Genomic DNA, 57671 nt, shown 5'->3' with positions numbered 1-57671 from the left:
ACAATCCTGACTTGGGATTGCGTATGATTGATAATTTCCCTTGTAATATCACCAGCAAGGCAACACCGCACTTTAATGATTGGCTAAATTTTGCCACCAGCGGCAGCCAAGAAAAGAAAACGGCAATTCTGGCAGGGCTATACATGATTCTAACCAATCAACACCATTGGGGTCTATTTCTTGAGGTCACCGGCGTTGGTGGTGCCGGCAAGTCATTACTAGGGGAAATCGCCGCCACACTTAGCGGCCGAGGCAACAGCGTGATCATGGCAATTAAAGATTTTGATAAGCCAGAAACCCGATCGTTATTTATTGGAAAGTCTTTTGCGTACTCACCCGATCAAAAAGATTACAGCGGCAGCGCAGATGGCTTAAAGGCATTCACTGGGGGCGATGTGATGACGGTTAAATTGTTGTATAAAGATCCGTTTGACTACAAGCCAACGGCTAACTATATGATGATCACCAATAACCCGATTTTATTTACTGACAGAAACGGCGGTATCGCACGCCGCCGAGTGATTATTTTCTTTGATAAGCCAATTCCCGAAAGCAAAAAAGATGTGAACTTTATTGATAAAATCAAAGGTGAAATTTACGGCATTGTTCACTTGCTGCTAAACCGATTTCAGGATAATCCGGAAGAAGCCCGCAAGATATTAGAAGCGTTTCGAAGCCATTCTGACGGACTTAATATCAAGCAGAAAGCTAATCATCTGATCGATTTTGCCTCAGCTTTTAAGGTGGTGCCGATAAATGAAAACGATTCTCCAAGAGATAAAAATGCCAAAATCAGCGGGCTTTATTGGGGCAGCGGAACCAGCAAGCGCAACGCTGACACCGCACTTTATCAAGCCTATCTCAAATATTGTGATTGCCAAAATTACAGCCAGCGCTTAAGCCTATTATCATTCAAGCAAGCACTGCCGGACGCATTGAAAGAAGCCGGGCAAAAAGCCACGCTAGAAGAGCGTAAAAAAGACAATGCGCAGCTCACTAATATTTACTGGAAAGACCGCCACGCCACGTTTGAAGAGTGGGAGGGATAACAGAACCAACAACACAGAAAGGGCTTAACCGCCCTTTTTTGTTGCCGTCAAAAAGTAGTAGCTGTTTTCAAAACAAAAACGAGGTACTTTTCATCTAATCAACCAACTACTAGTAATAAATAACTTTAATATCAATATGTTAAATGAGATTAAGACTAAAATAGTAGATAAGGAGCTAACCCCCCCATAAAAATTTTATTTTTTTATTTCGATTTTTTTATTTTTCTGTGATTTTTATTTTTAGTAATACAGTTAGTAATACGATCAAAAATTGAATTGAATAAATGCCAGTATTTAAGCGGTTTACAGCGATTAATTCAGATGTCGCCAGCACCAAAAAACATATCGTTACTGTTCGTAACTTATCGGAAAGCCTAGAGAATACAAGCCGCTAGGCTTTTTTCTTGTTCGTAGCTTACCGTTTCTTTTCGTCTTAAATCGGACTTTTTTGTACTCTCTTTTGTACTCTCTGCTAAAATGCCTGAAAATCGAGAGTACAAAAAACGCTGGAGAGCCTAATATGCCTAAGATAACGAAGCCTTTAACTAATACTGAAATCGAGAAATTAAAAGCTAAAAATACAGCCTATGATTCACGAACTGATGGTGGCGGCTTGTATTTGTTGGTGAAACCCAACGGGGTGAAAACATGGCAATTTAATTATTACAAACCGATAACCAAAAAGCGCACCTATATCAGCCTCAATAATTATCCTGATCTTTCTCTTGTTCAAGAGATCCAAACGAGAGGAATTTAAAGCGTTTCTATGTAAGTCAGAATCCCTACACCGAATATATCACTAAGTGCATGTGCTAGAAAAAAAGGGAAAAGATTTTTTGGGCGTATGACGCTATAAAGCAAATAATAACTGCCACCTAAAACTAAGGTGATACCAATAGCTGCCATTTGCCCTTGCCTCGGTAAAATTAATAGCAGGGTTCTATAAGTAAGTCTTTAGCATATTATAAAAATGAGGCTATTACAGGAATTAGATAAGATAAAAAAGATGGTGCGGAAGGGGGGACTTGAACCCCCACACCCGTTAAGGCTCTAAGACCTGAACCTAGCGCGTCTACCAATTTCGCCACTTCCGCAATTTGGGTTGAATCTTATGTTTAATGGCTGGGGTACTAGGATTCGAACCTAGGAATGCTGAGATCAAAACCCAGTGCCTTACCGCTTGGCGATACCCCAATAAAACAAAAATTCAGTTATTTGATATAGATTAGTCGATGGCTGGGGTACTAGGATTCGAACCTAGGAATGCTGAGATCAAAACCCAGTGCCTTACCGCTTGGCGATACCCCAATCTATGACATTGCAAAGCTGATGAATGGTGCGGGAAGAGGGACTTGAACCCACACACCTCGCGGCGCCAGAACCTAAATCTGGTGCGTCTACCAATTTCGCCATTCCCGCGCAAATAAAATATGGTGGCTATGACGGGATTCGAACCTGTGACCCCAACATTATGAGTGTTGTGCTCTAACCAACTGAGCTACATAGCCATTCAATTATTTCTGCGTTCACCTCATCGGTTTTGCGGGGCTAATTATGCTAATATCGCCCTTGCTCGTCAACCGTTTTTTATTAAAAAAGCGCTTTTTTAATTTATTCGGACACAGATTGAGCAGTTTACTTGCTATTCGTGCAATTTACCAGCAAAAATTATTCAGCGCTTAATTTAGTCTTCTAATAATTGCACCAATAACTCACCGTTCCAAAGCGCGCGTTTAATCAGGGCAAAGGCGCCGATAATGTCGTCGTGAGCCAATTCTGAGGCTTCAAGTGCGGTATTTTGCACAAAATCCGACAATGCCATTGCTTGCAGCGCTTTTTCAATCGCCGGAAAAAGTACCTGTTTAGCTTGCGTTATTTGCCCGGAAAGAATTATTTTCTCCGGATTTAACACATTGATACACACTGCTAATACTTGTCCGATATATTTTCCTAGCCGTTGAAACAATTCCACCAGCAGCGGATCGCCTTGATTCACCGCTGCACAAATGGTATCCAGATTACAATTCTGCAAGGTTACGCCATCACAATGATGCCCTTGTTGCAGCAACTCGCGCACGCTGTCTTCAATCGCTTGATTACTGACCAGCGTTTCCAAACAACCGAAATTACCGCACTTGCAACGTTTACCGAGCGGATCTACTTGAGTATGCCCGATTTCACCCAAATTATTTTTACTACCGCTAAACAACTCACGATTTAAGATGATGCCGGCGGCAACACCACGATGGATACGCAGCAACAGCGAATCGCTGGTTTCACGGGTTTTGCCAAAATAGGATTCTGCCAATGCCAACGCACGCACATCATGCCCGATAAACACCGGAAGCTGGATCAGCTGTTGAATAGATTCTGCCAGTTTCCACGGTTTTTGCAGATTCAGCTGCGGCATAAAGCGAATCGTGTTGCTCTTTTGATCCACAAAACCGGGAACCGTAATGCCGCAGGCAATGATCTGGTAATCGTTCTGCTGCAATTCTGACAGTGACCGTCGAATGTGTTCCAACAAATATTGCTCCAGTTGCTCAACCGTCTGCTCAGTTTGCAGCTGATATTTGCGTTTAAACAGTACTTCAGTTGCCAGATTCATTGCCGCAATCGTGACACTGGTGCGCCCCAAACGGATCAAAAGGCAGACGAAGTTCTGTCGTTCTGCCACAATTGAAGTTGCCCGTCGCCCACCGGTCGATTGTTGCTGCGCCACTTCTTTAATTAAACCTAACCGCAGTAGATTGCGAGTGATTTTGGTGACACTAGCGGCAGCTAAACCACTCATTTCCGACACTTGAATCCGGGAAATCGGTCCAAGCTGATCAATTAAACGGTACACCAGCGCACCGTTCGCTTGTTTCACGAAATCAACATTGACTATTTGTATTTGCTGGTTCATCACTGCCCTTGCTTTAATTACATGCGCACTATTGTATATCCTATCGCTAAACAATTGATACTGTTTTAATCTTTATAATGTTAAAAAGTGCGGTAGCCAAACAGCATACCGCACTTTTGCACCGCTAAATCCGTTGTTTTAATAGTGGTGCAATACGCCATTGACTGCAGTCGCAGACACCTGGAAACGGTGATCGAACACGGTAAGATTTGCCACTTTGCCGACTTCAATTGATCCCAAAGTGCGGTCAGCGCCAATCGCCCGCGCCGGATACAGCGAACACATTCGCAGCGCTTCAAGCAAGTCGATGCCAACCTGTTCCACTAAATTTTGCAGCGATTCAATCATGGTAATCGCCGAGCCGCCAAGGCTGCCGGTTTTTTCGTCGTAGCATTTGCCATCTTTGACAATCACTTTGGTACCAACAAAATCAAACCATTCGATATCCGCACCGGCAGCAGCAGTTGCGTCGGTTACCACCACCAATTTTTCGCCTTTAATTTGCTTGGCAAAGCGAATATTCGACCAAGTGACATGCAACCCGTCGACGATAATACCGGTGTAAATATCCGAATCCAGCACCGCGCCCACCACGCCCATATCACGCCCGGAACTGATTGGCGACATTGCATTGTGCAGATGGGTGGCAAAACCAATGCCTTCATCAATCCGCTGTTTCGCCAGCTCGTAATTAGCATTGGAATGCCCGATCGATACCAAAATTCCGCTGTCGGTAAAGCGTTGCACATACTGAGCCGCTTCATTTTCTGCCGCAATCGTCAGTTTGGTGATCACATCGCCGTTAGCACATAAAAATTCCAGCATTTCTGGGGAAATTTGGCGGATATATTGCGGACGGTGCACCCCTTTTTTCTCAAGACTCAGGTAAGGGCCTTCCAAATGCAATCCCAACGCCTGATTGGCATTGTTTCGGTCTTGCAAATACTCGCGCATCACCGCAACCGCACTTTTCATGCCTTCATCCGGCGCAGTGATAAAGGTCGGCAGATAGCTGGTGCAACCATAACGCATATTGGTTTGCTGCATGGTGTGCAAGGTTTCAACAGTGGTATCCAAATTGAACATCACTCCACCGGCACCGTTTAATTGCAGATCGATAAAACCGGCGCTCAGGTTTTTTCCTGCCAAATCAACGCGCTCAATCTCAGCAGGAAGATCGTATTCCGGCACTATCGCTTCAATCAATTCATTATTAACAATCACCGCATGTTGATACAGTGCTTTGTCTGTCGTGTAAATCACGCCGTTGGTTAAGGCATAACGCATCATTTCCCCCTATGCCACACTGGCAATTTCAGCCGCTTCCAAATTGGTAAAATATTTCACGGTTTTGACTTTCAGCTCTTGCGTTGCCGGTTCGTCACACACCAAAATTGCTTTAGTGTGCATTTGCAGCGCACTAATCGTCCATAAGTGATTGACACACCCTTCCACACCCGCCTGTAACGCCAACGCTTTATTATGTCCTGTTGCCAAAATCAGCACCTCTTCTGCGTCTAACAAGGTCGCAACGCCAATCGTCAAGGCATATTTCGGCACTTTGGTTAAATCGTTATCGAAGAAGCGCGAATTGGCAATCAAGGTGTCTTCTGTTAATGTTTTAATCCGTGTTCTGGAACTCAGTGATGATCCCGGTTCGTTAAATGCAATATGCCCATCACTGCCGACACCGCCCATAAACAGGTGAATTTTGCCGTAGGAACGGATTTTTTCTTCATATAAACGACATTCTACATCATGATCCGGTGTGTTACCGTTCAAAATATTGACATTTTCCGCCTGCACATCCACATGATTGAAAAAATTCTGCCACATAAATGTGTGATAGCTTTGTTCGTGATCCTGTGGCAGCCCGACATATTCGTCCATATTGAACGTGACCACGTTTTTAAAACTCACTTTTCCCTGCTGATACAGTTTGATCAATTCTTTATAGGTTTGCAGTGGTGTACTGCCGGTCGGCAGTCCCAACACAAATGGTTTTTCTGCTGTTGGTTGAAATTCATTGATCTTTTTTACAATATAACTAGCTGCCCAACGGCTGACCTGTACAGCATTTTTCAATGGAATTAATCTCATTTTGTTCTCCCTTACATCATCTATTAATTATCGCGATTAAATTAAACAGTCTATAAAACTGAATCAATTTAATCATTTTTTTTAATGAAAAGCAAGATTGTTTTCAAGCCAATAAACAAGCAGAAAAAACTTGCAATTAAAATAGGATTAAGCCAATATAACCACTACTTATGTAAAGATATTTTTCGTAGTGAAATATATTATCATTTATTTCGTTTTTATTATCCTTGAGAGAGGGAAATTATGTCTATTCTTAACTACTTACAACGTATCGGCAGAGCCTTAATGGTGCCGGTGGCTGCGCTGCCAGCAGCAGCGATTTTGATGGGGGTCGGCTACTGGCTGGATCCAAACGGTTGGGGTGCCGACAGCCAACTGGCTGCACTGTTAATTAAATCCGGTGCGGCAATTATCGATAATATGTCTTTGTTGTTCGCCGTTGGGGTAGCGTTCGGTATGTCCGAAGACAAACATGGTTCTGCTGCGCTGTCAGGGTTGGTCGGATTTTTGGTAGTGACCACCTTGTTGTCACCAGGTGCAGTTGCGCAATTGGAAGGTATCGCTCTTGACCAAGTGCCTGCCGCATTTGGCAAAATCAATAACCAATTTGTCGGTATCTTAGTCGGTGCAATTTCTGCCGCCCTATATAACCGTTATTATAAAGTACAGCTGCCTCCGGCACTGGCATTTTTCAGTGGTAAACGTTTGGTACCAATTGTAGTTTCTGTGGCTGCTATCATATTATCTTTCATTTTATTGTATGTCTGGCCAATCATTTTTGGTGGTTTGGTCAGCTTCGGCGATTCTATCAAAGATATGGGCGCAGTCGGTGCCGGTATTTATGGTTTCTTCAACCGTCTATTGATACCAATTGGCTTGCACCACGCCCTGAACTCTGTATTCTGGTTTGATGTTGCCGGGATTAACGATATTCCAAACTTTATTGGTGGCGCACAATCGCTGGCTGAAGGCAAAGCGGTTTTAGGCGTGACCGGAATGTATCAAGCCGGATTTTTCCCGATTATGATGTTCGGTTTACCGGGAGCTGCCTTGGCAATTTACCACATGGCAAAACCAGAAAATAAAGCCAAAGTGGCTTCTTTGATGATTGCGGCTGCATTGGCTTCTTTCTTCACCGGGATCACCGAACCGTTGGAATTCTCCTTCATGTTCGTCGCCCCAGTGCTATATGTGATCCATGCTCTGTTGACTGGGATTTCAGTGTTCTTTGCTGCCTCAATGCAATGGATCGCCGGTTTCGGTTTCAGCGCAGGCTTGGTGGATATGGTGTTGTCTTCACAAAATCCATTAGCACAAAACTGGTATATGCTGATTCTGCAAGGTTTAGTATTCTCGGTGATTTACTATGTACTGTTCACCGCCGCCATCAAAATATTCCGTTTGGAAACGCCGGGGCGTGAAGCGATGCAAGAAGATGAACCGAGTGCCGCACCTGTCACTCAAAACATTGGTCGTCGTGAGAAAGCCCAGCAGTTTGTTGCGGCGCTGGGCGGTAAAGACAATATCAGCAGCATTGATGCCTGTATCACTCGCCTGCGTTTGGTGTTGCGTGATCTCAGTAAAATCAATGAAACTCAACTGAAAGCACTAGGTTCAAAAGGCAATGTCAAATTGGGGGACAACGCACTGCAAGTGATTCTTGGCCCAGAAGCCGAAATCATTGCTGATGAAATGAAAACGTTGTAAATCGCTATTGTTAACGGGTGCAACCGCACTTTTATAATCAATTGATTTAAAAGTGCGGTTGACAAGCTACAGTATAAATAGCCTCTGTGTGAAGTCCTAACCTGACTAGGATAAACTCACTTATCGGTGGTCGTGGATGGGTAGTCGTGGAAACCTAACTGTTCGGAAATGTTTTTCCCTGCCTGTTGCAACAGACCAACCAAGTGCTGTAGTTTATCCTCTTCAAAACGAATCGTTGGCAGAGAAATTGATAACCCGGCGATGATCCGTCCAAAACGGTTATAGATTGGTGCGGCAATACAACGCAAGCCCGGTTCTTGCTCTTCGTTATCTTCTGCATAATGTTGTGACCGCACTTGCAGCAAAGCCTGTTGCAACTGTTCGACATTCTCCAGGGTTTTGGCGGTATGTTTCACAAATTCGACCGGTTGCAACACTTTTTGCACTTCTGCGTCGCTGTAATCCGACAGCAGCACTTTGCCGATTGCGGTGCTGTAAAGTGGGTTACGTCTTCCGATACGTGATTGCATGCGTAAGTTGTAACCGGAATCAATTTTATGCAGATACACAATTTCTGTGCCGTCCAATGCGCCTAAATGCAGGGCTTCGTTGGTTTGTTCCGAAATAACCCGCATCTCTTTATCCGCCAAGCTGATCAGATCTACATACTCCAACGATTTGGCGCCCAACTCAAACAGTTTCAGCGTCAATCCATATTTGTCACTCTCCCCTTGCTGCGAAACAAATCCCAATGTTTTCATGGTTTGCAAAAAGCGATAGGTAGTACTTTTAGACATCATCAAGCGCTGTGCCAGATCGGTAATCCCGATCTCTTTCTGCTCCGCCAATGCTTCCAAAATGCCAAAAACTTTTAAAACCGAAGAAACAGAGTCCGGCTGAGTATCTTTTTCCATAAATTTCTCTCGCGTTATGTAGGGTTTATTGATGTTTGCTACTGGATTATAGAAAGAAAATTCAGAAAAAACCATTTTTTTTAAAATTGCTTTTTATAAAAAGCAAATTCCAGCGTTTTCCTACTGAAACTTTCGCGTCAACTGACTTCCAAAACAATCATTATAAAAATATAAAACATCTTTTCAAAAAAATTGCATGTTGTATTTGTTTTTTGTATAGTAGTCGCAACAGAGAGATTTCAATGCAAATGCAACTCTCAGACATTCAGCAAAATATAATACGAAAGGAGATAACCACATGTTTATGAATTCATTCAGCCTAGAAGGAAAAGTCGCCTTGATTACCGGTTGCAATACCGGGTTGGGGCAAGGCATGGCACTGGGTTTGGCTCAAGCCGGCTGTGATATCGTCGGGGTTAATTTGAGCGAGCCGAACGAAACTCGGCAAAAAATCGAAGCCACCGGACGCCAATTCATCAATATTCAAGCCAACTTGATGCAACAGGACAGCATTCCGTCAATTGTCGAAAAAGCCACTGCCGCGTTTGGCAAAATCGACATTTTAGTCAACAATGCCGGAATTATCCGCCGTGAAGATGCCATTGATTTCAGCGAGCAAAATTGGGATGAGGTGATCAATATCAATTTGAAAACCGTGTTTTTCCTGTCACAAGCGGTTGCCAAGCAGTTTATCGCACAAGGACACGGCGGCAAGATTATTAATATTGCATCGATGCTCTCTTTCCAAGGCGGAATTCGCGTGCCGTCTTATACCGCCTCAAAAAGTGCGGTCATGGGGATCACCCGAGCCATGGCGAATGAATGGGCAAAACACAATATTAATGTCAACGCGATTGCACCGGGCTACATGGCAACCGACAATACCGCCGCCTTAAGAAGCGATGGCGAGCGCAGTAAAGAAATTTTAGATCGCATTCCCGCCGGGCGCTGGGGAACGCCGAGTGATGTTGCCGGCCCTTGCGTATTTTTAGCCTCATGCGCAGCCGATTATATCAACGGCTACACCATTGCCGTCGATGGTGGTTGGTTGGCGAGATAGGAGCCGATATGTCGAAAGATTGCAATTTTATTCATGCCGATACGCTTAAACTTGAAGATTTAGGTAATGGCGTGAAACGTAAAATTTTAGCCTACAGCGAAAATATAATGGCGGTAGAAGTGCATTTCGAACAAGGTGCCGTTGGTGCTATGCACAGCCACCCGCACGAACAACTGACCTATGTTCTGTGCGGCGAATTTGAATTTACCATCGGCGAGCAAACTCAAATTGTCACAGCCGGAGATGTTTTATATAAACAACCCAACATCATGCACGGCTGCCGCTGCTTGCAAGCCGGCGTGCTGCTGGATAATTTTACCCCGATGAGAAAAGACTTTATTTAAATAATATAGGAAATACTGATATGAAAATTGCATTAATGATGGAAAACAGCCAAGCCGCCAAAAATCCGATTATTTTAAAAGAGTTGAAAGCGGTTGCCGACGCAAAAGGCTATCCGGTGTTCAACGTCGGCATGAGTGATGAAAACGATCATCATCTAACCTACATTCACCTCGGCATTATGGCTAGTATTTTACTGAATTCAAAAGCCGTCGATTTCGTGGTGACAGGCTGTGGCACCGGACAAGGTGCCATGATGTCACTCAATTTGCATCCCGGCGTGGTCTGCGGTTACTGCCTCGATCCGACCGATGCTTTCTTGTTTGCCCAAATCAATAACGGCAACGCCTTAGCACTGGCTTTTGCCAAAGGCTTCGGTTGGGGGGCGGAACTGAACGTACGTTATATGTTTGAAAAAGCCTTTACCGGTGTAAAAGGCGAAGGCTATCCACTCGACCGTAAAGAGCCACAAGTCAGAAACGCCGGTCTCTTAAATCAAGTCAAAGCCGCAGTGCTGAAAGAACATTATTTAGACGGCTTGCGCGCAATCGATCCAGAGCTGATCAAAACCGCGGTCAGCGGCGAACGTTTTCAACAGTGCTTGTTTGAACATGGGCAAGACAAAGAAATCGAAGCCTTTGTGCGTGATATTTTGAACCGATAATCCCTCTCAAAAAGCCGACTATCCCAATACGTTGGCTTTTTATTATTTTTGCAATATGGAAACAAACCAATGAAAAATAATCTTGCCGTGATTGGCGAATGCATGGTTGAACTGCAAAAGTGCGGTCAACACTATCGACAAGGATTCGGCGGCGACACGCTGAATACCGCACTTTACTTCTCAAGACTGACCCAACGCACTGGAAATCAAACTGCTTATGTTACTGGTGTCGGACGCGACGGCTTCAGCCAAAATATGTTGGCGGCGTGGGCAGCTGAAGCAATCAATACTGAGTTGGTGTTTGAACTGCCGCAGAAACTGCCCGGTTTATATGCCATCGAAACCCGTGACGACGGAGAGCGCAGCTTCCACTACTGGCGCAATGATTCTGCCGCACGCTACTGGCTGCGCCATATCAGCGCTGATGAACTCACGCAAAAATTAAGCACTTACCAATGGATTTACCTAAGCGGCATCAGTTTGGCAATCCTGCCGGACGATTGTCTGGAAAAACTGTTCACGGTTCTGAGTGCTTGCAAAAAGTGCGGTTGCCACATCGCCTTCGACAACAACTACCGCCCGGCGTTATGGGAAAATAGCACCAAGGCACAACAAGCCTACCGTGCGATTTTATCCTTGACCGATATGGCTTTTCTCACTTTCGATGACGAAGTGCAGCTGTATCGCGATCAACACGAAGCACAAGCAATCGACCGCACTTTGGCACTCGGAGTGCAAGAAGTTGTGATCAAACGCGGCGCCGACAGTTGCATTGTGGTTACGCCACAATCACGCCACGAACTGGCACCGCAGAAAATCGATAATATCATCGACACCACCGCCGCCGGCGACTCTTTCAGCGCCGCTTACCTCGCCGCCCGACTTAACAACGCCAGTATTCCTGAAGCCATCCTTGCCGGACACCAACTCGCCGGCACAGTGATTCAACATCGAGGTGCGATTATTGATAAGGAGTTTATGCCGCTGCTCTCATCATAATATCGCTAACTTCGGCTATAGTCGTCACGATATAAAGGAACATAAAAGGAAAAAGCCATGAAGAAAATAGTTTATCTTATTCTGCCTGCTACCATTTTAGTGTTTCCATTCAGTACATGGAGCAAAACATCGGCGCCAGCGCCGATTATTTGGCAAAGTATCACCTTTGGACAATCCACCGATTTAAATTTCGGCTCGACAATTCTGCCGGAGAAAGTTGGTACCAATGAAACGTTGGTCAACGCAACTCTGGTTACTCCCGGTCCGTTAGCACCCAGTTTTACCCTTGAAAGTCGTGGCGGAAAGCTCGCCAATTCTCACGAGGGAGTCACATTTTATTATACTGAACTACCGATAAACACCAATTTCATTCTGTCAGCCAACATCACTCTTGAACAACTTGGACCAGAAACCGGAGCCAATCCCAATCGACAAGAAGGCGCGGGAATCATGGTGCGTGATATTTTAGGCAAAGCACGCGAAGTGCCGCAACCGATTGGCTATGAAGAGTTTCCCGCAGCCTCTAATATGGTAATGAATTTTATCCGTTCACACAGCCGCGACGCCGATGGAAAAATCAATATTAATGCGACTTATCGTCAAGGCATACAAGATCCGTGGGGCACCGCAGGCAATCGAATATATCGCCAAGATTATGTTGAAGGAATTGATTTTTCAAGCAAATCTCCATTCCATTTAACCTTGGAAAAGACTGATCAGCAATTCATTTTTGGTTACCAACAGGGCGAAATCAAACAACAGATCACGTTAGAAAAATTAACGCCGGGGATTCTGGCACAGCAAAATCCGGAAAAACAGTATCTGGGTTTCTTTGCCTCTCGCAATGCCAAAATCTCGGTTCAAGATGCCACTCTACAAATCACTCAAGGAACGGATTTAAGCCCAACTTCCTTTTCTACACCATCAATTCCGGTTTTGCTGACACAAGCCTCTGCGAGCATTACAACCGGCGATAGCTATACCTTCCAAGCTCGGGCAAATTATGACGGGTATTTCAGTCTGTGGCAGGATAATCAAATTGCAGTGCAAAATGTAACCGTCAAAGCCGGTGATTTTTTTAGCCATGCATTAAGTATTACTACGCCATCTGCAGAAGTGAAAGTGCGGTTTGTACCTGATCTTCCTCAAGGAGAAAAAGAAGCACAAGAGAATACGATTACCGTCCGCAAATCTTCGGTTCTTTTAGAAGATCCAATGAACCTACATGTTGCAGTAGACGGCACTTCACAAGGCAACGGTACATTGGAGAAACCTTTGGATCTCACTTCCGCCATTCAGTGGCTGCCTCCGGGTGGTACTCTCTTTTTACAAGCCGGAGATTACCCCGCTTTGACTTTACCAAGCCAAAGCAGTGGAACAGCACAAGCTTACAAAACCCTCAAAGGGAAAAATGCAAAAGTGCGGTTTATCGGTGAGGTACTTCACCAAGCCAGTTTCTGGCATGTTGAAAATATTGAAGTTGCAGGTGCCAGTCTGATTGTACAGGGCAGCCATAACGAATTTCGCAACATCACCACCCATAGTGCACCGGACACCGGATTTCAAATTACTTCACCAGAAGGCGTCGGACGTGCCTTGTGGGCTAGTCATAATATTGTAAAAGACAGTATTAGTTTTAATAACATGGACAAATCACAAATCAACGCTGACGGCTTTGCTGCCAAGATGCGGGTCGGAGACGGCAATACCTTTATTCGTTGTATTTCCCACCACAATATTGATGACGGCTGGGATCTGTTCAATAAAGTCGAAGACGGGCCGAATGGTGTCGTTACTATTCTAGACTCCATCGCTTTCATGAACGGACAAACCTTACAAGTGCAAAGCAAGAGTGCTTCCATCGGCAATGGATTCAAATTGGGTGGCGAAGGCATTCCGGTTGCCCATATTGTTAAAAATAGCTTAGCTTTCCATAATAATATGGACGGGTTTACCGATAATTTTAACCCCGGCGCTCTATTGCTAGAAAACAATCTGGCGATTGACAACCGACGTTTTAATTATCTGTTCCGTAAAAGCCCCTATGAGAAAGCATCATTGCAAGGCACATTTATCAATAACCAATCATTCCGTTTTTACCAACCAAGCCCGTATCCTGACGTGGTTAATGGTAATCAAATGATTAATAATGACTTTTTACTATCCACAACGGCAAAAAATGCAAAAGTGCGGTATCTAAACGAACTACAAAAATTATCCAAAGTCGATTATTCACAAACGATTCCCGGTTTGAAAGAAGCTAAAGCGGTTCAAGCCTTGCTAACTGATTGATTACTTAGTTATTAGAGCTGATTAATACTATTTTTCAGCTCTTTTTTTCATCAAAAAAACATTGTGGAAATTTATTTTTATAAAAATAAAACATAATTTTGATTATTATCACATTATTTTTCATTTTTATATTGTATGATTCTAAAAAATCAAAACAACGTTCCGAGGTAAATATGAATATTGATAACATCGTCATAGCCGGTTATTTCATTTTAATTGCCGCCATCAGCCTGATTTTCAAAAAAATGGCGAGCAGTAGCACCAGCGACTACTTCCGTGGCGGTGGTAAAATGCTGTGGTGGATGGTTGGCGGCACTGCATTTATGACTCAATTCTCCGCTTGGACTTTCACCGGCGCCGCCGGAAAGGCATTCACTGATGGTATGTCGGTTATCGCAGTGTTCGTCGGCAATATGGTCGCTTATGTTTTTGCTTATTTTTGGTTTGCCCGCCGCTTCAGACAAATGCGGGTCGATACACCAACAGAAGCCGTCGGACGCCGTTTTGGTTCGGTTAATGAACAATTTTTCACTTGGGTTATCATTCCACTCAGCGTAATTAACGCCGGGGTTTGGTTAAACGGCTTAGGTGTGTTCGCTTCTGCGGTGTTTAATTCCGATATCATCACCACCATTTATGTTACCGGTGCTGTAGTATTATTAGTTTCGTTACTCAGCGGTGCTTGGGGGGTTGTGGCATCGGACTTTATCCAAATGTTGGTGGTAGCCGTGATTTCGATCGCCTGTGCTGTGGTTGCCTTGGTGATGATCGGCGGTCCCGGAGAAATCGTACGCGAGTTTCCGGGCAGCTTTGTAATGGGCCCGGATATGAATTATCCACTGCTGATTGTCTGTACTTTCCTGTTTTTTGTAGTCAAACAGTTGCAAAGTATCAACAATATGCAGGAATCTTACCGCTTCTTAAACGCCAAAGATTCTAAAAATGCCAGTAAAGCTGCAATTCTCGCTTTAGTGTTGATGCTGTTTGGAACCGCTATTTGGTTTATTCCGCCATGGGTTTCCGCCATTATCTATCCGAATGCCGCCGCAGAATATCCACAATTAGGCAACAAAGCCGCTGATGCTGTTTATTTAGTGTTTGCCCGTAATGCGATGCCGTTGGGTACCGTCGGATTACTGATGGCTGGGCTATTTGCCGCCACCATGTCCTCAATGGACTCTGCCTTGAATCGCAACTCCGGTATTTTTGTCCGCAGTTTCTATGCCCCGATTATCCGTAAAGGACAAGCTGACGATAAAGAACTGCTGCGCGCCGGTCAATTGGTTTGCATTGTCAATGGTATCTTGGTTATCTTAATGGCACAGTTCTTCAACTCATTAAAACACCTCAGTTTATTTGATTTGATGATGCAGGTTGCCACCTTATTACAATCGCCAATTTTAGTGCCGTTATTCTTAGGCATCATCATTCGCAAAACACCAAAATGGGCGCCTTGGGCAACAGTTGTGGTGGGAATGTTGGTTTCTTGGTCGGTGGTAAAAGTCTTCACTCCTCAATGGGTTGCCGGCTGGTTTGGCGTTGACAACTTAACCGGTCGTGAAATTTCCGAACTTAAAATCATCATTACCATTGCTGCCCACCTATTCTTTACCGCCGGTTTCTTCTGCTTGACCACTCTGTTCTATAAAGCAGAAAATGATCCACATAAAGCGACAACTGCCGCCTTTTTTAACGATGTGGATACCGAATGCGTTGCTGAAGACGGACAAGATATCGTTGACCGGATGCAACGCAAAAAATTAGGTACACTGGTTACCTATATGGCAGCGGGTCTGAGCTTGATGATTTTAATTCCAAATCCGTTGTGGGGAAGGCTGCTCTATCTTTGCTGTGCCCTGACCATCTTTACTATCGGCTACCTGCTAAAACGTAGTGCAGAAATGAAGTAGCGTTGCAGTAACCAATATTGACTTGCGGTATGCTTGAACGCCACACGCATACCGCACTTTAGGAGTAAAAACTATGGCTAAAGGACAGCAAATCCAATTTGAATTTGAATCATTTCTTGATTCGGATACCGAGATTGAAGTGACACGGCTGACGCCAAAAGAGATTATCTGTCATCGCAATTATTTTTATCAGAAATGCTTTACCCGAGACGGCAGTAAGTTGCTGTTTGCTGGGGATTTTGATGGCAACCGAAACTATTATTTACTGGATCTGCACAGCCAAATCGCTACGCAACTCACCGAGGGTAAAGGCGACAATACCTTTGGTGGTTTTATTGCAGATGACGATAAATCATTTTTTTATGTTAAAAATGACACTAATTTATGTAGAGTGGATCTGCAAACCTTGCAAGAAACGGTAATTTATACCGTCGATGATAATTGGAAAGGTTATGGCACTTGGGTGGCAAGCTCAGACTGCACCAAGCTGGTCGGAATTGAAATCCTAAAATCCTGCTGGCAGCCATTAACCGATTGGGAGAAATTTAAAGCGTTTTACCACACCAAGCCAACCTGTCGTTTAATCCGCGTGGATATTTTAAGCGGCAAGGTCTCCGTTATTCATCAAGAAAACGCTTGGCTAGGACACCCGACTTACCGCCCTTTTGATGACAACACAATCGGTTTTTGCCATGAAGGTCCACACGATTTAGTCGATGCTCGAATGTGGTTGATTAATGAGGACGGCAGTCAGCTGAGAAAAGTGAAACAGCACCTGCCGGGCGAATCCTGCACCCATGAATTTTGGCTGCCGAACGGCGCTAAAATGGCGTATGTCTCTTACTTCAAAGGGCAAACCGAACGGGTTATCTACACTGCTGATCCGATAACATTGGAAAATACCCGTTTGATGGTGATGCCGCCATGCTCACATCTGATGAGCAATTTTGACGGCAGTCTAATGATCGGTGACGGCTGTGATTCTCCGGTCGATGTCGACGATAGCGCTAGCTACAATATTGAAAATGATCCGTATTTATATATTTTCAATATCGGACAAAAGCAAGCCTACAAGCTCGTCAAACACAGTACCTCTTGGAAAGTACTGGACGGCGATCGCCAAATTACCCACCCTCACCCCTCTTTTTCACCCGATGACAGCCAAGTGCTGTTTGGTAGTGATTTCGAAGGCGTACCGGCAATCTATTTGGCAAATGTACCTGCCAGCTATCGTTAATCTCGTCTATTCCACTAAAAAAGCGCCATCCCTGGCGCTTTTCTCTGATGCTCTTGCTATAAACCGTTTACTAAACCACCGTTAAGCCACTTTAGTCACGTCCCAAAAATCAATTGCGGCATTGACCACCGGTTTGCTGATGCCGCTGCGGATTGCGAAATCGCCAAAACTTTCATTGCTTTGTCGGTTTTGTGCCCAGTCTCCAATCCAACCGTCCAGTATCGCCAGAATTTCCGCTTCGGTGATATTTTCTTTAAACAGGCGTGGGATGCGGGTGCCGGCTAGGTTGCCGCCAACGTGCAGGTTATAACGCCCGATGGCTTTGCCAACCAAACCGATTTCCGCCAACATCGCTCGTCCGCAGCCGTTCGGGCAGCCGGTGACGCGCAACACGATATGCTCCTCCGCCATGCCGTGTTTGGTTAAAATCGAATCCACCTGATCGATAAAGTGCGGTAGGAAACGCTCCGCTTCCGCCATTGCCAACGGGCAAGTCGGCAAGGAGACGCACGCCATACTGTTTTCTCGCTGTGGCGTTACGCTGTCGTCAATCAGTTTATATTGCCGGGCAATTTTTTCGATTTTAGTTTTATCTCGAGTGGCAACGCCGGCAACAATCAGATTTTGATTGGCTGTCAGGCGGAAATCCCCTTTGTGAATCTTAGCAATTTCACGCATACCGCTCTTTAACGGTCGGTGTGGGAAGTCCAGCAAACGCCCATTTTCAATAAACAGCGTTAAATGCCATTTTTTATCTTCGCCCTGCACCCAACCGATCCGATCGCCCCGTTCAGTAAATCGATAAGGACGGATCGCTTGCAATTTAGCGCCGATACGGGTTTCGATCTCTTGGATGAAGGTCTCCATGCCGACCCGCTCGATGGTGTAACGCAGTTTAGCATTTTTACGGTCGCTTCGGTTGCCCCAATCCCGTTGCGTCGTGACCACCGCTTCAGCACACGCCAGCACGTTTTCCAAGCCGACAAAACCTAGCTCTCTCGCCGCATTCGGGTAGGTTTTGTGGTTGCCGTGTTCCATTGACAAGCCGCCGCCGACCAGCACGTTGAAACCGACCAATTTACCGTTTTCGCCGATGGCGACGAAATTCAGATCGTTGGCGTGCAGATCCACATCGTTATGCGGTGGAATCACCACGGTGGTTTTAAATTTACGCGGCAGATAATTTTTGCCCAACACCGGCTCGGTTTTATCACTAGACTCTTTCAACAGCGGCTTGGACAGTTCGGTAGTAAACACTTTTTCGCCGTCCAACCAAATATCGGCATAAGCAGTGGTTTTCGGCAGCAAATGCTCGGAGATTTTTTTCGCCCATTCGTAGGCTTCGCGGTGCAGATCACTCTCCACCGGATTGGAAGTACACAATACGTTACGATTGACATCACCGGCAGTCGCGATCGAATCCAGCCCCAAGTGATGCAACCACTGGTGCATTGGTTTGATGTTCTGTTTCAGTACGCCGTGAAACTGGAAAGTCTGGCGGTTGGTTAAGCGGATACTGCCGTAGTTGGTGTGTTCAGTGGCAAATTGGTCAATGCCCAACCACTGTTTCGGCGCAATGATACCGCCGGGCAAGCGACAGCGCAGCATCACATTTTTATTCGGTTCTAATTTCTGTTCCAAGCGTTCGGCACGAATATCCCGGTCATCTTGCTCGTACATACCGTGAAAACGGATTAGCTGGAAATTATCTTTCACGAAACCGCCGGTCAGTTGTTCGTTGAGATCGTCGGCAATGGTGCCGTGCAAATAATCGCTGTCACCTTTGAGCCGCTCATTGTCAGCTAACGGTTTAGTTTTCCACTCCACTGCTTTTTCTACTGTTTTTTTATCGCTCATGCTGTTCACTCCCATCCAAATGCTTAATACACATCACGCTGATAGCGTTTGTTTTGTCGTAATTCGTCCAGATATTCATCCGCCTCTTCCGCACTGAGTTTGCCCTGTTGCGCAATCACGTCTAACAACGCCTGTTCCACATCTTTCGCCATGCGCGAAGCATCACCGCAGACATAAATATGCGCTCCTTGCTGCAACCATTGCCACAGGCTCTCCGCCTGCTCACGGATTTTGTGCTGCACATAGATTTTCTCGGCTTGATCGCGCGACCAAGCAAAGTTGTATTTATGCAGATAACCGTCTTTGGCGAAGCCCTGCCACTCCACTTGATACAGAAAATCATCAGTGAAGTGTTGGTTGCCGAAAATCAGCCAGTTTTTGCCGCTCGCCTGCTCTGCCGCCCGTTGTTGCAGAAAGGCACGGAACGGTGCAATGCCGGTGCCAGCGCCGATCATAATAATCGGGGTGTCGTTATCTGGCGGCAGGCGAAAGTTGTCGTTCTGTTCAATGAATACGCGTACTTCGCCGTCTTCTTCCACTCGATCCGCCAAATAACTGGATGCACCGCCGCTACGGATTTTGCCGTCGTGTTCGTAACGCAGCACGCCGACGGTAAGATGCACTTCCTCGCCGACTTCGTCAGCAGATGAGGCAATCGAATAAAGACGCGGCGTCAACGGTCGCAACAGACCAAGCAACTGCTCGGCACTGAGCGCGAACGGATAGGCTTGCAACACGCCGATAATCGGTGTGGTTTGGATATAATCCTGAATTGCAGCAATACTTTTCACACGCTGGTTTAGTTCGCTGTTATCGGCTAATTCAGCATAGCCTTTGACAAAGTGCGGTGTGTTCTGGGTGATCTCCAACGACTGCAGCAATGCGCTGCGAATGCAGATTTCCTCCCCGTTCAACCGCACTTTTTCTTCGCCGTTCAACGAAACTGCTTGCAAGATCTCTGCCACCAGTGCCGGATCATTGTTGAACCACACCCCCAGCGCATCGCCCGGCTGATAGTGCAAGCCTGAACCGGAGAGATCGATTTCCAAATGGCGCACATCTTTTTCCGAGCCACGTGCAGTGATTTTTTGGCGTAGCGCCAGGGTTGCGCTAAACGGATTTTCTTTGTTATAAATCGAGCCGACCGCACTTGCGTTGTCAGTGGAATGGGGCGCTGAAAGCGTAACCGCACTTTGACTTTGGTTTTGAGTTTGGTTTTTCTGCTGTAACCGTCGGCTGATCTGTTCGATCCAAGTGTCGGCAATCGCTTGATAATCCAGATCGCAATCCTGCCGTTCTAACAGTCGTGTACCACCCAATTCTGCCAGCTTGGCATCAAAATCTTTGCCAGCCTGACAGAAATCCGGATAGGAGCTGTCACCCAACCCCAGTACGGCAAATTCGGTATTGCTCAAATTGGGTGCTTTTTTGCCAAACAGATATTTATGCAGGCTGACCGCCTCCTCCGGCGGCTCGCCGTCGCCTTGGGTTGACGTCACCAGCAACAGCAACTTTTCATCGGCGAGATTTTTCGGTTTGTAATCCGCCGCTGCAACCAGTTTGACCTCTACACCACTTGCCGCCAGTTTGCTTTTTAACTGCTCCGCCACTTTGCGCGCATTGCCGGTTTGCGAGGCTGAAATAATCGTCACCGGCAATGGCTGAAGTAATGGCTGAAGTGCGGTTGGTTGCGCACTTGCGGTTTGCGAAACCGCACTTTGCCCGCCTTGTCTGTTTTGTGCTTCGCTCCAGCAATAGCCGGACAGCCACGCCAACTGCAACGCATCCAACGTGGCAAGGCTTCTGCTGAGTTCCGGCGGCAGTGTTAAATTCATTGTTTTCTCAATCGTCATCTGATCCCCACAAACGCCATATTATTCAAAATCTAAAATCATACCTGCCGCCACCGTGTGATACGTCGCTTCATCAATCAAAATAAATGAGCCGGTGGCGATATTGTCCTGATAGCGGGTGCAGCAAATCGGTTTTTGTAAGCTGAGCTGCACTTCCCCCAAATCATTCATATTCAAGCTGTGCGATTCGCTTACCTTGCTCAAGGTATGGACATCCAGCACCTGCTCGACCTTGTTGATCTTGGCAAACACGGTTTGTGTGCTGTGTTTTAGCAGATATTTGCGTGCCGGATTCAGCGCCCGCTCATCGAACCAACACAAGGTTGCCCGCAGTTTTTTATTGGCTTGGGTGCCGGAATCGACTGCCAGCAAGGTATCGCCGCGTGAAATATCAATGTCGTCGCTCAGGCGGATTGTCACTTGCTCTCCGGCTTGCGCAGTTGCAACCGATCCGTTCGAGCTGAAAATTTTGCTTACCGTGCTAATGCGCCCGGCCGGTTCGATCCGCACTTGGTCGCCGACCTTAACGCTGCCGGCTTCGATTCGCCCTTGATAACCGCGAAAATCGTCTTGTTTATCACTATCTAAACGCTGCACCAACTGCACCGGAAAATGGAAATGCGAGGCATCAAGGGCGACATGCTCATTACTTGGCAATGCCTCCAAAATACTTAACAGCGGTTCCCCTTGGTACCAAGGGGTGTTGGCGCTGGCATGAACGATGTTATCACCTTGCAAAGCGGAAACGGGAATGAAGTGGATGTCCTGTTGTAAGCCCAGTTGCAGCGCCAAGGTGCGGTATGCGGCACAAATTGCCTCGAATTTTGCCTGTTCAAAACCCAGCAGATCCATTTTATTCACCGCCACCAAGATATGTGGGCAATTGAGATGTTTCAGGATCGCAGAATGACGTTTGGTTTGCGGCAATAGCTGTAATGGCAGTTGCTTGAAATCCAATTGTGTGGCATCAATCAGCACCACCGCCGCATTGGCGGTTGAGGCGCCGGTCACCATGTTACGGGTATATTGCTCGTGCCCCGGCGTATCAGCGATGATAAATTTGCGCTTGGCGGTGGAAAAATAGCGGTAAGCCACATCGATGGTAATGCCTTGTTCACGCTCGGCTTGCAAGCCGTCTGTGAGGATCGAAAAGTCGATCACTTCGCCGTTGTTTTTCGATTTGTCCAAGCTCAACAGTTGGTCGCTGAGCAGTGCCTTGCTGTCGTACAGCAACCGCCCGATTAAGGTGCTTTTGCCGTCATCCACACTGCCGGCGGTGATAAAACGCAACGGTGCATACTTAGTTACATTAGGGTTGAAATTGCTCATGGTTGTATTCCTTGTATTTATTTTGACCAATCTGATTGTTATTCTCTATCCTCAGCAAGCGATTTATCTCTATCGTGTTTCTCCGATGGCGACTTACTTTTCTTTGCTCGTGCAAAGAAAAGATAAGCAAAAGAAACACGCCCCGAAAATTTTGCTGATGTTTCGCTTGTTACTAATTTCTACGTCCGATTTGCCAACTCGCTTCGCTCAAACACGACAAATCGAACTTGAAATTTGACGCAACCACTCAACGCAAAATGACGGGGAAAAGGCTGTTTTATCAACAAAGTGCGGTATTTCATTGAGTATTTACCACCGTTACCTCTTTATTTCAGCCTCAAAAATACCCTTGTTTTTTGCGCTGCTCCATCGCTGCCTCACTCACCTGATCGTCTAAACGGGTGGCGCTGCGTTCCGAGATTTCAACCACTGCCGTTTCTTGGATAATCTCAAGTGCGGTGGCGGCAGTGCTGGCAACCGGGCAGGTGCAGCTGATATCACCGACGGTGCGAAAACGCACCGATAACACTTCGCTGCTGTCATTGGCAGCTTTTGGGGTGATCGCTGTCACCGGCACTAATAAACCTTTTTTGCGCACCACTTCTCGTTGATGGGCGTAATAAATCGACGGTAATTCCAATTTTTCACGGGCGATATATTGCCAAATATCCAATTCCGTCCAGTTGGAGATCGGGAACACCCGCATATTTTCGCCTTTGTGCAGCTTAGCGTTATACAGCGACCACAATTCAGGACGCTGTGCTTTCGGATCCCACTGTCCGAATTCGTCACGGAACGAGAAGATCCGCTCTTTGGCACGCGCTTTCTCTTCATCACGACGTGCCCCGCCCATCAAGGCGCTGAAGCCGTGCTCTTCAATGGTTTCCAACAGCGTCACCGCTTGCGCCGCATTGCGCGAGTCGGTGGCTTTACGCAACACCACCGTACCTTTGTTGATCGAATCTTCGACATGTCCGACTATCAGCGTGGCGTTGAGCTTCGCCACCTGCTGATCGCGAAAGGCAATCACTTCAGGATAGTTGTGTCCGGTGTCGATATGCACCAGCGGAAACGGCAAATTCAATTCACGTCCTTGCAGTTGAAAGGCTTTCCGTGCCAATGCCAACAACACCACTGAATCTTTGCCGCCGGAAAACAACAGCGCCGGTTTTTCACATTCGGCGACCACTTCACGGATAATATGAATCGACTCCGCCTCCAGCCAATCCAGATGGCCGTCTTGTAATGGTTGTGCAGTGTTTGTCATAGTATTTTCCTTTTATTCTTTTGTTTGTGATTCAGGCTGACTGGGTGTGCAAACCGCACTCTTTACTGTCTTTATTTTCCCACCACCAGCGTCCGGCGCGAATATCCTCCTCGGCTTTGACTGGTCGGGTACAAGGCTCACAGCCGATGCTCGGATAGCCTTGCTGATATAAGCGGTTGTACGGCACTTGGTAGTGCAGGATATACGCCCACACGTCCCGTTCCGACCAATCGAAAATCGGATTATATTTAGCGATTCTGCGTGCCTGATCCCGTTCGCTGAACGGCAATTCTGCGCGTGTGACCGATTGATCGCGCCGTTGTCCGCTCAGCCAAGCATCCGCTGCTTGTAACGCACGGTTAAGCGGTTCCACTTTGCGGATAAAACAGCACTGCTGGCGCTGTTCCACGCTGTCATAAAACGCATTTTCCCCTTGGGTACTGACATACGCCTGCACCGCTGCCGCTTGCGGAAAATAGCTTTGTAAAGTCAGATTGGGATAGCGTTGATCGACCTGCTCGAGCAGCGCTAAGGTTTCCGGGTTTAACCGTCCGGTATCCAAAGTAAACACCTCGATTGGGATACCGCACTTGGCAATTAAATCGGTGATCAGCATATCTTCCACCGCCAAACTGCTGGCAAATTTTGCGGCTTGATGCCGTTCGGCAATCTGCTGTAATCGCTCGATCAAGATCTCGGTTTTGTGCGCCAAGTGCTGTTGCACTTGCGGTGCAATCGTCGGAATTTGCCATAGATTCGGTTTAAACATAACGTCTCCTTTCACTGCTTGCTCAGGCGATTTTCTTTAATGGTTGAGACGGTTGAAATGCTTCAAACGATTGCAATTCGTTGTTCGACTGAAACAGTTGCGGCTCGGTCAGCACAAACTGCTGTGCCGCTTCGCCAAACCATGCCAAGTGCGGTTGCAGCGCCACCACTTCGCCGATCACGATCAACGCCGGTTTCGGAGCCTGCTCGGCTAACACTGCCAACTGATGCAATTGCCCGGTTTGAACCGTTTGCTCCGCCAAAGTACCGTTGCTGATTACCGCAACCGGGGTGTCTGCACTACGGCCATGCGCCTGCAACTGGCGGCTCAGCTCCGCCGCTTTAATCGTGCCCATGTACACCACCAGCGTTTGGTTGCCTTGCGCCAACGTTTCCCAGCGCAGTTTGTTGCCGTCCGGCTGGCAATGTCCGGTGATGAACATCGCCGTTTGCGCATAATCGCGGTGAGTCAGCGGAATCCCGGCATAAGCCGTCGCCCCCAAAGCGGCGGTAATCCCCGGCACCACGCTGAACGGAATCTTATGCGCTTTCAGCACTTCCAACTCCTCGCCACCTCGTCCGAACACAAACGGATCACCGCCTTTCAAACGCACCACACGCTTGCCTTGCCGGGCGTAATCCAGCAACAATTGATTGGTGTCTTGTTGTGCCACTGAGTGCTTGCCCGCACGTTTGCCGACAAACACTTTGTCCGCATCACGCCGCACCAATTCCAACACCTGTTCAGAAACCAAGGCGTCATACAACACCACATCTGCCTGCTGAATGGTTTGCAAGCCTTTCAAAGTCAACAAACCGGCATCACCCGGACCAGCACCAACTAACGCTACTTCACCGATAATCGGATAATCTTGATTGAGTTGCCGTTGCAGCAGCTGTTCCGCTTGGGAAAATTGCTGATTTTCGGTTAAACGTTGAAAAGTCGGGTGATTAAACAATTTTTCCCAAAAACGGCGCCGTTGGGTCAGTTGCGTCAACCGCACTTTGACTTTTTCACGCCAGCGCCCGGAGATTTGCGCCATTGCGCCTAAATTCTGCGGCAACAGGGCTTCCAATTTTTCACGTAGTAAACGTGCCAACACCGGTGCGGTACCGCCACTGGAAATGGCGACTTGAATCGGGCTGCGATCGATAATCGACGGAAAAATATAGCTGCAATGCGGTTGATCATCGACCACATTCACCAAGCGTTGTGCATTTTCTGCCGCCCAAAAAACTTGTTGGTTCAATTCGTTGTCATTGGTTGCAGCAATCACCAGATAGACCGAGCGCACCTGCTGCGGGTCAAACTCCTGAGCCAGCCATTCCAGCCGTTGTTGGCTAACCCATTGCTGCAAAGTGCGGTTCAGCGTGTGTGCCACCACCTGCACCTTGGCTTCGGCTTTTAACAATGCGGCAATTTTGCGTTCAGCAATGTGTCCGCCGCCGACCACTAGCACAGGACGCTGTTTTAAATCGACGAAAATCGGTAAATAGTTCATGTGACTCTTCCCACTATTGGCTTAAATAGAGCTGATCGAATAAGGCGCCGTCAGCAAAATGTTGTTGGTTGATCGTCGCCCAATCGCCAAACACTTGATTGATATTAAAGGTTTTTACCGATGGAAACCGCACTTGGTATTCGCTTAAAATCGTCGGATTACTCGGTCGGAAATAATTTTCCGCCGCCACTCGTTGGGCAGTGTCCTGCCATAGCGAGGCGATAAAATCTTGTGCCGTTTGGCTGTTTTTGTGGCGCGTGGTATTTTTTGTCACTTCTGCCACAAACACATCGACACTTGCGCTGTAGCTCGGATACACCACTTCAAATTGATCGGCACCCAGTGCGTGGGCGGCTAATCCGGCTTCGTTTTCCGGTGTCACCAGCACATCACCGATTTGGCGTTGAGTGAAGGTGATACTGGCGGCACGAGCACCGGCATCAAATATCGGAATGTTTTTCAGCAGCTTACGCATAAAGTCGTGGACTTGCGTTTCGGTGTGATACTGCTGTTTGGCATAGCCCAACGCCGACAGATAGGCATAACGTCCATTGCCGGAGGTTTTCGGGTTGGCAAAAATGACGCTCACCCCTTGCTGCGCCAGATCATTCCAATCGTGAATCTGCTTCGGATTGCCTTTACGCACCAGAAACACCGTGACGCTGCTGAACGGAATCGCTTGGTTCGGGTAGCGTTGCTGCCAGTCCGGCGCGACCAAACCGCTCTCTGCCAACAGATCGACATCGTTTTGCTGATTGAGCGTCACCACGTCTGCAGGCAAACCGTTGCGCACCGCAATCGCCTGTTTGCTCGCGCCACCAAATGATTGCGCAATATTCAAGCGTGCCTGATGCTGTTGTTGATAGGCTTGGATATACAGCGGATTGTATTGTTTGTAGTAGTCTCGAATCACGTCGTAAGACACCACTAAAATGGAGTCGTCAGCCACCGCACTAAAACTGATTAGGCTTGCCAATAAAATACGCCATTTTGTTGTTTTTGCTGATTTTTTCATGTCTTAAGACCATTTTCAATTGACTGAACCGACACGGTATTCGGCTGATGACTATGGGGGATAGTTATAAAATAATTCGTTTATGCCGAAAAATAATAAAAAGTTATAAATTAGTTGGTTTTCGACTATAAGAACTAAACCGCTTGTTTTTGCAACTTGTTATTCTTTTTAGTAATAAATGAGAATTTTATGTTCTTTGCTTATTGGTTTTTGCTCCGCCATAGTGATACGCCATAAGATTCTGAAGAAGTGGATAACGGCATGAAATGGTTGAAGACAAGTGCGGTATTGCCCGGTTTTAAAAGCAGTTTGACGATTACCCTGTTGTGGGTCGGCGGCATGGTCATTTTGCCGTTTGTGATGCTGTTGCTGACCACTCTTCAATTAGAGTGGCATCAATTTTGGCAGACCGTGACCAATCAACGGGTGCTTGCCTCGATCGGGCTGTCATTAAAGCTGGCACTGTTTGCCACCATGCTGAATGTGGTTTTCGGCACGATCGTCGCCTGGGTGTTGGTGCGCTATCAATTCAGAGGCAAAGCATTGCTCAATGCGCTGATCGATCTGCCGTTTGCATTGCCGACCGCCGTTGCCGGCATCGTACTGGCCAGTTTATATGCACCGAACGGTTTATTCGGCCAGCTGTTTGCGCCGCTCGGCATCAAAATCGCCTTCACGCCACTAGGCATTGCCATTGCGTTGGTCTTCGTCAGTTTTCCGTTTATTGTGCGTGCGGTACAACCGCTGTTGAGTGAATTGGACAGCTCGCTGGAAGAGGCGGCAACCACTTTAGGAGCCAATCGCTTTACCATTGTGCGCCGAGTGATCTTACCCGCACTTTATCCGGCGTTGATCGGCGGGGCAGGAATGGGCTTGGCACGCTCGCTCGGCGAATACGGTTCAGTGATTTTTATCGCCGGCAATCTTCCGCTGGTCTCGGAAATTGCGCCGCTGATTATTATGTCTAAATTGGATATTTACGATATGCAAGGGGCGGCAGCCGTGGCATTTTTGATGTTGCTGCTTGCCTTTTTATTGCTGCTGACAGTCAATTTGTGGCAGTGGTATCTCAACCGTCACACACTCAGCAAATAACGAGGTCAAGATGATTCACCCACAATATCAAGAAAACCGCTATTGGCGCTGGTTGTTGATTGGCATCAGCCTGCTGTTTTTAACCATGCTGTTGCTCGTACCACTGTTGGCGATTTTTTATCAAGCCTTAGCCGCAGGTTTGCCGACCTTTTGGCTCGCGCTGCAGGAAACCGAAGCCTTGAATGCCATTAAATTAACGTTACTGGTCGCGTTGATTTCGCTCCCACTCAATGTATTTTTTGGTTTAGTGATGGCATGGTTGCTAAGCAATTTTGATTTTAAAGGTAAAAATCTTCTCACCACGTTAATTGACTTGCCACTGTCGGTTTCGCCGGTGGTGGCGGGGTTAATGCTGGTGTTGCTGTTTGGGATAAATGGTTTATTTGGCTCATGGCTGGACGCCAACGACATCGAAGTGATTTTCGCCTTGCCAGGCATAGTATTAGCAACCCTGTTCGTCACCTTTCCGTTGGTGGTGAAATCACTGCTGCCGACGTTGAAAAGCTTAGGCAACAGTGAAGAACAGGCGGCACTCACATTAGGCGCCTCATTTTGGGCGATTTTTTTCCGAGTCACGCTGCCGAAAATCAAATGGCCGCTACTCTATGGCGCCATTCTCGCCAATGCACGGGCGATGGGCGAATTCGGGGCAGTCAGCGTGGTCTCGGGACACATCCGCAACCAAACCAACACCATTCCGTTGCACGTTGAAATTCTCTATAACGAATATCAATTTACTGCGGCTTTTGCCTGCGCCAGTTTGTTGGCATTGCTCGCCATTCTGACCCTGTTATTACAAAATGTAGTGGCCTACCTGCAACGAAGAAAACGGCAACAACACACTCGATTAAGCGATTATCTGCCTGACACGGCGATTGAAAGTGCGGTTTAAGGAAAAAATATGTCTGTGACGATTCAAAATTTAAATAAACATTTTGGCGATTTTGCCGCCTTAAAGAATATTAATCTGGAACTCAATGTCGGCGAGTTGACGGCATTGCTTGGTCCAAGCGGCTGCGGCAAAACGTCATTATTGCGCATTATCGCCGGTTTGGATTTTGCCGATTCGGGCAAGATTTGGTTTGCCAAGCGTGAGGTCACCGAACTGAGCGCCGCCCAACGCAAAGTCGGGTTTGTGTTTCAACACTATGCGCTGTTTCGCCAGATGACGATTTTTGATAATGTGGCATTTGGTTTACAAGTGCAGCCACGCCGTGTGCGTCCCAGTAAAGCCGAGATTGCGGATCGGGTGTTCAAGCTGCTACAGTTGGTGAAATTGGAACATTTGGCACAGTCGTATCCCGATCAACTCTCCGGCGGACAGCGACAACGGGTTGCGTTGGCTCGTGCCTTGGCTGTGAAGCCTGAAGTACTGCTGCTGGATGAACCCTTCGGGGCGTTAGACGCCCAAGTGCGCAAAACCTTGCGCCGCTGGCTGCGCACGTTGCAACACGAATTGAATATTACCACCGTTTTTGTTACCCACGATCAAGAAGAAGCGTTAGAAGTCTCGGATCGGGTGGTCGTGATGAATCAAGGTAGAGTCGAACAAGTGGATCTGCCACGGAATATTTACTATGCGCCACAAACCGAATTTGTGACCGAATTTGTCGGCGATAACAATGTGTTTCACGGACATCTGCAACAAGATCAGCTAATTATCGGTGAGTTTGTCCATCAAATAAAAGCCAACGGCAAACCAAACCACAACCACGGCTCAACCACCGCTTATGTGCGCCCGTATGAGTTGACATTATCACGTCACAGCAACAATGCGTTGGCGAAAGGCGAAATCAGCCACATCTACAATATCGGTTTTTTAACCCGGGTGGAGATCCACAGCAGCCAAAGCCAACAGCCGATTGAGGTGCTGCTGACCCAAGCCCAATTCCAACAACAGCAATACCAACTGGGCGAAACCGTATTTTTGATTCCGGATAACTTGAATCTGTTCCAGAATATGAATTTATAATATTTGAGATGACCAAGTGCGGTCAAAACCGCACTTGGCTATTTATTGCTGACTATCCTCAAGCTGTTTTAGCTCGCTTTGTGCAGTGCGCAACGCATCATCAAACAGTTTAAACATATTATGCTCACCAATCAGTTGAATAATACCACCCCGTCGCAATTTCTGGGTAACACTATAATTTGCACCGGATAGCATTACGTTCACCCCTTGTCGCTGCAAATTACCAATCACATTCTCTAAACTCTGAATGCCGGTCATATCAATAAACGGCACCCATTTTAGGCGGATAATCAAATATTTCGGATAGGTCTGACTGTCTGCTAAAGCTCGATCAAAATTTTCGACCGCCCCAAAGAAAAAAGGCCCGTCCACGGTGAAAACCAACAACTCTTCCGGCAGCGCCTCTTCGCCGGTGTGCGCCAATAAATCGGCTTGCGATACCCGCTTGACTTCAACGCTGCCTGCCATGCGCCGCAAAAATAGCAGCGTGGCAAGAATCACACCGATGTTCACCGCTACCACTAAATCGGCAAACACGGTTAAACCAAAGGTAATCAGCAAAATCGCGACATCGCTTTTCGGCGCACGCTTGATCATTTTAATAAACCGCTTGGCTTCGCTCATATTCCAAGCCACCACAAACAGAATCGCCGACAATACGGCTAATGGGATATGCACTGCCAAAGGTGCCAGCACCAGTAAAATCACAATCAGCGTAATCGAATGGACAATGCCGGCAAGCGGGCTGGTTGCGCCGTTGCGGATATTGGTAGCGGTACGTGCAATTGCGCCGGTGGCAGCGAATCCACCAAACAGCGGCGCCGCAATATTGGCGATCCCCTGCCCGACCAGCTCTTGATTGGAGTTGTGCCGCGTACCCGCCATACCATCAGCGACCACCGCCGATAACAGCGATTCAATTGCGCCTAACATTGCGATGGTAAACGCCGGGCCGATTAACTCAATTATTTTTGTCCAACTCACACTCGGCAGCTTAAATTCAGGTAGCCCCTGCGGAATACCACCAAAGGCAGTGCCGATGGTTCTGACGCCGTCAAATTGAAAGATAAACTGGACAATACTGATCAATAATAATGCAATCAAGGGACCCGGAATGCGCTTCAAGCCGGGGATGTACGAACTGTATAAAACGACAAATAACGCCAAAATAGCTAAAAGTGCGGTTGTCGGATGAAATTGTGGCAGTACCTGCAACAAATTCCACAATTTTTCATGAAAATGAACACCCTCGACTGCCGGTAAACCAAAAAAATCCTTCCATTGTCCGATCCAAATAATCACTGCAATCCCGGCTGTAAATCCGACAATCACCGGCGCAGGAATATATTTGATGATGGCGCCCATTTTACTTAGCCCGAAAGCCAATAAAATAACCCCCGCCATCAAGGTCGCGATTTGCAATCCCTCAATCCCATACTGCGCAGTAATACCGGCAAGTACCACGATGAAAGCGCCGGTCGGTCCGCTAATCTGTAAGCGACTGCCGCCAAAAACGGTAGTACAAAACCCGGCAATAATCGAGGTATAAATCCCTTGCTCCGGCTTCGCACCGGAGGCAATCGCAAACGCCATCGCCAATGGCAACGCAACAATACCGACAATCACGCCGGCGATAATATTATTTAACCAATGTTTTCGAGAAAATAGGCCGCTCTTATAGGCTTCGGTGATGGCGAACATTCAGACTGTCCTTTTGTAAAAAATAGTCGTCAGCCATTATATGCCTATTTATTGCCATAATCACTTGAATGATAAAAAATAATGAGCTATATCACAATGTTAAGCAAAATTAGCAAATAAAATAGCTTATAGAAGAAACAACATAAAAATGAAGTGGTGGGTCGTGAAGGATTCGAACCTTCGACCAACGGATTAAAAGTCCGCTGCTCTACCGACTGAGCTAACGACCCATTTGGGGGATTGCAATTTAAGTGGTGGGTCGTGAAGGATTCGAACCTTCGACCAACGGATTAAAAGTCCGCTGCTCTACCGACTGAGCTAACGACCCGCTTGGGAGATTGCAATTTAGTGGTGGGTCGTGAAGGATTCGAACCTTCGACCAACGGATTAAAAGTCCGCTGCTCTACCGACTGAGCTAACGACCCACATTAAATAGTGATTACAAGTCGAGTGGTGGGTCGTGAAGGATTCGAACCTTCGACCAACGGATTAAAAGTCCGCTGCTCTACCGACTGAGCTAACGACCCCTCGTTTGTAACGAGGCACTATAATACTCATTTTGCGAAAGTTATCAATCAAAAATTTTGATTTTTTTTCCGGCTGCCTGATTTATCTACAATATCAGCAATCTTGTTTTTAATTTCGCTGATTCCCCAAACAATAGGGTCTGTTGATCTTTGTTTATATTTTGAGCTGTCGTTTAAAATATAAACAAAGATCAACAGACCCTAATTCTATAGCAGCAAAATAAAAAACCCTGATAAAAATATCAGGGTTGTCCTATCTTTCAGTTTATTGCAATACTGATAAATTAGTATGCTAACACTGCACGACGGTTTTTAGCGTAATCTGCTTCAGTGTGACCTAAAACAGCTGGTTTTTCTTCACCGTAAGAAACGGTAGAAAGTTGTGAACCAGACACGCCTTTACCAGTCAGATAATTTACTACTGCGTCTGCACGACGTTGGCCCAATGCAATGTTGTACTCTGGAGTACCACGCTCATCGGTATTACCTTCTACTAATACTTTGCTTGCTGGAGTAGCAGTCAAGTATAGAGAATGTGCATCTAAAAGTTGTTGGTATTGGCCTTCAATGCTGTATTGATCAAAGCCGAAATACACAGTGTTATAACGCTGTTGTAAATCTTCAGCGGTATAGTTACCGAATAATTGACCTTTCGCAGCAGAATCATCGGAAGAGCTGCTACATGCAGCTAATACGAATGCAGGTGCAGCTACCATCAAAACTTTTGCAAGTTTTTTCATTTTATTACTCCTTAGTTTATAAGATACTACTTTTTAGTTAGAAATGGAGACCAAGCCGGGAACTTAATTTGCCCGCCTGCACCTGGTAACCTTGCTTTAAAGCGTCCGTCAGCGGACACCAATTGTAACACTTTCCCCAGCCCTTGTGTAGAGCTATAAATGATCATGGTTCCGTTAGGGGATACACTCGGACTTTCGTCCAAAAACGTCGAACCCAAAACCTCTACGCTTCCTGTTGCCAAATCTTTTTTAACGATATGATCAGCCGAAATCATAATCAGATATTTGCCGTCAGAAGTAATCTGACCACTGTAACTTCTGCCGCCGGCACCGACATAACTGGCACCGCCACCATAAGCACTCATCATATAAACCTGCGGACTACCGCCACGGTCGGAGGTAAAGACAATCGATTGTCCGTCCGGCGACCAACTAGGCTCGGTATTATTACCTGCACCACTGGTTAATTGACTGGTTTGACCCGAAGCCAAATTCATCACATAAATATTCAATTGTCCATCACGCGAAGAGGCAAATGCCAAGCGCGATCCGTCCGGCGAAAATGCCGGAGCGCCATTATGTCGCGGACTGGAGGAAACCACTCTGCGTGAGCCGGAGCCTAAATCTTGTACCACTAATTGTGATTTTTTATTCTCAAAACTAACATATGCCAATTGTTTACCATCGGCTGACCAGCTTGGAGACATTATCGGCTGCGAGCTGCGGTTAACCACAAATTGATTAAAACCGTCATAATCTGAAACTTGCAGCTCATAAGGGGTAGAGCCACCATTGCGTTGTACTACATAAGCAATACGGGTTCTGAACGCACCACGAATAGTGGTCAGTTTTTCAAAAACTTCATCACTCACAGTATGCGCACCATAACGTAACTGCTTGTTATTCGGGATCGTATAGCTGTTTTGCTGCAAGACCGACCCTACACCGCCATTACCAATGGTATCTACCAGCTGATAGGCAATATTATAACCCGCACCTGTCGGGGTGATCTGTCCAACTACGACTTCGCTGATACCCAGCGCAGCCCAAGCTTGCGGATTAACCTCTGACGCTGCAGATGGAGTTTGTGGCATTCTGCTCACCGGAATGGGATTAAATTTACCGCTATATCTGAGATCTGCCGCAATAATGTCTGCAATATCCGCCGGTGCTGAACCTGGACCATTCCATTTGAATGGAACCACAGCTATAGGTTGTGCCCCTTCCACCGCTTCATCAATCACTATTCGTACTTCTTCGGCACGAACGGTGTGGCTGAGTAACAACAACACAACAGCAAAAAAGCTCACTATTCGAGTCATATATTTCATTTAAATCCCCTATCAAGGTCGTTAATCACGTTTATTTTAAATCAAAGGCAATCAATGGATTTTTATACTTATCATACACTGCATCAGAAGGAGGTGGTGGTACTTTTTTGGTTGCCGCAACCGCTCTTAATGCCGGAACACAAATATCATCTGTGCCGGAAACTTTCTGATAATCCAAAATCGTTCCATCTCTTGCCAGTGAAATTTTGATATTGCATACTTTACCTAACAAAGCTGCTCTATCACCTCTAAAATTGCGGTTGATAGCACGTTTGATCAAACCGGCATATTCATCACCGACACGCGCCCCATCAGCTCCACTTACCCTGCCGGCGCCACTGCCTGTTGTTCCGCCTTGGTTTTGGTTACCACCGCTACGACTTGAACCGCCACCGATGGTTCCACTGTTCATAAAATCATCTAATGCCGCTTGCTGTGATGCTTTTTCTGCTGCCGCTTTCGCTTTAGCAGCGGCTTCTGCTTTAGCTTTTGCAGCAGCTTCTGCTTTGGCTTTTGCCGCAGCCTCTGCTTTACTTTTGGCTTCCACATCCGCTTTTGCCTTGGCTTCTGCTGCGGCTTTTATTTTAGCGTCTTCTTGTGCTTTTTGCTGTGCTTTGGCTTTAGCGTCCGCCTCTGCTTTCGCCTTAGCTTCTGCTTGTGCTTTAGCTTCCGCACTTGCTTTTGCCTTAGCTGCTTCCGCCTGTGCTTCTTGCTCTGCCTTTATTTTAGCCGCAGCCTCCAAACGTTTTGCTTCCGCATCCGCTTTCAATTTTGCCTGTTCTGCAATGCGTTTGGCTTCAGCCTCTTTGGCTATACGCTGTTGGCGAGCAATCTCTTCTTGCTTTGCCTGCTCTTGTTTTAGCTGTTCTTGCTTCGCTTGTTCTTGTTTAGCTTGCTCAGCTTTTGCCTGCTGCTCTTGTCGTTGTTGCTCTTGTCGTTGCTGTTCTTGTAACAGGCGCTGCTGCTCCTGCTGTTTTTTCTCTTGCTCTTGGGCGCGCTGCTCCAACTCTTCACGTTTGGCTTTTTCAACATCTCCTTTTTGTTGCTGTTGAATGCGTCCCCACTCTTGCGCTGCCGATCCGGTATCTACCATCACAGCACCCATAACCTCGCCTTCACCCTCGCCACCACCGGCAGCCGGCATATATTTATACCATAAGGATCCTAAAATCAGGATTCCGAACAGCAGTCCATGCAGGATAGTTGAAATCAAAACTGCACGATTTAATTTCTGTTTTTTCTCAGTCTGCACCGTTGATCCCTTGATTATTCTATTATAAAGGGTTGGTCATTAAGCCGACGGATTTAATACCGGCAAGATGCAACAAATTCAAAGCTTTGATCACCTCTTCATAAGGTGCTTCTTTTGCACCACCGACTAAAAACAAGCTGTTGTTATCTTTATCAAACTCTTGTTTTGCCATTTCGGTCACCATCTGCTCGGTTAAATTCTCATGTCGTTCACCGTTGATCGCCAACGTGTAGCTGCCGACACCCGCGACTTCTAAAATAATGGGTGTTTTATCTTCATTGGAAACCGACTGACTATCCACCGAATCCGGCAATTCAACCTGCACACTCTGGCTAATAATTGGCGCTGTCGCCATAAAAATCAACAGTAACACCAATAACACATCCAGAAACGGAACAATATTAATTTCCGACTTCATATCACGACGTTTGCGTCTGTATGACATACTATCCTCTTATACTTTACGATACGCTGTGCGGAAATTAATTAACGCTTTTTTTAGCAAAAGCCTGACGATGTAAAATTGTCGTGAATTCATCGATAAAGTTGGCATAGTTCTGCTCCAATTTGCTGACACGCAAACTCAAACGGTTATATGCCATTACTGCCGGAATTGCAGCAAACAAACCAATTGCAGTGGCAATCAACGCTTCTGCGATCCCCGGCGCAACCATTTGCAAGGTGGCTTGTTTCACATTACTCAGTGCCATAAATGCGTGCATAATTCCCCATACTGTACCGAATAACCCGATATATGGGCTGATCGACGCAACAGTTGCCAAAAACGGAATACGGTTTTCTACATCTTCGATTTCACGGTTCAAGGTCAGATTCATTGCACGGCTCGTTCCTTGAATAATCGATTCCGGTGTGCTTGACGCCGTTTGTTGCAGACGCAAAAACTCTTTGAAACCAACATAAAAAATTTGTTCGCTGCCACTTAAGCCATCACGGCGGTTATCCATGCCTTCATACAGTTTATTTAAATCTTCACCTGACCAGAAACGATCTTCAAAGCTGGCAGAAGATTTTAACGCTTGGCGCAAAATACCGCTGCGCTGAATAATAATAGCCCATGACATAATAGAAAAAAGGATCAAGATTGCGATTACAATCTGTACGATCACACTTGCATCTAAAAAAAGTGCCAGGAAATTTAACTCTGTTGACATCAATAACCCCGATTAGTCAGTTCTACAATATTTACTCTGCTGCCAACACCGCCCTGATTTCCTCAGGCATCGGTATCGGTTTCATTTTCGATAAATCTACCGTTGCAACTAAGACAGTTGCCTCCGACAATAATTCATCTTCCCTTAATAATTTCTGTTCAAAAACAATACTTGCCTGCTTAAGCTGTCGGATTTGAGTTTCCACCACTAAAGCATCATCTAATTTTGCCGCTGTTCGGTAATCAATCTGCATTTTGCGTACTACAAACGCTAAATGAAAATCAACCAATAATTTTTGCTGCTCGAAACCTAATTCTCGCAAAAACTCCGTTCTAGCCCTTTCAAAAAAATGAAGATAACGGGCATGATAAACTACTCCGCCGGCATCCGTATCTTCGTAGTAAACTCTGATTGGCATCTGCTGCGTCATTTCTATCTCCCCATTTTCGAAGTTGCTATTATCAAGAATTGTTTGATACTTGTCTAGTGATTGGGAGCTGGATCACAAATTATATTTTTAATCGCATAAAACATATTGACGGCTTGCTTAGGGTCTGTTGATGGAGATTATCTATCCACAAACAACAAAGGTGGCGCACTTTGTTGTTACAAATAAAAATATAATGATAATAAAGAATGGAAGTGCGGTTTTAAAACCGCACTTTGAGTTGCCGTATTAAACAATATAGATGTAAACCAATCCGGTTACTGCAGCACAATAACCAATAAGTGGATTAAATATTGCCTTCCAACGATCTTTTCTAATTTCTAAACCAATGCCATGAATCCATAATGTAGAAGTTCCCCAAATCAAAAATAGTGTGAACAGCGGCGAAGGGCCACCTAATTCCAGCGCAAATTTTTTGGCATTCAGGAAAATAGATCCCATTAAGACGATGGCAAGGATAAGTGAAAGGGCTCTATAAGAGCCCTTGTTTACCAATTGATAGAGTCGATCAATCATAGTTACTCATCAAATTTACCGGTTTTTTCAATACTAATCGTAACGATAGCCGCGAAGAAAACCGCTAATAAAACGCCTAACACCCAAGCTATATAAAACATAATAATTCCTCTTTACTTGTACTACTTTACTTGTATTAGTATAGTGAGTTTTTGTTTTCTTCGATAAAGTTGCTATCCAAGCGACCAAACATTTTTGCGTATGCCCAAATCGTATAGGCCAGCAAAATCACCACGAAAATTAATGCCAGCACAAACATCAGCATTAATGTCAGGTGGCTAGATGTAGAATCCCACATCAGCAAACTGGTATTCGGATGAGTAATTGACGGCATAATGAATGGGAACATTGCAACACCACAAGTAAAGATGATACCTGCCATCGTCAATGATGAAAACAGGAATGCAAATCCAGAGCGATTAGCTTTAGAGAACACAATGTTCAATAAGCCAGAAACAACCGCAAGAATCGGCAGTGCCCAAAGAATCGGCATTTCTCTGTAGTTGTTAAACCATGCACCGGTTTCCAAGATAACCTCTTTCCCCAACGGCGTTGAAGGGCCACTCTTATCAATAACGCTGGTTACAATATAACCATCTTTAAATAACAACCATACCCCAGCCAACACAAAAGTGATAACGGTTGCAAACGCCCCGACTTGAGTGATCATACGTGCGCGATCACGTAATTCGGCAGTGGTTTTCATTTGTAACCATGCTGCACCTTGAGTTGTCAGCATAGACAAGCTGATTAAACCACACAGCAAAGCAAATGGATTCAGCAAACCGAAGAATGAACCGGTATATTTAACTTGTAAAATATCGTTAAATTCAAATGGAACACCTTGTAATAAGTTACCGAATGCCACACCGAATACCAATGACGGTACAAAGCCACCAAGGAATAATCCCCAGTCCCAGGCTGTACGCCATTTTGGATTATCAATTTTCGCACGATATTCCAAACCAACCGGTCTGAAGAAAAGTGCGGCTAACACCAAAATCATGGCAATATAGAAGCCGGAGAAAGATGTCGCATAAACAATCGGCCAAGCAGCAAACATTGCTCCACCAGCGGTCAATAGCCAGACTTGGTTGCCGTCCCAATGTGGTGCAATCGAGTTGATCATAATTCGTTTCTCAACTTCTTTCTTACCAGCGAAAGGCAATAGGGTCAAAACCCCCATGTCAAAACCATCGGTCACTGCAAAACCCAGGAGCAAAACGCCCACAAGCAGCCACCAAATAAAGCGTAGAATTTCGTAGTCAATCATGATTAGGCTCCTGATTATCTTGCTGTTTGTTCAAAATGGTAGCGACCGGTTTTCAATGAACTTGGTCCCAAACGTCCATATTTGAACATCAGATACATTTCTGCAATCAAGAAAATCGTGTATAACGCACAGATTAAAATGATTGAGAACCATAGATCACCGGTTGTCAAAGCAGAATTTGCCACGCCGACCGGCAACATTTCATAAATTGCCCAAGGTTGACGACCATATTCCGCCAAGAACCAGCCACTTTCAATTGCAATCCATGGCAACGGTAAAGCAAACAGGAGTGCTTTTGAGAACCAAGGTTTAGAACCGATTGTTTTGCGTGCAGTTTGAGCAAATGCACCAATCAATAACAGTAACATTAAACCACCGGCCAACATCATGACACGGAATGACCAGAATGTTGGTCCCACTTTAGGTATCGTATCCGCAGCAGCCTGCTGAATTTGCGCTTCTGTTGCATCGACCACATTTTCAGTATATGGTTTTAACAATAAGCCAAATCCTAGATCTTTTTGGTAAACTTTAAACAACTCTTTATCCGCTTCACTGGCACTACCACTACGCAATTTCTGCAATAAATCATAGGCCATAATACCATTACGAACACGCTTTTCATTAATAGCTTTCAGCTCGGTTAAACCGGTAATTTCTTTGGTTAAAGAACGCGTTGCAATAATCCCCGCAACATAAGGAATTTGGATTGCAAAGTCATTTTTCATTTCCGCTTCGTTAGGGATAATCACCATATTCCAATCAGCAGGCGCAGGTGAAGTATGCCATTCCCCTTCCATCGCAGCCAATTTCACCGGCTGTGCTTGTCCGATTTCATAACCGGATTCATCCCCCATCAGCAAGACGGAGAAAATAGCAATAATGCCGAAAGACGCAGCAACGGAGAAAGAGCGTTTTGCAAAACCAATATCACGACCTTTTAACAGGTAGTAAGAACTGATGGACAATACAAAAATAGCGCCACAAACATAACCCGCAGACAAGGTATGCAAGAATTTACTTTGTGCCACAGGATTCAACCACAAATCCAAGAAGCTGGTCATTTCCATTCGCATGGTTTCAAAATTAAATTCAGATCCAATCGGATTTTGCATCCAACCGTTTGCTACCAGAATCCACATCGCCGACAAATTGGAGCCGAATGCAACCAAATAAGTCGCCATCAAATGTTTGCCTTTTGACAATCTGTCCCATCCGAAGAAGAACAAGCCGACAAAAGTCGATTCCATAAAGAAAGCCAATAACGCTTCAATAGCCAAAGGCGCACCGAAGATATCGCCAACGTAATGTGAATAGTACGACCAGTTGGTACCAAACTGGAATTCCATTGTTATCCCGGTTGTTACCCCTAAGGCGAAATTGATACCAAATAATTTACCCCAAAATTTGGTCATATCTTTATACACTTCTTTGCCGGTAACCACATACAAGGTTTCCATTATCACCAGAATAAAGGAAAGGCCTAAAGTAAGTGGTACAAACAAAAAGTGATATAGCGCAGTTAACGCAAACTGCAATCTCGAGAGTTCAACAATATCTAACATCTCAACTCCTTGTATATACTACAAGTTTCTCTGACATTGATTACATTCGTAATCACCCCAAACATCCGACAAATATTCCTGATGTTAATAAAGTTAACTTACTCAAAACACTTATCCAAACCAGCCAAATTGACACAATCTAGATAAATCTTTAAATAAGCTAAATTTATGCCTGCCTATAATACTCTGTAATGCGAGTATTAAAAACAGAAAAATTAATATTCCCGTCACATTTTTGAACATATCTCAAAAAATCACTCTATTCACGGACCACCTCATTTTGACTTAAATCAATTTATTGAAAATATTGCTATTTTTTATACACATACCCTATAAATTTAGTCGGACATTCTACACATAAAACAAATATTTTCGTTGCTTTTATAGACATCGTTTTATTCTTTTGCTATTTTGTGGAAAGATTTTTCGCAGGCAAAATTATCAAGGCTGATAAATGTATCGATAGCGCCAATGTTGTCTCGTTGTTTTTGTATTTTTCATCGAAGGAAAAGGAAATGTTAAAAAAAATTGTTGCTTCTGCTGCTCTGGCATTACTCATCGGTGCTGCCTCAGCCAATACCTCTACCAGCACCCCCATAACAAGCAGTATTCCGCAGCAATGTAACCAACTCTTTACCGAAACCGAGCAACTGATCAAAGAAGCGGAAAAACAACCGGGCACTCACACCCAGTTCGCCAATATCAAAAACAAACTCTCACAAAGTAAAAAACAAATCTTAGCTTTAGAACGTGAAGTACAGATCAAAAGCTGTGACAAAGGCTTGGTTGCACTGAACAACATCAAGAATCAACAAATTCAACCTTAACCACTCATTCTCTTATAAAAACTTATTTACTCACTAAATACGGGAATCCAAGCCCAAATGTAGATAAGTTTTTGAGGTTGCGATCCGTCCACGTGGCGTACGCTGTAAATACCCTTGCTGAATCAAATACGGTTCTAATACATCTTCAATTGTTTCCCGTTCTTCACCGATAGCCGCCGCCAAGCTGTCTAAACCGACCGGACCGCCGTCAAAGCGCTCCACCACCGCACTTAATAGTTTACGATCCATATAATCAAAACCCTTGGCATCAATATCCAACATCTTCAGTGCCGAGCAAGCAATTTCAATACTAATCAAACCACTGTTTTTTACATCGGCATAATCACGCACCCGACGCAGCAAACGGTTGGCAATACGCGGAGTACCGCGTGAACGGCGAGCAACTTCCAAAGCAGCTCCCTCTTCAATCCGCAAATTTAAGCAATTGGCGCTGCGCGTCACGATCGAGGTCAAATCTTCCACCGAATAAAACTCCAAACGTTGTACGATCCCGAAACGATCACGCAGCGGTGAAGTCAATGAACCGGCGCGTGTCGTTGCGCCGACAAGGGTGAACGGTGGTAAATCCAATTTAATCGAGCGTGCCGCCGGCCCTTCGCCGATCATAATATCCAGTTGGTAATCTTCCATTGCCGGATACAACACTTCTTCAATTGCCGGTGAAAGTCGGTGAATTTCATCAATAAACAGCACATCATGGGCTTCAAGATTAGTCAGCATCGCCGCCAAATCCCCGGCCTTTTCCAACACCGGACCTGAGGTCGTGCGGATATTCACCCCCATTTCATTGGCAATAATATTGGCAAGCGTGGTTTTCCCCAATCCCGGCGGGCCAAAAATCAGCAGGTGATCCAGCGCATCTTTGCGCAGTTTTGCCGCTCGGATGAAGATATCCATCTGCTCACGCACCGCATTCTGCCCGACATAATCTTGCAATAATTTAGGGCGAATCGCACGATCAAGAACATCTTCTTCACCGATTTCTGCCGCACTGATAATTCGATCTGCTTCAATCATACCGCTCTTTTCTCTTCTGTTTTATAGCGCCGCTTTTAACGCTTCACGAATCAATTGTTCGCTTGTCAGTTCCGGTTTGGCAACCCGTTTCACCATTTTTTCTGCATCCAAGGCTTTATAACCTAACGCCACCAGTGCCGCTACCGCATCATCTTCATAATTCGGCGTGCTCAAATCCAGATCATGATGGCTACCGTTCGGCATTTTAACAAAGAAATCAGCCTTCGGCATATTGGCAAATTTACCTTTTAATTCAACCAATAACCGCTCTGCGGTTTTTTTGCCGACACCGGGGATTTTCACCAGTTTAGACAACTCTTCCCGCTCGATCGCAAATGCAAACTCATCAACCGACATCGCTGAGAGAATTGCCAGCGCAAGTTTCGGCCCGACGCCATTGGTTTTAATCAATTCCCGGAACAAAGTGCGGTCTTGCTTAGTGGCAAAACCAAACAGCAGATGCGCATCTTCACGCACCACCAGATGGGTAAACAATATTGCACTGTCATTGATTTCCGGCAAATTATAAAAACTAGTCATCGGCAACAGCAGCTCATAGCCGACCCCCTGCACATCCAGTAAAATTTCCGGCGGTTGTTTTTCGATAATCGTTCCCTGTAAACGTCCAATCATAGTGAATTTTCTCTTTGCTACTGAAAAGAATGCAATGTGCTTAGCATAAAATAAAACTGTATAAATAACCAGTTATTTTTCTGCTTTTAAACGAAAGCGCCCACGACTATAACGCGCTTGGAGAATTAAACCGCTCTTTTCCATTTTAAGTGCGGTATTGGCTGTTTTTCCGATTTGAAGAGAGTGCTGCAAGCTGTGTGCATGAGTAATGGCAATCGCCAGCGCATCGGCGGCGTCCGCCTGTGGTTCAGCCGATAAATTCAGAATGCGGGTCACCATATGCTGCACTTGGACTTTATCCGCAGAACCGCTGCCGACCACGGTTTGTTTGACCAAACGTGCCGCATATTCAAATACCGGCAGATCAAAATTGGTGGCGCAAACAATTGCCACGCCGCGCGCTTGTCCCAGTTTCAAGGCGGAATCAGGATTTTTCGCCATAAACACCTGCTCAATCGCAAACATTTGCGGCTGAAACTGGGTGATAATTTCGCTGACACCGGCATAAATCCGCTTCAAGCGGGTCGGCAAATCCTCCACCGCAGTACGGATCGCGCCACTGCCCAGATATTCCAACTTGCGCCCGTTCTGCCGAATCACACCGTATCCGGTGACACGCGAACCGGGGTCAATGCCTAGAATGATTGTCATAGAAAAATTTGCTCTTTTATACTGCTTGCAATAATTTTTGCCATTTCGACTGGAACAGCATTGCCCACCATTTTATAACCAGTATCTACACTATCATAAATGAATTCAAAATCATCTGGAAATGTTTGGATTCTCGCACATTCACGAACTGTCATTCTTCGATACAAATATTCGTATCCCTCAGCAAAAATATGCTTATTTTTATCGATCTTGGGCATTATCGGTGCTTGTGGGTGTAATTGTGCTTGTCGCCCACTAGCCTGAACAGTAAAACCGAATTCCTCCCATTGGCGAACCCTATTTCTACTCATAAAAATAGTCGAGAAACCACCCTCAAAGTATTCATGATTTAGTATTTTCAAATTTTGATTAGCTTTATTTTTAGCTTGTGCTGGTTTAGCACTATCCTTTAAATCAAAAATACTGTCTTTCAATGTTCTTTTTATAGGCTTATTTACTGGAAATTTGAAATTTTTATTTAGGTCTTTTCTTATACCAATATAAAAAACACGCTTTCTATCTTGTGGGATACCATAATCAGATACATTAACTAAATTAACCGTAAGATTATAGCCACACTCAATAAACATTTTTTTGATAGTCTCAACTGCCATCTCATGCCTTTTAGACATCATTCCAACTACATTTTCAGCTAGAAAAAATTTAGGTTGCTTTTCTCGAATGATACGAATGTAATCAAAAAATAATTGTCCTCGAAGATCATTAATACCTTTTAATGATCCTGCTTCAGACCAAGATTGACAGGGTGGACCGCCAATAACACCATCACAATCTGGAATATCATTTGATAATATTTTTCTAATATCTCGGGTATCTAAATAAGCCGAGTGATTTTTTTTATAAGTAGCCCAAATTGTTTTATCATACTCATTTGCAAAGATAATTTTAAAGCCAGCCTGCTCAAAACCTAAATCTAAGCCGCCCGCACCAGAAAATAAACTAATAATATTCATCATTCCTCACTATATAAGAAGGTAATTAGCTTCGCATTTTTTAGTTTAGCTGGATTATTAGGATCTTTAATCTTAATATCATTAATAACCAATGAATTATTTTTCTCCGCACTAGAAAATAAATCAGATTTATTTTCTAGTGAATTGAACTTCTCATCATTAATAATTGCCATAAAATTAAAGGAGCAATTAGGATTTCTAGTATAAATATAGTTGAAAACCGTAAATGGGTTTTCAATCCCCCACATGCCTCTAATTCTTAGATAGGTAATTCCTAATGGATCCACTTTATTTACTCGACCCAATTCCTTAGTTTCAGAAAATTCAACATCTTCAATTTGAGTGATACCTTTTTTTATATACATTTTAATTTGTTCATAAACATCTTGTGTAGCACAATAATCATCACCATAAACGAAACATAAAGCGGTTAATTTATCATTATCAACTACACCAACGCTATAAATCATATCTTTTTCAATCCAATTACCACCATCACATTCACGACAAGCTTTCTTAAGCATTGGATTTGAAGAAAATAGTTTTGCTTTTGGATAACTACTATTTAACGCTAGACTTGAATTAGGCAACTCAATTTTTTTCACTTCAATTGCATCACCTTGCTTTAAAATCATATCTGGAGGATTATTTTGATTACCTAAATAACTGAAAGTTGAAGAAATTTTTTCAGTTCTTATCTGTTCGTTATTTTCATTTACCGTATCAGCAAATAAATCTTTAATATATTCTTCTAAAGATTCCCCCATATTATTTGCACGATTTCGACCTGTTGCATATTCACGCAATCTAAATTGTGGTTCTCTGACTAAATTAATGATTGCATTAATAATATTTGCCATATTTTTCTCCATATAGCAATGCCCTGATTTCAGGGCATTATTTAATTATTACAGTAAAAAATAAATCTAAACTACAACAACGCCGCCACTTCGTCGCTGATATCGCCGTTGTGATATACGTTTTGTACATCATCACACTCTTCCAGCATATCAATCAAGCGTAGCAATTTGGGCGCGGCTTCAGCATCTAAATCCACCGTAGTGGACGGAATCATCGACACTTCGGCACTTTCAATTTTAAAACCTGCCGCTTCAATGCCGTCGCGCACTGTGCCCAACTCTTCCCAAGCGGTATAAATTTCGAAACTGCCGTCATCTTGCGGTTGCACATCGTCAGCACCGGCTTCGATTGCCGCTTCCATCAGCGCATCTTCATCGCCTTGCGCAATTAAAATCAAGCCTTTTTTCGTGAACAGATAACCGACCGAGCCTTCCGTGCCTAAGTTGCCACCGCACTTGGTGAAACTCGGGCGTACTTGCGAAATGGTGCGGTTGGCGTTATCGCTCAAACACTCCACCATCACCGCCGTGCCGCCCGGACCATAGCCTTCATACACGCGGGTTTCCATATTGGTATCATCGCCACCGCCCACGCCACGTTCAATCGCACGGTTAATGGTATCACGGGTCATATTACTGGCTAAGGCTTTATCCACCGCCGCACGCAAACGCGGGTTTGCTGCCGCATCGCCACCGCCGATTTTGGCGGCGGTAACCAATTCACGGATTAATTTGGTAAAAATTTTACCGCGCTGCGCATCTTGCGCTGCTTTACGATGTTTAATATTCGCCCATTTACTATGCCCTGCCATATTCAATTTCCTCTTATTTTTGTTTTTGACTAAAATGAAACCTGATGCAACTCGCCATTACGCAGTAACACCAGAAAATCCTGTTTAAACTGCACCAATTTTACAATGTCGGCGTTAAATACCAACTTGTCATCTCTAAAACGATTTTGTGTTAGATCCCACATTTTCAATTCACGAAAATTTGCACTCGGCAAAACAATCTGGTTGTGCATGACCAAGCTGATATTACGCTGATAAGATCCGATTTTGTGATTGCTCACTCCTTGAGCCAACTTACTCTGTGGTAACGTTGCTTTGCTGGTATCGTATGCGGTCAATGTGCCCGATAAGTGCGGTTTAACCACTGAAAACAGCTGTTGCCGAGCGCTGATTAGCGACAACCAGCGGTACGCTTGTCCAATCGGTTTGCTTTGTGCCGCCACGACCAGCGCATTATTCTCAAGAGTAATCAACGCAGCCCTAGCCCCTTCCTGCCCATTGGAAATGGTGGTTGCAATGGCGTTTTTTTGTTGATAATACGCAGCAATCGGTGCATTATCTTCAATCACATCAATCTCATTTAAGATCAAGGGTGCAGCTAAATCACGTAAATCGTGCCGTTCCAAATACCGCACTTGCTTCGCTTCCCAACCATCTCCCAATACGCCGTGCGCATATTGCTTTGTCGGTTTTGCCAACACAGCAATATGCTTACCGTTATGATTCAACTCAAGCGACAGCGGATTTAAATCAGGCAACACTGTAAAATCCTGGCGTATTGCAACAACCTTCAATTCAGGTTGTGCCTCTATTCTGGCAATATGCGCCTTGCCGTCCTGCTCAACCACGGCAATTGTCGCCAATGCCAACGGCACAAAACCGGAGTGTGGGCTAATTTTAATACTTGATGATTGCAGCCTTCCTTGACTAATCAATTGAAAATGCCGTTGCTTATCGGTAAAGGCAATTTTTTGAAATCCAGCAACTAGTGGGCTATCCGACGCAACATCATGACTCAGCAATTGCCAATCCACTTGCTGCTGCCATAATTCGCCCTGCTGCGTGATTGCCAGCAAGCCGACCGATTCTTCAAAGGCAATATTAGCAATCGCTGCACTATTCGGTAACTGCACTGATTGAACGCTAACCGCGTTGGCAAATTGGCTCATGCACAACATCAGTAAAAACACCAATCTATATTTACTCATTTTTAGCCTTATGTGGTCAGTAAGAACTGTTCAATCGCCGCCGCATTGTTCCACGACTTCGTCATTGTCACTGCCTGCTCTGCCGTCACCCAGCAATACGCTGAATGCTCGCTCAACCGCACTTCACACTCATCAGCTAATGGCAATAAAAACCAATGTTCGTGACAATGGGTTATATTAGGTGCGTATTTATACCGAAATTGCGGGAAAATTTCAAAATCAATGGCTTTTTGGCAATCAACTAAACCGAGCGCACTTAACCCCGTTTCTTCCGCCACTTCACGCTTTGCAGCGCAAAGTGCGGTTTCACCTTGCTCCAAACTGCCTGACACCGACTGCCAAAAGTCGGAATCATCGTTACGCTGCAACATCAGCACACGCTGGGTGTCAGTAGCGTAAATCACCACCAACACCGATTCCGGGCGTTTAAATCCTGGCATTTACTCTTTCGCTTTCGCCACCGTCAATGCCAATTCATTCAACGCTTGCTCGTTGGCAATACTCGGTGCGTCGGTCAGCAAACAGGCTGCCGCCGTGGTTTTCGGGAAAGCAATCACATCACGGATATTGTCGGTTCCGGTCAACAGCATGGTGAGTCTATCCAAACCAAACGCCAAGCCGGCGTGCGGCGGGGTGCCGAATTTCAGCGCATCGAGTAAGAAACCGAATTTTTCTTGTTGCTCTTGTTCGTTAATGCCCAAAATGCTGAACACGGTTTGTTGCATTTTTTGATCGAAAATCCGCACTGAACCGCCACCGACTTCGTAACCGTTGATCACCATATCATAGGCATTGGCGACCGCACTGGTCGGATCTTGCGCCAGTTCTGCCGGGCTGAAATCTTTCGGTGAAGTGAACGGGTGATGCATTGCCGCCAAGTGACCTTCTTCGTCACGTTCAAACATTGGAAAATCGATTACCCACAGCGGCTTCCATTGTTCTAATTGGGTCAACGCTAAATCTTTGCCGACTTTCAGGCGCAATGCCCCCATCGAATCAGTCACGATATTGTATTTATCCGAACCGAAGAAAATAATATCGCCACTTTGCGCCTGGGTGCGTGCCAACACCGCACTTAGCACCTCGGCTGACAAAAACTTGGCAATCGGGCTTTGCACGCCGTCCACACCAGCAGAGAGATCGTTTACTTTCAGCCACGCCAAACCTTTGGCACCGTAAATGCCGACAAATTGGGTGTAATCATCAATCTGTTTACGGGTCAACGTTGCCCCGTTCGGCACACGAAGTGCGGTTACGCGCCCTTTCGGATCGTTCGCCGGGCCGCTGAACACTTTAAATTCCACCGCTTTCAACAAATCAGCAACATCAACCAGCTCCAACGGATTACGCAAATCCGGTTTGTCCGAACCAAAACGGCGCATCGCTTCGGCATAAGTCATGATCGGGAACTGCCCCAAATCAACACCGATAATCTGTTGCCATAAGCCGCGCACCAATCCTTCCATTTTTTCACGCACTTCTTCCGCGCTCATAAACGAAGTTTCCACATCGATTTGGGTAAATTCAGGTTGGCGATCGGCACGCAAATCTTCATCACGGAAACACTTCACGATTTGATAATAACGGTCGAAACCGGACATCATCAGTAATTGTTTGAACAGTTGCGGCGATTGTGGCAACGCATAGAATTTGCCTTTATGCACTCGGCTCGGCACCAAGTAATCGCGCGCGCCTTCCGGTGTCGCTTTGGTCAGCATCGGAGTTTCGATATCCAAGAAACCGTGTTCATCCATAAAGCGGCGTACAAAACTGGTGATTTTGGCACGGGTTTTAATCCGTTGTGCCATTTCTGGGCGGCGCAGATCGAGATAACGGTATTTTAAGCGCTGCTCTTCGGTATTATTTTGATTGAAATCCAACGGCAACACAGCGGCACTGTTGTAAATTTTCAGCGTTTTCGCCAGCACTTCCACTTCACCGGTCGCCATATCCGGATTGATATTTTTTTCGGTGCGGGCAATCACTTCCCCTTGAATCTGCACACAAAATTCATTGCGCAATGCCGCCGCCGCCGCAAACGCCTCTTGCTGTGCCGGATCAAAAAACACTTGCACAATGCCTTCACGATCACGCAGATCGACAAAAATCATCGCTCCGAAATCTCGACGGCGGTGAATCCAACCGCTTAATGTAACTTGTTGTCCGACATTGCTTTGATTCAGTGATCCGCAATAATGTGTCCGCATCATAGTGTGTGTTCCTTGCTGATTTTAAATTGAATTCCCGATTCTCGAAATTGAGAAAAAGTTGAGAAGATTAACTGACGGATTATAGCGGAATTTTTGGTAGGAATGAACTGGTTTATCAGCCGTCAAAATCAAAAGTGCGGTTCGCTAATCGGGCTGAAACCGCACTTGAACAAATATAATTCGTTATATTCTTAAAACTATTGTTGTGGCGCTGCCTCCGGCAAACCTTCTAAATCTGACGGCGATAAATCCGGGATTGCCAAGTCATAATCTTCATCTGCCGGCGAAAAACTGTCATCCAACTGATCGTCAGGATAGATCTCACCATCTTCCCCCCATTGCTCATCATCTTGATTGTATTGGTCATCATCAGACATATTGTAAAATGCGGCAGCCATCACCATGCTCATCACAAATTCATTGATTTTCTCTTCCGGCACCACTTCACCGTTGTGTTTCAAGACGCCGTTTTCCAAGATCAAATTGGCGATAAACGCTTCTGGGGTATCAATAAATGTACCGTCAACAAGTAAGTCGGCGCTTGCCGCTTGATAAGAGTCATCAATGGTTTGTGCTTGCCCTTGATCCGTCATATCCGGATTATTCATTTCAACTACTGTAGTGATCAGGCTGCGCAACATCTGTTTATTGACTGCTCCACTGAGTTCAAATTTGGAGAACAGCGACAATATATTTTCGCCAACTTGATCAATATTATTGAAACCGATATCAAGATTCAGTTGACTGGTGCCGCCGTCGTTACGCCAAGCTAGCGGTAAAAATTGTAGTTGTGGATGATTTGCCATAAGGGTTTGCAACAATTGCTTGCCTTGCTCGTCTTGTTCCGGCGTAAATTCACCGTCTGCCGGCATATTTTTCAGCAATTCAACCAAATCATTCAGCGATTTGCCGTCAAGATGATTAATACCCAGATCAAACTGGAATTGCCCGAAATGATTTTCGTCAATCAATAATTTACCTAGCTGATTTTTAGACAAAATATCAATAAAACCGTCATTCAATTGCACTTCACTATCGATGCTGGTGTCGCTGAGTTGCCATTTCAGCGGCGAATCATCGCTTTGCTCTCCCGGTTGCAGATCAAACGAAATATCGTTGACGGTCAAACGGCTGCTGCCGACCGCCAGATTTTCAAAGCCTTTTGCCTGTTGCTGCCGACTATCCATCTTGATGCCGTTAATTTGCAAGGCGGTGCTGTTCTGCGCTGTTTCAGAGGCTTGCTCCGAAAAACTAAGCTGATCCAGGTTCAATTTAATATTGCCGATTGCGTTCAGATCGGTATCCGAATCAATCACGAGATCCGACATCTTAAATTCAAGGTTGTCTTCAGCCCATTGCAATGCAGCAAACCGGCTGCTGGCAACCACTTTCTCATTGTAATCCAGCGTAAAATCTGTACTGAAAGGTGTTTGCTCTTTGGCTGCCTTAAACCACGTTGCTACACTTGAGTTATTCACCAATTTGGCATTGCCTGCCAATAGCACCGGTTTTAACTCCAATTTTCGCAGACGAGCCAACGGCAACGGACCATGTTGCACCGCACTTTCAAACACCAATTCAATCGGTTGATCATGATCCTGCAAAACCAGCTTATCTACAATTTTCGAACTGAAAAATCCACGCTGATAGCTGACGTTTTCCACTTTGAGGCCATTGCCATCAACCGGTGGTAAATACTGCGTCAGCGTTTTATTCAGATCTGCGATTTTTTCGGCATATTGCTGTTCCAGATTTTTGCCGGTGTACCAAGTTCCACCAGCCCAAACCACAGCCAACGCTGCCACGACACTGATCGCCACCACGGATTTTTTCATATCGCTTTCCTTTTTATTTTATCGAGAAAATCAGCCCAAACTGACCGTATGGAGTGCACGATAGCATAAAATTTCAGCTTAACCTATATCAAACTGCCCCCGCAGAATAAAGCTCAGAATAAAGCGCAGAATAAAACAAAGTGCGGTTTAGCCGCTGTCGTCGGCAAAAGGGCGAATATTCATCCGCCCGCTAACCATTACCAATAAATACGCAAGCCAATCACAGCTACTTTATCTTTGCTTTCAAGGGTTTTGATGTCGCTGCCGTTATAAGTTTTGGCACGCACATATTGCCCTTCCAGAAACGTTTTCACCCGAAACGGTTGATCCGCACTTGATTGCAGCAAGATGTACTCTGTGCCGATCATGTATTTATCGCGTTTCACTTTTGAATTCGCCAAGGTGTCACTTTCTCTTTTGGTGGTGTGATAGCCGTATTGTGTATAGATATTCCAAGCTTTGTTCAAGCGGTGGAATACGAGGGCGCGCAGTTCGCGATCAGTAGTACGACGCACATCACCGCCGCTATTCACCTGTTGATTGGCAACAATGCGTTGATCCAAATCTAAACCAAATGTGGTATCGGCAACGGTGTAAGCCGAGCCAACGGAGTAAACGCCACGGCTATAGCTTGAACCATTGGCATTTTCATAGCGCTCACGATCTGCACCGGCTGCCAGTGTCACCTTATGACCGTTTGCCAATTCCCATTTGTAAATAGCTGCCCCGCCGTAGCTGTCGATGCGGCGATTGGCACGCTCAGTCATATTGGCATTGCGCTCAGAATCAAATCCGTAAAATGCCGCTAATGTCAGCCCCGGCACACCTTTATACACATACTGCAACGAGTTGCGCTGGGTAGTATTATAATAACCGTCTGAAATACTTAAGGTATTTGCCAAGTCAGTTTGTTTGACATAATCGGTGTAAGCCAGCTGGTTACCATAGGTCAACTCGCCGTATTTTTTATGCCCAACACCGGCAAACGCATACTGAGTATACAGATGATCGAAATCGTGCTGCGAATTTGAACGCCCGTAACTATCCGCTCCACGTGCCCGAAACTGCATGCGACCAATCGCATAGAAGCCGTCGCCTAGCTGCTGGGTAAGTTTAAAACCTGCACGCGAACCATTATTCTGCACCGGCTTATTGATATGTTCTTTACTTGTACCATCTGCCGTTTCAGTTTTATTTGAAGTGCTGGTCCATTTAAAACGCAGCGAGCCATCTAATTCAACTTTAGTGCTGTCATTATCAAACACGGTATACGCCTGCGCAGCACCAGCAGATAACGCCAGCAATGTTGCGGTCAAAGCAAGTTTTTTCATTATATTGGTTCCTTAAGTCAATTTAGGTTAGGTTAAAATCGGCAAGTATAGTGATTAATAAAGTTATTTTCAAATGACATTAGGGTCTGTTGATGTTTGTTTATAATTTGAGCTATAGACTATTTTTCGCCAATACAAGGCAAAAGTTGTGAAGTTTAGTGATTCTAAACGAACGACTTTTAACGCCGTAGTGGCGAAAAAGCGTCATAGTCCTACGGATTGTGTTTAAAATGAGCACACTCGTCGTTGTAACCCTCATCAATAGTCCCACTATTGATTTCGGCTTACGCCTAGATTGTGCTCATTTTAAACGACAACTCAAAATATAAACAAACATCAACAGACCCTAAATGATGAGATATGCTTTTATGGACTATGCGCGAAAATGAACTCAAAGTGCGGTCAACTTGCCACTGCACTAAAATAATTTGTCGCTGTTCTCTGTTTTTCGCTACAATAACCGCACTTTCACTCTTTGCAAAAAACCGATGAATAAAGACACCATTTTTTCTGCGCCGATCGAAAAAATCGGCGATTTCACTTTTGACGAAGCCGTCGCCGATGTGTTTCCCGATATGATCCAACGCTCGGTGCCGGGCTATTCCAATATCATCACCGCGATTGGTATGCTGGCACAACGTTTTGTGCAGCCGAACAGCTACGTTTATGATCTGGGCTGCTCGCGCGGCGCGGCAACCCTGTCGGCACGGCGCAATATCAAACAGCCGAATGTGAAGCTGATTGCAGTGGACAACTCCCCGGCAATGGTCGAACGCTGCCAACGTCACATCGATGCTTATCACGGTGAAAGTGCGGTTGAGGTGGTATGCGATGACATTCGCAATATCAAAATTGAAAATGCCTCGATGGTGATTTTGAATTTCACGCTGCAATTTTTGCCGCCGGCTGACCGCACTTTATTGCTGCAAAACATTTATCACGGACTGAACCACGGTGGCGTGTTGGTGTTGTCAGAGAAATTCCGTTTTGACGATCCGAGCATCAACGAACTGCAAATCGACTTACACCACGAATTCAAGCGTGCCAACGGTTACAGCGAGCTGGAGGTCAGCCAGAAGCGCACCGCACTTGAGAATGTGATGCGCACCGATTCCATTCCGCAACACACAGTGCGGTTGCGTGAAGTCGGTTTTGCCCACGTTGAATTGTGGTTTCAGTGCTTTAACTTTGGATCGATGATCGCCATCAAACAGTAAGAAAATAGAAAAGACAGAATAGACAAAACACAATAGAGAAACCCATGATCGACTTTCGCCCTTTTTATCAACAAATCGCCACCGGCAAACTGGCAAACTGGCTAGAAACATTGCCGTTGCAGCTCAGCCAATGGCAAAAAAATGCCCACGGTGAATACGCCAAATGGGCAAAAGTGATTGAGTTTTTGCCCGAACTCACCGCCTCACAGATTAATTTGCAAAGTGCGGTCGCAGCGATTCCCAGCCAACCGCTGTCCGCTGGCGAACAACAACGGATTATCTACCATTTAAAACAATTGATGCCGTGGCGCAAAGGTCCGTATCAGCTGCACGGCATTGATATCGACTGCGAATGGCGTTCCGATTTCAAATGGAATCGGGTGCTACCGCACTTAGCGCCGTTGCAGGATCGTACCATTTTAGATGTCGGCTGCGGCAGCGGTTATCATATGTGGCGCATGGTCGGTGAGGGTGCCAACATGGTGGTCGGGATTGATCCGACCGAGCTGTTTTTATGTCAGTTCGAAGCGGTGCGCAAACTGCTTAATAATGACCGCCGCGCGCATTTAATTCCGTTGGGCATCGAACAAATGCAGCCACTTGCCGCATTCGACAGCGTATTTTCGATGGGAGTGCTGTACCACCGTAAATCGCCGTTGGATCATTTGAGCCAGTTGCGAGAGCAGCTGGTCAACGGCGGCGAATTGGTGCTGGAAACCTTAGTGATCGACGGTGATGTCAATTCGGTGCTGGTGCCGCCGGATCGCTACGCCAAAATGAAAAACGTCTATTTTATCCCGTCGGTGGCAGCGCTGATCAACTGGCTGGAAAAGTGCGGTTTCAAAAACGTGCGTTGTGTCGATGTCGAAGTCACCTCACTGGCAGAACAGCGCAAAACCGACTGGTTGCAAAATGAATCGTTAATCGACTTCCTTGACCCGAACGATCACCGCAAAACCCTTGAAGGCCACCCTGCCCCGAAAAGAGCGGTTTTGTTGGCGAATAAATAAGACAAATACTGATGCAGAAACTCCTCGAAAATCGACAAGATATTGAGCTATTAGTGAACACCTTTTACCAAAAAGTACTGGCTGATGAACGGATTGGCTATATGTTCAGCCATATTCAGGGTAGCCATTGGCAGAAACATTTAGAAAAAATGTACCGCTTTTGGGAGAGCAATATTTTTGATCTGGACAGCTATCAGGGCAATCCGATGTTGCAGCATATTAGGGTCTGTTGATATTTGTTTATAATTTGAGCTATAGACACTTTTTCGCCAATACAAGGCAAAAGTCGTGAAGTTTAGTGATTCTAAACGAACGGCTTTTAACGCCGTAGTGGCGAAAAAGCGGAAAAAGCGTTGTTTCGTGCGGCAACAATTAAAGATCTGATGGAACAACGTGTGCTGACCGATGACTTGCCGATGTTTATGCGCCGCATTCGTTCCAATTAATTTTAAAAAGAGAGAATACTGATGAGTTATTGTGATTATGTAAACCAGTTAACACCAGAGCAAGACGAGCTGAATAAACGCTATCACGATCACCGCTACGGCTACCCGATTGAAAGCGACAACGAGCTGTTTGAACGCCTCGTGCTGGAAATCAACCAAGCCGGTCTAAGTTGGACACTCATGTTGAAAAAGCAGCAAAATTTCCGTCGTGCTTACTCGCAATTCGACATCGCCAGCGTCGCCGCCTATAACGCAGTAGACCGAGAGCGGTTGTTAAATGATGCCGGTATCGTGCGCAACAAACTGAAAGTCAACGCTGCGATTCATAACGCACAACAAATTCTGTTGCTACAACAGCAATATGGCTCATTCAAAAATTGGCTCGATCAACACCACCCACGCCCGCTTCAAGACTGGGTTAAGCTGTTCAAAAAACAATTCAAATTTGTCGGCGGCGAAATCGTCAATGAGTTTCTGATGAGCAGCGGTTATCTGCCCGGCGCCCATCAAGCGGATTGCCCGATTTATGCCAAGGTGCTGGCGAGTAAACCGGCTTGGAGCGAATCAAAATAAGACTTGAAGATTTAGCTAAACCTGTTATCTTTTGTGTGAATTAATCACACAAAAGGATCATCATTATGGCTCGTACCACCAGCGTTACCCTCGGTCAACCGCTCACCGATTTTATCACCCGTATGGTTGAATCCGGACGCTACGGCTCAACCAGCGAAGTCATGCGCACCGCACTTCGGCTGTTAGAGGAGCAGGAAGCGATAAATGAAACTCTTCGCCTTGCAATTTTAGCCGGTGATCAAAGTGGAGAAAGCGATCTCACTCTACATGATATTTTTAACCGCGAAAAACAATTATTAAATGTATAAACTCTCAAAACTGGCAGAGCACGATTTTGCTAAAATTACTCGTTATAGTCTGATAAATTTTGGAGCCCAAAAAGCCTCTGACTATTTATTGTCGTTAGAAAATGCACTATTAAGATTAGCCACATCACCTCTCATCGGCAAAAAATGTACTGCTATTGATACTACATTGATGAGCTTTCCCCACCAACAACATACGATTTTCTACCGTGTACGTAAAAATGATATTTTTGTGGTTAGAATTCTCCATCAACAAATGGAGACAAAATTACACATTAGTTACAACTAAATCCGGTTGCCAACCCCGCCAGTCAGCGTAGAATATTGACAACACTTTCAACAAGGATTCGCTTATGTCACTGCCAAAAGCCCAATTTATTAAACAAATTCACCCCAACCTTTCGCTGCAACAAATCAATGAAATCCCGGTTATCGTGCTGGATCACGCTGTGGGCAAAGCGATGATCGCCTTGCAAGGCGCGCATTTGCTGAGTTGGCAACCGCACTTTGCTGCTCAGGATATTTTTTGGTTGAGTGAAATTGAGCCGTTTAAGTTGGGCGCTGCGATTCGTGGCGGTATTCCAGTGTGTTATCCGTGGTTTAAAGATAACGGCAGTCCGGCGCATGGCTATGCGCGGATTAACTTATGGCAGCTCAGCCAATGGCAAATCTGCGATGATCAAGTCGAACTGAATTTCACCCTGTATGACCGGCACAACCTGGTTGAAGCCGAAGTGAAAATGACGTTTAGCGCTGAATGTAGGCTAAGTTTCACTCACTACGGCGAGCAAGAGGCACAACTGGCACTGCACAGCTATTTTAATGTGGGCGATATTGCCGAAACCACGCTACACGGTTTGCCGAAAACCGCACTGAACACGTTGAATAATCAACAAGAAAATGTGCCGTCGCCACGCCAATTCGATCAGGAAACCGATTGTATTTACTCCGCAGAAAATCCGATTAGCCGTATAGAAGATAAGGCACAGCAGCGCACGATTGAAATTGAGCATATCAATGCGTCGGATATTGTGGTGTGGAATCCATGGCACAAAAAAACCTCCAGCATGTCGCAAAGCGGCTATCAAACCATGCTTTGTGTGGAAACATCTCGGATTCGCCGCCGATTAGTGCAAGGCGAAAGCGTGCAAGCGATTATTCGTTTAGTACGATAAATCGGTTCAAGGGCGACTCCATCGCCCTCAGTTTATTGACAAACCTGAGATAACAATGGGCGGATGCAATCCGCCCCTACATTATAAAACCTAATTAATTGAATTTTAATGATATTTAATTTCTCTTGTAGCAACTGTGTTTCCTGTTTTTTTGGAAACACATTTTTAACCCACAGATACTGTGGATAAATGGCGTGTAGCGTCCCATTTCTCATTACGTTT

56 protein-coding genes and 9 tRNA genes (1 of these 65 running past the window's edge) are annotated in these 57671 nt (G+C 45.5%); 21 read left to right on the top strand and 44 right to left on the bottom strand.

Going from position 1 to position 57671, the window contains the following annotated elements:
- Both EDC16_RS07585 and EDC16_RS07580 read left to right on the top strand, forming a co-directional pair.
- Positions 1-1049, top strand: the 3' portion of a protein-coding gene (locus EDC16_RS07585) for a DNA primase family protein (RefSeq protein WP_132967032.1). Its footprint begins 742 nt before the window's first position; only the last 1049 of its 1791 coding nucleotides appear in the window; the start codon falls outside the window, past its left edge; it ends in the stop codon at positions 1047-1049.
- Positions 1050-1569: 520 nt separating this feature from the next.
- Positions 1570-1806, top strand: coding sequence for an integrase arm-type DNA-binding domain-containing protein (locus EDC16_RS07580; RefSeq protein WP_132967030.1), 237 nt, complete (start codon positions 1570-1572; stop codon positions 1804-1806).
- Here the strand turns inward: EDC16_RS07580 and EDC16_RS12690 are convergent.
- The 9 genes from EDC16_RS12690 to nagB all read right to left on the bottom strand — a co-directional run bounded on the left by EDC16_RS12690 (position 1803) and on the right by nagB (position 6057).
- Positions 1803-1955, bottom strand: coding sequence for a hypothetical protein (locus EDC16_RS12690; protein ID WP_157330485.1), 153 nt, complete (start codon positions 1953-1955; stop codon positions 1803-1805). The two genes, EDC16_RS07580 and EDC16_RS12690, sit on opposite strands and share 4 nt — an antisense overlap.
- 101 nt (positions 1956-2056) lie before the next feature.
- A tRNA-Leu gene (locus tag EDC16_RS07575) sits at positions 2057-2143 on the bottom strand.
- A 25-nt stretch (positions 2144-2168) separates the two neighbouring features.
- A tRNA-Gln gene (locus EDC16_RS07570) sits at positions 2169-2243 on the bottom strand.
- A 39-nt stretch (positions 2244-2282) separates the two neighbouring features.
- Positions 2283-2357 (bottom strand) — tRNA-Gln (locus EDC16_RS07565).
- A 26-nt stretch (positions 2358-2383) separates the two neighbouring features.
- Positions 2384-2468 (bottom strand) — tRNA-Leu (locus EDC16_RS07560).
- A 12-nt stretch (positions 2469-2480) separates the two neighbouring features.
- Positions 2481-2557 (bottom strand) — tRNA-Met (locus EDC16_RS07555).
- A gap of 176 nt (positions 2558-2733) precedes the next feature.
- A complete protein-coding gene (locus EDC16_RS07550) occupies positions 2734-3957 on the bottom strand; it encodes an ROK family protein (protein WP_132967028.1) in 1224 nt (407 codons plus the stop codon).
- A gap of 138 nt (positions 3958-4095) precedes the next feature.
- Positions 4096-5244, bottom strand: coding sequence for an N-acetylglucosamine-6-phosphate deacetylase (gene nagA / locus EDC16_RS07545; protein ID WP_132967267.1), 1149 nt, complete (start codon positions 5242-5244; stop codon positions 4096-4098).
- A gap of 9 nt (positions 5245-5253) precedes the next feature.
- Positions 5254-6057, bottom strand: coding sequence for a glucosamine-6-phosphate deaminase (gene nagB, locus EDC16_RS07540; RefSeq protein ID WP_132967026.1), 804 nt, complete (start codon positions 6055-6057; stop codon positions 5254-5256).
- A 243-nt stretch (positions 6058-6300) separates the two neighbouring features.
- On the opposite strand from nagB, the gene nagE reads away from it, so the two are divergent.
- The gene (gene nagE, locus EDC16_RS07535) at positions 6301-7764 is read left to right on the top strand and encodes an N-acetylglucosamine-specific PTS transporter subunit IIBC (RefSeq protein ID WP_132967024.1); all 1464 of its coding nucleotides are present in this window, start codon (positions 6301-6303) and stop codon (positions 7762-7764) included.
- 116 nt (positions 7765-7880) lie between these two features.
- Here nagE and kdgR read toward each other — a convergent pair whose 3' ends face one another.
- Positions 7881-8678, bottom strand: a complete 798-nt coding sequence (gene kdgR / locus EDC16_RS07530; protein WP_132967022.1) for a DNA-binding transcriptional regulator KdgR — start codon at positions 8676-8678, stop codon at positions 7881-7883.
- Between the two features lie 298 nt (positions 8679-8976).
- On the opposite strand from kdgR, the gene kduD reads away from it, so the two are divergent.
- The 7 genes from kduD (at position 8977) to EDC16_RS07495 (ending at position 17182) form a co-directional block, all read left to right on the top strand.
- Positions 8977-9738 carry a 2-dehydro-3-deoxy-D-gluconate 5-dehydrogenase KduD gene (kduD, locus tag EDC16_RS07525; RefSeq protein ID WP_132967021.1) on the top strand — a complete coding sequence of 254 codons (762 nt, stop codon included), beginning with the start codon at positions 8977-8979 and terminating at the stop codon, positions 9736-9738.
- Positions 9739-9746: 8 nt separating this feature from the next.
- The gene (locus EDC16_RS07520; protein ID WP_132967019.1) at positions 9747-10082 is read left to right on the top strand and encodes a cupin domain-containing protein; all 336 of its coding nucleotides are present in this window, start codon (positions 9747-9749) and stop codon (positions 10080-10082) included.
- Positions 10083-10102: 20 nt separating this feature from the next.
- Positions 10103-10744, top strand: a complete 642-nt coding sequence (locus tag EDC16_RS07515) for an RpiB/LacA/LacB family sugar-phosphate isomerase (protein WP_132967017.1) — start codon at positions 10103-10105, stop codon at positions 10742-10744.
- Positions 10745-10813: 69 nt separating this feature from the next.
- Positions 10814-11743, top strand: a complete 930-nt coding sequence (gene kdgK / locus EDC16_RS07510; protein WP_132967015.1) for a 2-dehydro-3-deoxygluconokinase — start codon at positions 10814-10816, stop codon at positions 11741-11743.
- Positions 11744-11800: 57 nt separating this feature from the next.
- On the top strand, positions 11801-14035 hold the full coding sequence (locus tag EDC16_RS07505; RefSeq protein WP_132967013.1) for a right-handed parallel beta-helix repeat-containing protein: 2235 nt from the start codon (positions 11801-11803) through the stop codon (positions 14033-14035).
- 173 nt (positions 14036-14208) lie between these two features.
- On the top strand, positions 14209-15945 hold the full coding sequence (locus EDC16_RS07500; RefSeq protein ID WP_132967011.1) for a sodium:solute symporter family protein: 1737 nt from the start codon (positions 14209-14211) through the stop codon (positions 15943-15945).
- Positions 15946-16018: 73 nt separating this feature from the next.
- Complete coding sequence (locus EDC16_RS07495; RefSeq protein WP_132967009.1) at positions 16019-17182, top strand: oligogalacturonate lyase family protein; 1164 nt, start codon at positions 16019-16021, stop codon at positions 17180-17182.
- A gap of 81 nt (positions 17183-17263) precedes the next feature.
- On the opposite strand, the gene cysI is transcribed toward EDC16_RS07495, so the two are convergent.
- From cysI to EDC16_RS07460, 7 genes are all read right to left on the bottom strand, one after another.
- Complete coding sequence (cysI, locus tag EDC16_RS07490; RefSeq protein WP_132967007.1) at positions 17264-19039, bottom strand: assimilatory sulfite reductase (NADPH) hemoprotein subunit; 1776 nt, start codon at positions 19037-19039, stop codon at positions 17264-17266.
- 23 nt (positions 19040-19062) lie between these two features.
- Positions 19063-20892, bottom strand: coding sequence for an NADPH-dependent assimilatory sulfite reductase flavoprotein subunit (gene cysJ, locus EDC16_RS07485; RefSeq protein ID WP_132967005.1), 1830 nt, complete (start codon positions 20890-20892; stop codon positions 19063-19065).
- Between the two features lie 21 nt (positions 20893-20913).
- Complete coding sequence (locus tag EDC16_RS07480) at positions 20914-22221, bottom strand: sulfate adenylyltransferase subunit 1 (protein WP_132967003.1); 1308 nt, start codon at positions 22219-22221, stop codon at positions 20914-20916.
- Between the two features lie 337 nt (positions 22222-22558).
- Positions 22559-23488, bottom strand: a complete 930-nt coding sequence (gene cysD / locus EDC16_RS07475; protein ID WP_132967000.1) for a sulfate adenylyltransferase subunit CysD — start codon at positions 23486-23488, stop codon at positions 22559-22561.
- A 31-nt stretch (positions 23489-23519) separates the two neighbouring features.
- On the bottom strand, positions 23520-24257 hold the full coding sequence (locus tag EDC16_RS07470) for a phosphoadenylyl-sulfate reductase (RefSeq protein ID WP_132966998.1): 738 nt from the start codon (positions 24255-24257) through the stop codon (positions 23520-23522).
- A 22-nt stretch (positions 24258-24279) separates the two neighbouring features.
- Positions 24280-25758, bottom strand: a complete 1479-nt coding sequence (gene cysG / locus EDC16_RS07465; RefSeq protein ID WP_132966996.1) for a siroheme synthase CysG — start codon at positions 25756-25758, stop codon at positions 24280-24282.
- Between the two features lie 13 nt (positions 25759-25771).
- Positions 25772-26773 (bottom strand): sulfate ABC transporter substrate-binding protein, encoded by a 1002-nt coding sequence (locus EDC16_RS07460; RefSeq protein ID WP_132966994.1) that lies wholly within the window; start codon positions 26771-26773, stop codon positions 25772-25774.
- Positions 26774-27034: 261 nt separating this feature from the next.
- Here EDC16_RS07460 and cysT point away from each other — a divergent pair, with 261 nt between their 5' ends.
- The 3 genes from cysT to EDC16_RS07445 are packed head-to-tail and all read left to right on the top strand — an operon-like array spanning position 27035 to position 29840.
- Positions 27035-27868 (top strand): sulfate ABC transporter permease subunit CysT, encoded by an 834-nt coding sequence (cysT, locus tag EDC16_RS07455; protein ID WP_132966992.1) that lies wholly within the window; start codon positions 27035-27037, stop codon positions 27866-27868.
- Between the two features lie 10 nt (positions 27869-27878).
- Complete coding sequence (gene cysW, locus EDC16_RS07450) at positions 27879-28760, top strand: sulfate ABC transporter permease subunit CysW (protein WP_132966990.1); 882 nt, start codon at positions 27879-27881, stop codon at positions 28758-28760.
- Positions 28761-28769: 9 nt separating this feature from the next.
- Positions 28770-29840: a sulfate/molybdate ABC transporter ATP-binding protein gene (locus EDC16_RS07445; RefSeq protein WP_132966988.1), complete on the top strand. Its 1071-nt coding sequence runs from the start codon at positions 28770-28772 to the stop codon at positions 29838-29840.
- A gap of 42 nt (positions 29841-29882) precedes the next feature.
- On the opposite strand, the gene EDC16_RS07440 is transcribed toward EDC16_RS07445, so the two are convergent.
- From EDC16_RS07440 to EDC16_RS07370, 15 genes are all read right to left on the bottom strand, one after another.
- On the bottom strand, positions 29883-31541 hold the full coding sequence (locus tag EDC16_RS07440; protein ID WP_132966986.1) for a SulP family inorganic anion transporter: 1659 nt from the start codon (positions 31539-31541) through the stop codon (positions 29883-29885).
- A 154-nt stretch (positions 31542-31695) separates the two neighbouring features.
- A tRNA-Lys gene (locus EDC16_RS07435) sits at positions 31696-31771 on the bottom strand.
- Between the two features lie 22 nt (positions 31772-31793).
- Positions 31794-31869 (bottom strand) — tRNA-Lys (locus EDC16_RS07430).
- Positions 31870-31890: 21 nt separating this feature from the next.
- Positions 31891-31966: transfer RNA gene (locus EDC16_RS07425), tRNA-Lys, on the bottom strand.
- A gap of 26 nt (positions 31967-31992) precedes the next feature.
- Positions 31993-32068: transfer RNA gene (locus EDC16_RS07420), tRNA-Lys, on the bottom strand.
- Positions 32069-32352: 284 nt separating this feature from the next.
- Positions 32353-32808, bottom strand: coding sequence for a peptidoglycan-associated lipoprotein Pal (gene pal, locus EDC16_RS07415; protein ID WP_132966984.1), 456 nt, complete (start codon positions 32806-32808; stop codon positions 32353-32355).
- Between the two features lie 26 nt (positions 32809-32834).
- Positions 32835-34139: a Tol-Pal system beta propeller repeat protein TolB gene (tolB, locus tag EDC16_RS07410; protein ID WP_132966982.1), complete on the bottom strand. Its 1305-nt coding sequence runs from the start codon at positions 34137-34139 to the stop codon at positions 32835-32837.
- Between the two features lie 31 nt (positions 34140-34170).
- Positions 34171-35391, bottom strand: coding sequence for a cell envelope integrity protein TolA (tolA, locus tag EDC16_RS07405; protein ID WP_132966980.1), 1221 nt, complete (start codon positions 35389-35391; stop codon positions 34171-34173).
- A gap of 22 nt (positions 35392-35413) precedes the next feature.
- Positions 35414-35836, bottom strand: coding sequence for a colicin uptake protein TolR (tolR, locus tag EDC16_RS07400; protein ID WP_132966979.1), 423 nt, complete (start codon positions 35834-35836; stop codon positions 35414-35416).
- A gap of 37 nt (positions 35837-35873) precedes the next feature.
- Positions 35874-36563 (bottom strand): protein TolQ, encoded by a 690-nt coding sequence (gene tolQ / locus EDC16_RS07395; RefSeq protein WP_132966977.1) that lies wholly within the window; start codon positions 36561-36563, stop codon positions 35874-35876.
- A 31-nt stretch (positions 36564-36594) separates the two neighbouring features.
- Complete coding sequence (gene ybgC, locus EDC16_RS07390; RefSeq protein WP_132966975.1) at positions 36595-36993, bottom strand: tol-pal system-associated acyl-CoA thioesterase; 399 nt, start codon at positions 36991-36993, stop codon at positions 36595-36597.
- Between the two features lie 246 nt (positions 36994-37239).
- Positions 37240-37527 (bottom strand): cyd operon protein YbgE, encoded by a 288-nt coding sequence (gene ybgE / locus EDC16_RS07385; protein ID WP_132966973.1) that lies wholly within the window; start codon positions 37525-37527, stop codon positions 37240-37242.
- Between the two features lie 2 nt (positions 37528-37529).
- The gene (locus EDC16_RS07380; RefSeq protein WP_132966971.1) at positions 37530-37628 is read right to left on the bottom strand and encodes a CydX/CbdX family cytochrome bd oxidase small subunit; all 99 of its coding nucleotides are present in this window, start codon (positions 37626-37628) and stop codon (positions 37530-37532) included.
- A 35-nt stretch (positions 37629-37663) separates the two neighbouring features.
- Positions 37664-38800: a cytochrome d ubiquinol oxidase subunit II gene (gene cydB, locus EDC16_RS07375; protein WP_132966969.1), complete on the bottom strand. Its 1137-nt coding sequence runs from the start codon at positions 38798-38800 to the stop codon at positions 37664-37666.
- Between the two features lie 14 nt (positions 38801-38814).
- The gene (locus EDC16_RS07370; RefSeq protein WP_132966967.1) at positions 38815-40365 is read right to left on the bottom strand and encodes a cytochrome ubiquinol oxidase subunit I; all 1551 of its coding nucleotides are present in this window, start codon (positions 40363-40365) and stop codon (positions 38815-38817) included.
- 515 nt (positions 40366-40880) lie between these two features.
- Between EDC16_RS07370 and EDC16_RS07365 the strand changes: the two genes are divergently transcribed.
- Positions 40881-41192 carry a DUF5339 domain-containing protein gene (locus EDC16_RS07365; RefSeq protein ID WP_132966965.1) on the top strand — a complete coding sequence of 104 codons (312 nt, stop codon included), beginning with the start codon at positions 40881-40883 and terminating at the stop codon, positions 41190-41192.
- Between the two features lie 33 nt (positions 41193-41225).
- On the opposite strand, the gene ruvB is transcribed toward EDC16_RS07365, so the two are convergent.
- The 11 genes from ruvB to EDC16_RS07310 form a co-directional block, all read right to left on the bottom strand.
- The gene (gene ruvB / locus EDC16_RS07360; RefSeq protein ID WP_132966963.1) at positions 41226-42230 is read right to left on the bottom strand and encodes a Holliday junction branch migration DNA helicase RuvB; all 1005 of its coding nucleotides are present in this window, start codon (positions 42228-42230) and stop codon (positions 41226-41228) included.
- A 21-nt stretch (positions 42231-42251) separates the two neighbouring features.
- Positions 42252-42863: a Holliday junction branch migration protein RuvA gene (gene ruvA, locus EDC16_RS07355; protein WP_132966961.1), complete on the bottom strand. Its 612-nt coding sequence runs from the start codon at positions 42861-42863 to the stop codon at positions 42252-42254.
- Between the two features lie 72 nt (positions 42864-42935).
- Positions 42936-43514: a crossover junction endodeoxyribonuclease RuvC gene (gene ruvC, locus EDC16_RS07350; protein ID WP_132966959.1), complete on the bottom strand. Its 579-nt coding sequence runs from the start codon at positions 43512-43514 to the stop codon at positions 42936-42938.
- Entirely contained in the window at positions 43511-44491 is a 981-nt protein-coding gene (locus EDC16_RS07345; protein ID WP_232517240.1) for a DNA cytosine methyltransferase, read from the bottom strand. Before EDC16_RS07345 ends, ruvC begins: the two co-directional genes overlap by 4 nt.
- Positions 44488-45348, bottom strand: coding sequence for an NgoPII family restriction endonuclease (locus EDC16_RS07340; RefSeq protein ID WP_132966957.1), 861 nt, complete (start codon positions 45346-45348; stop codon positions 44488-44490). The genes EDC16_RS07345 and EDC16_RS07340 overlap by 4 nt, the downstream gene beginning before the upstream one ends.
- Before the next feature lie 71 nt (positions 45349-45419).
- Positions 45420-46160: a YebC/PmpR family DNA-binding transcriptional regulator gene (locus EDC16_RS07335; RefSeq protein ID WP_132966955.1), complete on the bottom strand. Its 741-nt coding sequence runs from the start codon at positions 46158-46160 to the stop codon at positions 45420-45422.
- 29 nt (positions 46161-46189) lie between these two features.
- Positions 46190-47347 (bottom strand): hypothetical protein, encoded by a 1158-nt coding sequence (locus EDC16_RS07330; RefSeq protein ID WP_132966953.1) that lies wholly within the window; start codon positions 47345-47347, stop codon positions 46190-46192.
- 8 nt (positions 47348-47355) lie between these two features.
- A complete protein-coding gene (nudB, locus tag EDC16_RS07325; RefSeq protein WP_132966952.1) occupies positions 47356-47787 on the bottom strand; it encodes a dihydroneopterin triphosphate diphosphatase in 432 nt (143 codons plus the stop codon).
- Positions 47788-49557, bottom strand: a complete 1770-nt coding sequence (gene aspS, locus EDC16_RS07320) for an aspartate--tRNA ligase (protein ID WP_132966950.1) — start codon at positions 49555-49557, stop codon at positions 47788-47790. It abuts the gene before it with no gap.
- Between the two features lie 197 nt (positions 49558-49754).
- Positions 49755-51392: a YdgA family protein gene (locus EDC16_RS07315; protein WP_132966948.1), complete on the bottom strand. Its 1638-nt coding sequence runs from the start codon at positions 51390-51392 to the stop codon at positions 49755-49757.
- A 197-nt stretch (positions 51393-51589) separates the two neighbouring features.
- Positions 51590-52723 carry a porin gene (locus EDC16_RS07310; protein WP_132966947.1) on the bottom strand — a complete coding sequence of 378 codons (1134 nt, stop codon included), beginning with the start codon at positions 52721-52723 and terminating at the stop codon, positions 51590-51592.
- A 488-nt stretch (positions 52724-53211) separates the two neighbouring features.
- Between EDC16_RS07310 and cmoA the strand changes: the two genes are divergently transcribed.
- The 7 genes from cmoA to EDC16_RS07275 all read left to right on the top strand — a co-directional run bounded on the left by cmoA (position 53212) and on the right by EDC16_RS07275 (position 57449).
- Complete coding sequence (cmoA, locus tag EDC16_RS07305) at positions 53212-53940, top strand: carboxy-S-adenosyl-L-methionine synthase CmoA (RefSeq protein ID WP_132966945.1); 729 nt, start codon at positions 53212-53214, stop codon at positions 53938-53940.
- Between the two features lie 44 nt (positions 53941-53984).
- Positions 53985-54950 carry a tRNA 5-methoxyuridine(34)/uridine 5-oxyacetic acid(34) synthase CmoB gene (gene cmoB / locus EDC16_RS07300; RefSeq protein ID WP_132966942.1) on the top strand — a complete coding sequence of 322 codons (966 nt, stop codon included), beginning with the start codon at positions 53985-53987 and terminating at the stop codon, positions 54948-54950.
- Positions 54951-54961: 11 nt separating this feature from the next.
- Positions 54962-55183 carry a group III truncated hemoglobin gene (locus tag EDC16_RS12845; RefSeq protein WP_232517253.1) on the top strand — a complete coding sequence of 74 codons (222 nt, stop codon included), beginning with the start codon at positions 54962-54964 and terminating at the stop codon, positions 55181-55183.
- 234 nt (positions 55184-55417) lie between these two features.
- Positions 55418-55969 (top strand): DNA-3-methyladenine glycosylase I, encoded by a 552-nt coding sequence (locus EDC16_RS07290; protein WP_132966940.1) that lies wholly within the window; start codon positions 55418-55420, stop codon positions 55967-55969.
- A gap of 65 nt (positions 55970-56034) precedes the next feature.
- A complete protein-coding gene (locus EDC16_RS07285) occupies positions 56035-56277 on the top strand; it encodes a type II toxin-antitoxin system ParD family antitoxin (RefSeq protein ID WP_132966939.1) in 243 nt (80 codons plus the stop codon).
- Positions 56270-56563, top strand: coding sequence for a type II toxin-antitoxin system RelE/ParE family toxin (locus EDC16_RS07280; RefSeq protein WP_132966937.1), 294 nt, complete (start codon positions 56270-56272; stop codon positions 56561-56563). The genes EDC16_RS07285 and EDC16_RS07280 overlap by 8 nt, the downstream gene beginning before the upstream one ends.
- Positions 56564-56627: 64 nt before the next feature.
- A complete protein-coding gene (locus EDC16_RS07275; RefSeq protein WP_132966935.1) occupies positions 56628-57449 on the top strand; it encodes a D-hexose-6-phosphate mutarotase in 822 nt (273 codons plus the stop codon).
- 32 nt (positions 57450-57481) lie between these two features.
- Here the strand turns inward: EDC16_RS07275 and EDC16_RS12745 are convergent.
- The coding region (locus EDC16_RS12745) for a hypothetical protein (protein ID WP_208857785.1) at positions 57482-57671 on the bottom strand (190 nt) is incomplete at its 5' end.

It is taken from the genome of Testudinibacter aquarius (assembly GCF_004342725.1).
GTDB classification, from domain to species: Bacteria; Pseudomonadota; Gammaproteobacteria; order Enterobacterales; family Pasteurellaceae; genus Chelonobacter; species Chelonobacter aquarius.
Note: the sequence above shows the minus strand (reverse complement) of the source record. Positions and strands in the feature narration are given on the sequence as shown.

What these genes read in the sequence shown, in the direction of transcription:
- cysD (WP_132967000.1), bottom strand. Translation starts at nt 23,488, where the DNA reads ATGACAAACACTGCACAACCATTACAAGACGGCCATCTGGATTGGCTG.
- kdgK (WP_132967015.1), top strand. Translation starts at nt 10,814, where the DNA reads ATGAAAAATAATCTTGCCGTGATTGGCGAATGCATGGTTGAACTGCAA.
- ruvA (WP_132966961.1), bottom strand. Translation starts at nt 42,863, where the DNA reads ATGATTGGACGTTTACAGGGAACGATTATCGAAAAACAACCGCCGGAA.
- EDC16_RS07330 (WP_132966953.1), bottom strand. Translation starts at nt 47,347, where the DNA reads ATGAGTAAATATAGATTGGTGTTTTTACTGATGTTGTGCATGAGCCAA.
- EDC16_RS07550 (WP_132967028.1), bottom strand. Translation starts at nt 3,957, where the DNA reads ATGAACCAGCAAATACAAATAGTCAATGTTGATTTCGTGAAACAAGCG.
- cydB (WP_132966969.1), bottom strand. Translation starts at nt 38,800, where the DNA reads ATGATTGACTACGAAATTCTACGCTTTATTTGGTGGCTGCTTGTGGGC.
- nudB (WP_132966952.1), bottom strand. Translation starts at nt 47,787, where the DNA reads ATGCCAGGATTTAAACGCCCGGAATCGGTGTTGGTGGTGATTTACGCT.
- EDC16_RS07365 (WP_132966965.1), top strand. Translation starts at nt 40,881, where the DNA reads ATGTTAAAAAAAATTGTTGCTTCTGCTGCTCTGGCATTACTCATCGGT.
- EDC16_RS07335 (WP_132966955.1), bottom strand. Translation starts at nt 46,160, where the DNA reads ATGGCAGGGCATAGTAAATGGGCGAATATTAAACATCGTAAAGCAGCG.
- EDC16_RS07495 (WP_132967009.1), top strand. Translation starts at nt 16,019, where the DNA reads ATGGCTAAAGGACAGCAAATCCAATTTGAATTTGAATCATTTCTTGAT.
- EDC16_RS07440 (WP_132966986.1), bottom strand. Translation starts at nt 31,541, where the DNA reads ATGTTCGCCATCACCGAAGCCTATAAGAGCGGCCTATTTTCTCGAAAA.
- EDC16_RS07290 (WP_132966940.1), top strand. Translation starts at nt 55,418, where the DNA reads ATGAGTTATTGTGATTATGTAAACCAGTTAACACCAGAGCAAGACGAG.
- cysI (WP_132967007.1), bottom strand. Translation starts at nt 19,039, where the DNA reads ATGAGCGATAAAAAAACAGTAGAAAAAGCAGTGGAGTGGAAAACTAAA.
- kdgR (WP_132967022.1), bottom strand. Translation starts at nt 8,678, where the DNA reads ATGGAAAAAGATACTCAGCCGGACTCTGTTTCTTCGGTTTTAAAAGTT.
- cysJ (WP_132967005.1), bottom strand. Translation starts at nt 20,892, where the DNA reads ATGACGATTGAGAAAACAATGAATTTAACACTGCCGCCGGAACTCAGC.
- nagB (WP_132967026.1), bottom strand. Translation starts at nt 6,057, where the DNA reads ATGAGATTAATTCCATTGAAAAATGCTGTACAGGTCAGCCGTTGGGCA.
- cysG (WP_132966996.1), bottom strand. Translation starts at nt 25,758, where the DNA reads ATGAACTATTTACCGATTTTCGTCGATTTAAAACAGCGTCCTGTGCTA.
- cysW (WP_132966990.1), top strand. Translation starts at nt 27,879, where the DNA reads ATGATTCACCCACAATATCAAGAAAACCGCTATTGGCGCTGGTTGTTG.
- EDC16_RS07275 (WP_132966935.1), top strand. Translation starts at nt 56,628, where the DNA reads ATGTCACTGCCAAAAGCCCAATTTATTAAACAAATTCACCCCAACCTT.
- nagA (WP_132967267.1), bottom strand. Translation starts at nt 5,244, where the DNA reads ATGCGTTATGCCTTAACCAACGGCGTGATTTACACGACAGACAAAGCA.
- cmoB (WP_132966942.1), top strand. Translation starts at nt 53,985, where the DNA reads ATGATCGACTTTCGCCCTTTTTATCAACAAATCGCCACCGGCAAACTG.
- tolQ (WP_132966977.1), bottom strand. Translation starts at nt 36,563, where the DNA reads ATGTCAACAGAGTTAAATTTCCTGGCACTTTTTTTAGATGCAAGTGTG.
- EDC16_RS07500 (WP_132967011.1), top strand. Translation starts at nt 14,209, where the DNA reads ATGAATATTGATAACATCGTCATAGCCGGTTATTTCATTTTAATTGCC.
- EDC16_RS07505 (WP_132967013.1), top strand. Translation starts at nt 11,801, where the DNA reads ATGAAGAAAATAGTTTATCTTATTCTGCCTGCTACCATTTTAGTGTTT.
- EDC16_RS12845 (WP_232517253.1), top strand. Translation starts at nt 54,962, where the DNA reads ATGCAGAAACTCCTCGAAAATCGACAAGATATTGAGCTATTAGTGAAC.
- EDC16_RS07515 (WP_132967017.1), top strand. Translation starts at nt 10,103, where the DNA reads ATGAAAATTGCATTAATGATGGAAAACAGCCAAGCCGCCAAAAATCCG.
- EDC16_RS07310 (WP_132966947.1), bottom strand. Translation starts at nt 52,723, where the DNA reads ATGAAAAAACTTGCTTTGACCGCAACATTGCTGGCGTTATCTGCTGGT.
- ruvB (WP_132966963.1), bottom strand. Translation starts at nt 42,230, where the DNA reads ATGATTGAAGCAGATCGAATTATCAGTGCGGCAGAAATCGGTGAAGAA.
- EDC16_RS07460 (WP_132966994.1), bottom strand. Translation starts at nt 26,773, where the DNA reads ATGAAAAAATCAGCAAAAACAACAAAATGGCGTATTTTATTGGCAAGC.
- tolB (WP_132966982.1), bottom strand. Translation starts at nt 34,139, where the DNA reads ATGAAATATATGACTCGAATAGTGAGCTTTTTTGCTGTTGTGTTGTTG.
- EDC16_RS07380 (WP_132966971.1), bottom strand. Translation starts at nt 37,628, where the DNA reads ATGTTTTATATAGCTTGGGTGTTAGGCGTTTTATTAGCGGTTTTCTTC.
- EDC16_RS07315 (WP_132966948.1), bottom strand. Translation starts at nt 51,392, where the DNA reads ATGAAAAAATCCGTGGTGGCGATCAGTGTCGTGGCAGCGTTGGCTGTG.
- aspS (WP_132966950.1), bottom strand. Translation starts at nt 49,557, where the DNA reads ATGATGCGGACACATTATTGCGGATCACTGAATCAAAGCAATGTCGGA.
- EDC16_RS07345 (WP_232517240.1), bottom strand. Translation starts at nt 44,491, where the DNA reads ATGATGAATATTATTAGTTTATTTTCTGGTGCGGGCGGCTTAGATTTA.
- ruvC (WP_132966959.1), bottom strand. Translation starts at nt 43,514, where the DNA reads ATGACAATCATTCTAGGCATTGACCCCGGTTCGCGTGTCACCGGATAC.
- pal (WP_132966984.1), bottom strand. Translation starts at nt 32,808, where the DNA reads ATGAAAAAACTTGCAAAAGTTTTGATGGTAGCTGCACCTGCATTCGTA.
- nagE (WP_132967024.1), top strand. Translation starts at nt 6,301, where the DNA reads ATGTCTATTCTTAACTACTTACAACGTATCGGCAGAGCCTTAATGGTG.
- cmoA (WP_132966945.1), top strand. Translation starts at nt 53,212, where the DNA reads ATGAATAAAGACACCATTTTTTCTGCGCCGATCGAAAAAATCGGCGAT.
- EDC16_RS07280 (WP_132966937.1), top strand. Translation starts at nt 56,270, where the DNA reads ATGTATAAACTCTCAAAACTGGCAGAGCACGATTTTGCTAAAATTACT.
- ybgE (WP_132966973.1), bottom strand. Translation starts at nt 37,527, where the DNA reads ATGATTGATCGACTCTATCAATTGGTAAACAAGGGCTCTTATAGAGCC.
- ybgC (WP_132966975.1), bottom strand. Translation starts at nt 36,993, where the DNA reads ATGACGCAGCAGATGCCAATCAGAGTTTACTACGAAGATACGGATGCC.
- EDC16_RS07520 (WP_132967019.1), top strand. Translation starts at nt 9,747, where the DNA reads ATGTCGAAAGATTGCAATTTTATTCATGCCGATACGCTTAAACTTGAA.
- EDC16_RS12690 (WP_157330485.1), bottom strand. Translation starts at nt 1,955, where the DNA reads ATGGCAGCTATTGGTATCACCTTAGTTTTAGGTGGCAGTTATTATTTG.
- tolR (WP_132966979.1), bottom strand. Translation starts at nt 35,836, where the DNA reads ATGTCATACAGACGCAAACGTCGTGATATGAAGTCGGAAATTAATATT.
- EDC16_RS07445 (WP_132966988.1), top strand. Translation starts at nt 28,770, where the DNA reads ATGTCTGTGACGATTCAAAATTTAAATAAACATTTTGGCGATTTTGCC.
- EDC16_RS07370 (WP_132966967.1), bottom strand. Translation starts at nt 40,365, where the DNA reads ATGTTAGATATTGTTGAACTCTCGAGATTGCAGTTTGCGTTAACTGCG.
- EDC16_RS07580 (WP_132967030.1), top strand. Translation starts at nt 1,570, where the DNA reads ATGCCTAAGATAACGAAGCCTTTAACTAATACTGAAATCGAGAAATTA.
- EDC16_RS07470 (WP_132966998.1), bottom strand. Translation starts at nt 24,257, where the DNA reads ATGTTTAAACCGAATCTATGGCAAATTCCGACGATTGCACCGCAAGTG.
- kduD (WP_132967021.1), top strand. Translation starts at nt 8,977, where the DNA reads ATGTTTATGAATTCATTCAGCCTAGAAGGAAAAGTCGCCTTGATTACC.
- EDC16_RS07340 (WP_132966957.1), bottom strand. Translation starts at nt 45,348, where the DNA reads ATGGCAAATATTATTAATGCAATCATTAATTTAGTCAGAGAACCACAA.
- EDC16_RS07480 (WP_132967003.1), bottom strand. Translation starts at nt 22,221, where the DNA reads ATGAGCAATTTCAACCCTAATGTAACTAAGTATGCACCGTTGCGTTTT.
- EDC16_RS07285 (WP_132966939.1), top strand. Translation starts at nt 56,035, where the DNA reads ATGGCTCGTACCACCAGCGTTACCCTCGGTCAACCGCTCACCGATTTT.
- cysT (WP_132966992.1), top strand. Translation starts at nt 27,035, where the DNA reads ATGAAATGGTTGAAGACAAGTGCGGTATTGCCCGGTTTTAAAAGCAGT.